The sequence below is a fragment of the Acidimicrobiales bacterium genome (assembly GCA_035531755.1).
Classification (GTDB): domain Bacteria; phylum Actinomycetota; class Acidimicrobiia; order Acidimicrobiales; family UBA8190; genus DATKSK01.
Window position 1 is genome coordinate 57,672 of record DATKSK010000049.1, and the last position, 47,550, is coordinate 105,221.

General features: G+C 71.2%; 53 protein-coding genes, 4 tRNA genes and 5 pseudogenes (1 of these 62 cut by a window edge). 4 read left to right on the forward strand and 58 right to left on the reverse strand.

Features of this window, described 5'->3' with window-relative positions:
* From glmM to VMV22_10510, 51 genes and pseudogenes are all read right to left on the reverse strand, one after another.
* Nucleotides 1-672 carry the 5' portion of a phosphoglucosamine mutase gene (gene glmM / locus VMV22_10260; protein ID HUY22712.1) on the reverse strand. The gene continues 669 nt to the left of window position 1, outside the view, so only the first 672 of its 1,341 coding nucleotides appear in the window; it begins with the start codon at nucleotides 670-672; its stop codon lies off the left edge, out of view.
* Between the two features lie 6 nt (nucleotides 673-678).
* The gene (gene rpsI / locus VMV22_10265; GenBank protein ID HUY22713.1) at nucleotides 679-1,089 is read right to left on the reverse strand and encodes a 30S ribosomal protein S9; all 411 of its coding nucleotides are present in this window, start codon (nucleotides 1,087-1,089) and stop codon (nucleotides 679-681) included.
* Nucleotides 1,090-1,150: 61 nt separating this feature from the next.
* On the reverse strand, nucleotides 1,151-1,600 hold the full coding sequence (rplM, locus tag VMV22_10270) for a 50S ribosomal protein L13 (GenBank protein ID HUY22714.1): 450 nt from the start codon (nucleotides 1,598-1,600) through the stop codon (nucleotides 1,151-1,153).
* A gap of 156 nt (nucleotides 1,601-1,756) precedes the next feature.
* Nucleotides 1,757-2,674 (reverse strand): tRNA pseudouridine(38-40) synthase TruA, encoded by a 918-nt coding sequence (gene truA, locus VMV22_10275; protein ID HUY22715.1) that lies wholly within the window; start codon nucleotides 2,672-2,674, stop codon nucleotides 1,757-1,759.
* Complete coding sequence (gene rplQ, locus VMV22_10280; protein HUY22716.1) at nucleotides 2,671-2,964, reverse strand: 50S ribosomal protein L17; 294 nt, start codon at nucleotides 2,962-2,964, stop codon at nucleotides 2,671-2,673. Before rplQ ends, truA begins: the two co-directional genes overlap by 4 nt.
* Before the next feature lie 70 nt (nucleotides 2,965-3,034).
* A complete protein-coding gene (locus VMV22_10285) occupies nucleotides 3,035-3,973 on the reverse strand; it encodes a DNA-directed RNA polymerase subunit alpha (GenBank protein HUY22717.1) in 939 nt (312 codons plus the stop codon).
* Nucleotides 3,974-4,028: 55 nt separating this feature from the next.
* Nucleotides 4,029-4,676, reverse strand: a complete 648-nt coding sequence (gene rpsD, locus VMV22_10290; GenBank protein HUY22718.1) for a 30S ribosomal protein S4 — start codon at nucleotides 4,674-4,676, stop codon at nucleotides 4,029-4,031.
* Nucleotides 4,677-4,702: 26 nt separating this feature from the next.
* Nucleotides 4,703-5,119: a 30S ribosomal protein S11 gene (gene rpsK, locus VMV22_10295; protein HUY22719.1), complete on the reverse strand. Its 417-nt coding sequence runs from the start codon at nucleotides 5,117-5,119 to the stop codon at nucleotides 4,703-4,705.
* A complete protein-coding gene (gene rpsM, locus VMV22_10300; protein HUY22720.1) occupies nucleotides 5,119-5,499 on the reverse strand; it encodes a 30S ribosomal protein S13 in 381 nt (126 codons plus the stop codon). The genes rpsK and rpsM overlap by 1 nt, the downstream gene beginning before the upstream one ends.
* A 48-nt stretch (nucleotides 5,500-5,547) precedes the next feature.
* A complete protein-coding gene (gene rpmJ, locus VMV22_10305) occupies nucleotides 5,548-5,661 on the reverse strand; it encodes a 50S ribosomal protein L36 (GenBank protein HUY22721.1) in 114 nt (37 codons plus the stop codon).
* Nucleotides 5,662-5,734: 73 nt separating this feature from the next.
* Nucleotides 5,735-5,959, reverse strand: coding sequence for a translation initiation factor IF-1 (gene infA, locus VMV22_10310; GenBank protein ID HUY22722.1), 225 nt, complete (start codon nucleotides 5,957-5,959; stop codon nucleotides 5,735-5,737).
* A 230-nt stretch (nucleotides 5,960-6,189) separates the two neighbouring features.
* Complete coding sequence (map, locus tag VMV22_10315) at nucleotides 6,190-6,930, reverse strand: type I methionyl aminopeptidase (protein HUY22723.1); 741 nt, start codon at nucleotides 6,928-6,930, stop codon at nucleotides 6,190-6,192.
* A complete protein-coding gene (locus VMV22_10320) occupies nucleotides 6,927-7,601 on the reverse strand; it encodes an adenylate kinase (GenBank protein HUY22724.1) in 675 nt (224 codons plus the stop codon). Before VMV22_10320 ends, map begins: the two co-directional genes overlap by 4 nt.
* 6 nt (nucleotides 7,602-7,607) lie before the next feature.
* On the reverse strand, nucleotides 7,608-8,897 hold the full coding sequence (gene secY, locus VMV22_10325) for a preprotein translocase subunit SecY (protein HUY22725.1): 1,290 nt from the start codon (nucleotides 8,895-8,897) through the stop codon (nucleotides 7,608-7,610).
* A 44-nt stretch (nucleotides 8,898-8,941) separates the two neighbouring features.
* Complete coding sequence (gene rplO, locus VMV22_10330; GenBank protein ID HUY22726.1) at nucleotides 8,942-9,430, reverse strand: 50S ribosomal protein L15; 489 nt, start codon at nucleotides 9,428-9,430, stop codon at nucleotides 8,942-8,944.
* Nucleotides 9,431-9,537: 107 nt separating this feature from the next.
* Nucleotides 9,538-9,699, reverse strand: a pseudogene (rpmD, locus tag VMV22_10335) (50S ribosomal protein L30).
* A 35-nt stretch (nucleotides 9,700-9,734) separates the two neighbouring features.
* Entirely contained in the window at nucleotides 9,735-10,286 is a 552-nt protein-coding gene (rpsE, locus tag VMV22_10340; protein HUY22727.1) for a 30S ribosomal protein S5, read from the reverse strand.
* On the reverse strand, nucleotides 10,286-10,651 hold the full coding sequence (gene rplR / locus VMV22_10345; protein HUY22728.1) for a 50S ribosomal protein L18: 366 nt from the start codon (nucleotides 10,649-10,651) through the stop codon (nucleotides 10,286-10,288). Before rplR ends, rpsE begins: the two co-directional genes overlap by 1 nt.
* 2 nt (nucleotides 10,652-10,653) lie before the next feature.
* Entirely contained in the window at nucleotides 10,654-11,193 is a 540-nt protein-coding gene (gene rplF / locus VMV22_10350) for a 50S ribosomal protein L6 (GenBank protein HUY22729.1), read from the reverse strand.
* A 12-nt stretch (nucleotides 11,194-11,205) separates the two neighbouring features.
* Complete coding sequence (gene rpsH / locus VMV22_10355) at nucleotides 11,206-11,607, reverse strand: 30S ribosomal protein S8 (GenBank protein HUY22730.1); 402 nt, start codon at nucleotides 11,605-11,607, stop codon at nucleotides 11,206-11,208.
* 16 nt (nucleotides 11,608-11,623) lie between these two features.
* Nucleotides 11,624-11,809, reverse strand: a complete 186-nt coding sequence (locus VMV22_10360) for a type Z 30S ribosomal protein S14 (GenBank protein HUY22731.1) — start codon at nucleotides 11,807-11,809, stop codon at nucleotides 11,624-11,626.
* A gap of 4 nt (nucleotides 11,810-11,813) precedes the next feature.
* Nucleotides 11,814-12,386, reverse strand: a complete 573-nt coding sequence (gene rplE / locus VMV22_10365; GenBank protein ID HUY22732.1) for a 50S ribosomal protein L5 — start codon at nucleotides 12,384-12,386, stop codon at nucleotides 11,814-11,816.
* The gene (gene rplX, locus VMV22_10370) at nucleotides 12,383-12,691 is read right to left on the reverse strand and encodes a 50S ribosomal protein L24 (GenBank protein ID HUY22733.1); all 309 of its coding nucleotides are present in this window, start codon (nucleotides 12,689-12,691) and stop codon (nucleotides 12,383-12,385) included. Before rplX ends, rplE begins: the two co-directional genes overlap by 4 nt.
* A complete protein-coding gene (rplN, locus tag VMV22_10375; GenBank protein ID HUY22734.1) occupies nucleotides 12,691-13,059 on the reverse strand; it encodes a 50S ribosomal protein L14 in 369 nt (122 codons plus the stop codon). Before rplN ends, rplX begins: the two co-directional genes overlap by 1 nt.
* Complete coding sequence (rpsQ, locus tag VMV22_10380) at nucleotides 13,056-13,337, reverse strand: 30S ribosomal protein S17 (protein ID HUY22735.1); 282 nt, start codon at nucleotides 13,335-13,337, stop codon at nucleotides 13,056-13,058. The genes rplN and rpsQ overlap by 4 nt, the downstream gene beginning before the upstream one ends.
* Nucleotides 13,338-13,537: 200 nt before the next feature.
* A pseudogene (gene rpmC, locus VMV22_10385) lies at nucleotides 13,538-13,726 on the reverse strand (50S ribosomal protein L29).
* Between the two features lie 14 nt (nucleotides 13,727-13,740).
* Entirely contained in the window at nucleotides 13,741-14,178 is a 438-nt protein-coding gene (gene rplP, locus VMV22_10390; GenBank protein HUY22736.1) for a 50S ribosomal protein L16, read from the reverse strand.
* A gap of 347 nt (nucleotides 14,179-14,525) precedes the next feature.
* A pseudogene (gene rpsC, locus VMV22_10395) lies at nucleotides 14,526-15,173 on the reverse strand (30S ribosomal protein S3).
* A gap of 414 nt (nucleotides 15,174-15,587) precedes the next feature.
* Nucleotides 15,588-15,896 (reverse strand): annotated as a pseudogene (rplV, locus tag VMV22_10400) (50S ribosomal protein L22).
* Between the two features lie 43 nt (nucleotides 15,897-15,939).
* Nucleotides 15,940-16,218, reverse strand: coding sequence for a 30S ribosomal protein S19 (rpsS, locus tag VMV22_10405; GenBank protein ID HUY22737.1), 279 nt, complete (start codon nucleotides 16,216-16,218; stop codon nucleotides 15,940-15,942).
* A gap of 24 nt (nucleotides 16,219-16,242) precedes the next feature.
* On the reverse strand, nucleotides 16,243-17,079 hold the full coding sequence (gene rplB / locus VMV22_10410) for a 50S ribosomal protein L2 (protein ID HUY22738.1): 837 nt from the start codon (nucleotides 17,077-17,079) through the stop codon (nucleotides 16,243-16,245).
* A 12-nt stretch (nucleotides 17,080-17,091) separates the two neighbouring features.
* Nucleotides 17,092-17,385 (reverse strand): 50S ribosomal protein L23, encoded by a 294-nt coding sequence (gene rplW / locus VMV22_10415; protein HUY22739.1) that lies wholly within the window; start codon nucleotides 17,383-17,385, stop codon nucleotides 17,092-17,094.
* Complete coding sequence (gene rplD / locus VMV22_10420) at nucleotides 17,382-18,359, reverse strand: 50S ribosomal protein L4 (GenBank protein ID HUY22740.1); 978 nt, start codon at nucleotides 18,357-18,359, stop codon at nucleotides 17,382-17,384. Before rplD ends, rplW begins: the two co-directional genes overlap by 4 nt.
* The gene (rplC, locus tag VMV22_10425; protein HUY22741.1) at nucleotides 18,356-18,997 is read right to left on the reverse strand and encodes a 50S ribosomal protein L3; all 642 of its coding nucleotides are present in this window, start codon (nucleotides 18,995-18,997) and stop codon (nucleotides 18,356-18,358) included. The genes rplD and rplC overlap by 4 nt, the downstream gene beginning before the upstream one ends.
* A 313-nt stretch (nucleotides 18,998-19,310) precedes the next feature.
* Nucleotides 19,311-19,637, reverse strand: coding sequence for a 30S ribosomal protein S10 (gene rpsJ, locus VMV22_10430; protein ID HUY22742.1), 327 nt, complete (start codon nucleotides 19,635-19,637; stop codon nucleotides 19,311-19,313).
* Nucleotides 19,638-19,677: 40 nt separating this feature from the next.
* Nucleotides 19,678-20,865: an elongation factor Tu gene (tuf, locus tag VMV22_10435; GenBank protein ID HUY22743.1), complete on the reverse strand. Its 1,188-nt coding sequence runs from the start codon at nucleotides 20,863-20,865 to the stop codon at nucleotides 19,678-19,680.
* Between the two features lie 106 nt (nucleotides 20,866-20,971).
* Complete coding sequence (gene fusA, locus VMV22_10440; protein HUY22744.1) at nucleotides 20,972-23,065, reverse strand: elongation factor G; 2,094 nt, start codon at nucleotides 23,063-23,065, stop codon at nucleotides 20,972-20,974.
* Nucleotides 23,066-23,136: 71 nt separating this feature from the next.
* Nucleotides 23,137-23,607, reverse strand: coding sequence for a 30S ribosomal protein S7 (rpsG, locus tag VMV22_10445; protein ID HUY22745.1), 471 nt, complete (start codon nucleotides 23,605-23,607; stop codon nucleotides 23,137-23,139).
* 1 nt (nucleotide 23,608) lies between these two features.
* Entirely contained in the window at nucleotides 23,609-23,980 is a 372-nt protein-coding gene (gene rpsL, locus VMV22_10450; protein HUY22746.1) for a 30S ribosomal protein S12, read from the reverse strand.
* Between the two features lie 472 nt (nucleotides 23,981-24,452).
* Nucleotides 24,453-28,244, reverse strand: a pseudogene (locus tag VMV22_10455) (DNA-directed RNA polymerase subunit beta').
* A 2-nt stretch (nucleotides 28,245-28,246) separates the two neighbouring features.
* Complete coding sequence (locus VMV22_10460; GenBank protein ID HUY22747.1) at nucleotides 28,247-31,807, reverse strand: DNA-directed RNA polymerase subunit beta; 3,561 nt, start codon at nucleotides 31,805-31,807, stop codon at nucleotides 28,247-28,249.
* Nucleotides 31,808-32,158: 351 nt separating this feature from the next.
* Entirely contained in the window at nucleotides 32,159-32,551 is a 393-nt protein-coding gene (gene rplL / locus VMV22_10465) for a 50S ribosomal protein L7/L12 (protein ID HUY22748.1), read from the reverse strand.
* A gap of 63 nt (nucleotides 32,552-32,614) precedes the next feature.
* Entirely contained in the window at nucleotides 32,615-33,334 is a 720-nt protein-coding gene (rplJ, locus tag VMV22_10470; protein ID HUY22749.1) for a 50S ribosomal protein L10, read from the reverse strand.
* A 255-nt stretch (nucleotides 33,335-33,589) separates the two neighbouring features.
* Nucleotides 33,590-34,309, reverse strand: coding sequence for a 50S ribosomal protein L1 (gene rplA / locus VMV22_10475; protein ID HUY22750.1), 720 nt, complete (start codon nucleotides 34,307-34,309; stop codon nucleotides 33,590-33,592).
* A 39-nt stretch (nucleotides 34,310-34,348) separates the two neighbouring features.
* Complete coding sequence (rplK, locus tag VMV22_10480; protein HUY22751.1) at nucleotides 34,349-34,783, reverse strand: 50S ribosomal protein L11; 435 nt, start codon at nucleotides 34,781-34,783, stop codon at nucleotides 34,349-34,351.
* A gap of 21 nt (nucleotides 34,784-34,804) precedes the next feature.
* Nucleotides 34,805-35,377, reverse strand: coding sequence for a transcription termination/antitermination protein NusG (gene nusG, locus VMV22_10485; protein HUY22752.1), 573 nt, complete (start codon nucleotides 35,375-35,377; stop codon nucleotides 34,805-34,807).
* Nucleotides 35,378-35,643: 266 nt separating this feature from the next.
* Complete coding sequence (gene secE, locus VMV22_10490) at nucleotides 35,644-35,940, reverse strand: preprotein translocase subunit SecE (GenBank protein ID HUY22753.1); 297 nt, start codon at nucleotides 35,938-35,940, stop codon at nucleotides 35,644-35,646.
* 40 nt (nucleotides 35,941-35,980) lie between these two features.
* Nucleotides 35,981-36,056: transfer RNA gene (locus VMV22_10495), tRNA-Trp, on the reverse strand.
* A gap of 154 nt (nucleotides 36,057-36,210) precedes the next feature.
* Complete coding sequence (rpmG, locus tag VMV22_10500; GenBank protein HUY22754.1) at nucleotides 36,211-36,375, reverse strand: 50S ribosomal protein L33; 165 nt, start codon at nucleotides 36,373-36,375, stop codon at nucleotides 36,211-36,213.
* A gap of 53 nt (nucleotides 36,376-36,428) precedes the next feature.
* Nucleotides 36,429-36,505, reverse strand: a tRNA-Met gene (locus VMV22_10505).
* Between the two features lie 5 nt (nucleotides 36,506-36,510).
* Nucleotides 36,511-36,583 (reverse strand) — tRNA-Thr (locus VMV22_10510).
* Nucleotides 36,584-36,688: 105 nt separating this feature from the next.
* Here VMV22_10510 and VMV22_10515 point away from each other — a divergent pair.
* Nucleotides 36,689-37,174 (forward strand): GNAT family N-acetyltransferase, encoded by a 486-nt coding sequence (locus tag VMV22_10515; GenBank protein ID HUY22755.1) that lies wholly within the window; start codon nucleotides 36,689-36,691, stop codon nucleotides 37,172-37,174.
* 105 nt (nucleotides 37,175-37,279) lie between these two features.
* Here VMV22_10515 and mptB read toward each other — a convergent pair whose 3' ends face one another.
* Nucleotides 37,280-38,974 carry a polyprenol phosphomannose-dependent alpha 1,6 mannosyltransferase MptB gene (gene mptB / locus VMV22_10520; protein HUY22756.1) on the reverse strand — a complete coding sequence of 565 codons (1,695 nt, stop codon included), beginning with the start codon at nucleotides 38,972-38,974 and terminating at the stop codon, nucleotides 37,280-37,282.
* A gap of 172 nt (nucleotides 38,975-39,146) precedes the next feature.
* Nucleotides 39,147-39,228: transfer RNA gene (locus tag VMV22_10525), tRNA-Tyr, on the reverse strand.
* A gap of 72 nt (nucleotides 39,229-39,300) precedes the next feature.
* Between VMV22_10525 and VMV22_10530 the strand changes: the two genes are divergently transcribed.
* Nucleotides 39,301-39,789, forward strand: coding sequence for a YajQ family cyclic di-GMP-binding protein (locus VMV22_10530; protein ID HUY22757.1), 489 nt, complete (start codon nucleotides 39,301-39,303; stop codon nucleotides 39,787-39,789).
* 98 nt (nucleotides 39,790-39,887) lie between these two features.
* On the opposite strand, the gene VMV22_10535 is transcribed toward VMV22_10530, so the two are convergent.
* Nucleotides 39,888-40,421, reverse strand: coding sequence for a GtrA family protein (locus tag VMV22_10535; protein ID HUY22758.1), 534 nt, complete (start codon nucleotides 40,419-40,421; stop codon nucleotides 39,888-39,890).
* A 65-nt stretch (nucleotides 40,422-40,486) separates the two neighbouring features.
* On the reverse strand, nucleotides 40,487-41,662 hold the full coding sequence (locus VMV22_10540; GenBank protein ID HUY22759.1) for a family 1 glycosylhydrolase: 1,176 nt from the start codon (nucleotides 41,660-41,662) through the stop codon (nucleotides 40,487-40,489).
* A gap of 39 nt (nucleotides 41,663-41,701) precedes the next feature.
* Here VMV22_10540 and VMV22_10545 point away from each other — a divergent pair, with 39 nt between their 5' ends.
* Complete coding sequence (locus VMV22_10545; GenBank protein HUY22760.1) at nucleotides 41,702-42,562, forward strand: acyl-CoA thioesterase II; 861 nt, start codon at nucleotides 41,702-41,704, stop codon at nucleotides 42,560-42,562.
* A 78-nt stretch (nucleotides 42,563-42,640) separates the two neighbouring features.
* Here VMV22_10545 and VMV22_10550 read toward each other — a convergent pair whose 3' ends face one another.
* Both VMV22_10550 and VMV22_10555 read right to left on the reverse strand, forming a co-directional pair.
* Nucleotides 42,641-43,912 (reverse strand): citrate synthase, encoded by a 1,272-nt coding sequence (locus tag VMV22_10550; GenBank protein HUY22761.1) that lies wholly within the window; start codon nucleotides 43,910-43,912, stop codon nucleotides 42,641-42,643.
* Nucleotides 43,913-44,104: 192 nt separating this feature from the next.
* The gene (locus tag VMV22_10555) at nucleotides 44,105-45,448 is read right to left on the reverse strand and encodes an Ig-like domain-containing protein (protein HUY22762.1); all 1,344 of its coding nucleotides are present in this window, start codon (nucleotides 45,446-45,448) and stop codon (nucleotides 44,105-44,107) included.
* Between the two features lie 189 nt (nucleotides 45,449-45,637).
* Between VMV22_10555 and VMV22_10560 the strand changes: the two genes are divergently transcribed.
* Nucleotides 45,638-47,215, forward strand: coding sequence for an LCP family protein (locus tag VMV22_10560; protein HUY22763.1), 1,578 nt, complete (start codon nucleotides 45,638-45,640; stop codon nucleotides 47,213-47,215).
* A gap of 68 nt (nucleotides 47,216-47,283) precedes the next feature.
* On the opposite strand, the gene VMV22_10565 is transcribed toward VMV22_10560, so the two are convergent.
* The coding region (locus VMV22_10565; protein HUY22764.1) for a hypothetical protein at nucleotides 47,284-47,550 on the reverse strand (267 nt) is incomplete at its 5' end.

Consider the following 47,550-nt stretch of genomic DNA (forward strand, 5'->3'; position numbering starts at 1 on the left):
GAGCATCTCGGGGTGGGTGGAGCCGCACCCGTCGTTGATGTTAGTGCCGTCGGGGTCGCAGGCGATGGCCCGCACGTCCGCGCCCAGCCGCGCCAGGACCTCCGGCGCCACCGCCGAGGCGGCGCCCTGCGCGCAGTCGACGACCACGCGCAGGCCCGACAGGTCACGCCCGTCGAGCACCCCGACGAGATGGTCGACGTAGCCCTGCGCGGCGTCGGGCTCCGCCCACAACCGGCCCACCCCGTGGCCGACGGGGGGGCGTGGCGCACGGCCGGAAGCGGCGAGGACCCGGTCGAGCTCCTCCTCGATGGCCGCCTCGGCGGCGTCGGGGAGCTTGAGGCCCCCGGCGGCGAAGAGCTTGACCCCGTTGTCGGCGAAGGGGTTGTGCGAGGCCGAGACCATGGCGGCGGGCACGCCGCGTCGGGCCGACAGCCAGGCCACGCCCGGGGTGGGCAGCACGCCCAGGTCGACGACGTCGGCGCCCTCGCTCGCCATCCCCGCCGACAGGGCCGCCTGGAGCAGGGGACCCGAGCGCCTCGTGTCGCGCCCGACGAGGAAGCACTGCGCCGGCAGGGCACGGGCCGCGGCGCGCCCGAGCGCCATGACCAGCTCGGCACCCAGCTCGGCGTTGGCGACCCCGCGGATGCCGTCGGTGCCGAACCGCACCCCCACGGCCGGCTACCGCTTGGAGTACTGGGGGGCCTTGCGCGCCTTCTTCAGGCCGTACTTCTTGCTCTCCTTCTCGCGCGCGTCGCGCGTGAGCAGGCCGGCCTTCTTGAGCATGGAGCGCAGTTCGGGGTCGAGCTCGACCATGGACCGGGCGATGCCGAGCCGCATGGCGCCGGCCTGGCCGGCCACGCCGCCACCGTCGATGGTGGCGTCGATGTCGTACTCCTCGCCGCGGTTGACCACCCGCAGCGGCTCGGTGACGACCATGCGGTGGGTGGCCGAGGTGAAGTAGTCCTCGAAGGGCCGCCGGTTGATGGTGATGGCCCCCTGGCCGGGCCGGATCCGCACGCGGGCCACGGCGCGCTTGCGGCGGCCCGTGTTCTGGCAGAGCGGAGCGGGGAGCTTGGTCTTCGTCGACACGTTCGTCGTCCTGTCTTTCTCGCCTCGGTGGCTTCGGCCGGTGCCTAGCGGGGCCGGAGGCTCATGCCCGTGCCCGGGCGGCGGGCACGTCGAGGGGCTCGGGCTGCTGGGCCTGGTGGGGGTGCTCGGGGCCGGCGTACACCTTCAGCTTGGCCAGCTGCTGGCGGCCCAGCCGGGTGCGCGGCAGCATGCCCCGCACGGCCCGGCGGACGATCTCCTCCGGCCGCTCGGAGAGCAGGTCGCCGTACCCCTTCACCTTGAGGCCGCCGGGGTAGCCGCTGTGGCGGTAGACGAGCTTCTTCTCGACCTTGCCCGCCGTGAGCACGACCTTGGAGGCGTTGACGACGATGACGTGGTCACCCGTGTCCATGTGGGGGGCGAAGATCGGCTTGTGCTTGCCGCGCAGGACCGAGGCCACCGTCGTGGCCAGCCGTCCGAGCACCATTCCCTCGGCGTCGACGACGTGCCACGCCTTGGTGATGTCATCGGCCTTGGGCGAAAACGTGCGCACGCAGGGATCCTTCGTCTCGTGTCCGGGCTCCGCACCGGCGTCGGGTGGCGCCGCCGGCCTGGGTGCCGACCGCCGGGCGGCCCGCCGCGTGCGGGCAGCTCCTGCAGGTAGCCGACCTACGACTCTAGGGGCTGGGGTGTGCACCGGGCAAGCGGGTCACCACCCGTCGTCCCCCTCGTAGGCCACGGCGGTCAGGCACAGCCCCTGCGGGGGGGCGACCACCCCGCCGCTGCGGGAGCGGTCGCCGCTGCGCAGGAGCCACGTCACGTCCGACACCCGGCGCCGGGCCCGGCCCACCTCCACGAGCACCCCCACCACCGAGCGCACCATCTGGTGGCAGAACGACGTGGCCTCGATGTCGAAGCGCAGCAGCCGGGCGCCGGGCCCGAGCTCGCCGGTGGGGACGGCCACCTCGGCGAAGCCGGCGTCGAGCACCCGTCGGGGGATCGGGGTCCCCGGCGCGGTGCCGGGGACCCGGCGGCAGAACGCCCGGAAGTCGTGCTCCCCCAGGAGCGAGTCGGCCGCGCTCACCATGGCCCGGAGGTCCAGGGGGCTCGTGACGTGCCAGGACAGGGGGGCCAGGAGGGGATCGGGCGTCGGCGCTTCGAGGATCAGGTACCGGTAGCGCCGCGCCCGGGCGGAGCGCCGGGCGTCGAACCCCGGCGGGGCGGCCTCGGCCGACCGCACGGCCACGGTGGGCCCGAGAAGGGTGTTCACCGAGCGCACCAGCCGCACCGCGTCGACGTCGGGGCGCACGTCGACGTGCACCACCTGGCCGGTGGCGTGGACGCCGGCGTCGGTGCGCCCCGCACAGACCAGCTCGACCCGGTGGCCGACGACGGTCCCGATGGCGCGCGCCAGGTCGCCGGCCACGGTGCGCTGGCCGGGCTGGGCCGCGAACCCCCGGAAGCCGGCGCCGTCGTAGGAGACCGTCAAGCGGAGGCGGGTGGTCACCGCCGGGGCGGCGTCGTCACGGGACGCCGGGCCGTCGGCCGCCGTCTCGCCGACGCTCGCCGACCCCACCTCGTCGCCCGCCTGCGGGGCGGCTGCGAGGTCGGGGTCGAACAGCGTCACACCAGCTCGATGCGCGCCATGGGCGCGCTGTCACCCTGTCGAGGGCCGAGCTTCAGGATGCGGGTGTAGCCGCCGGGCCGGTCCGAGTAGCGGGGGGCGATCTCGGCGAACAGCTTGTGGGCCATGTCCTTGTCCCGGATGAGCGCCACCACGTTGCGCTGCCGGTGGACGCCGCCCTTCACCGCCGCGGTGATGCACTTCTCCGCCACCGGCCGCAGCGCCTTCGCCTTGGACTCCGTCGTCACCAGCGACTCCGCCGCGATGAGCGACGCCACCAGGTTGCCGAGCATCGCCTTCTGGTGGGCGGCGTCGCCGCCCAGCCGCCTGCCCCTGCGGGGGGTGCCTCGCACGGCGGGCCCCTCAGTCCTTGATGCGGAGCGACAGGCCCCGCTCGTCCAGCCGCTGGATCACCTCGTCGAGTGACTTCTGGCCGAAGTTGGTGATGGCCAGCAGGTCCTCGGCGGTGCGCTCCACGAGCTCGCCGATGGTGTTGACCTGGGCGCGCTTGAGGCAGTTGCGCGGCCGCTCGGACAGGTCGAGATCCTCGATGGCGAGGTCGAGGTCCGGCGAACCGCTGGTGGAGGTGCCCACCTCGCCCAGCTCCAGGCCCTGGGGCTCGTCCTCGAGGTCGGCCACCAGGCCGACGAGCGAGCGCAGCGTGTCGCCGGCCGAGGCGAGCGCCTCGCGCGGGGTGAGCGAGCCGTCGGTCTCGATGTCGAGGACCAGGCTGTCGAAGTCCGTCGACTGCTCCACCCGCACGGGCTCGACCGAGAAGGCCACGCGCCGCACCGGGGAGAAGATGGAGTCGACCGGGATGACGCCGATGGTGGTCGACCGCTTGTTGCGCTCGGCCGAGGCGTAGCCCCGGCCGCGCTCGACCGTGACGTCGATGGCCAGGCGGCCCTTGGCGTTCAGGGTGGCGACGTGCAGCTCGGGGTTCAGGACCTCGACGTCGGCGGTCAGCTGGAGGTCCCCGGCGGTGACGTCCCCGGGGCCACGCTTGTCGCAGCGCAGCGTCACCGGGTCGTCGGTGTGCACCCGGAGGACGACGTCCTTCAGGTTGAGGATGATGTCGGTGACGTCCTCCTTCACCCCCGGCAGGGTGGTGAACTCGTGGAGGGCGTCGTCGAAGCGGACCTGGGTGACCGCCGCCCCGGGGATGGACGACAGCAGCGTGCGGCGGATGGAATTGCCGAGCGTGTGGCCGAAGCCCGGCTCGAGGGGGCTGACGGCGAACCGCTGCCGGTTGGCCTCCTCCTCGCCGATGGCCTCGACGGTCGGGCGCTGGATGATGAGCATGCGACTGGCTCCTGGGTTCTGTGGGGGGCGGTGTCTGTGGGGGCGGAGCTGGGTGCTACTTGGAGTAGAGCTCGACGATGAGCGACTCGCGCACCGGCTCGTCGATGTGCTCGCGCTCGGGCAGCGTCGTGACCCGCACCTGGGTCCGGCCCTCCGCCGCCTCGAGCCACAGGGGCAGCGGGCGGTCGAGCGTGTCGAGGTTGCGGCGGACGAAGTACAGCTCGCGCGACGACGGCTTGAGCGTCACCACGTCGCCCTGGCGGACCCGGTAGCTCGGGATGGTGACGCGCTTGGCATTGACCAGGATGTGGCCGTGGCGCACGAGCTGACGCGCCTGGGCGCGGCTGGCGCCCCAGGTGGCCCGGAAGGTCACGTTGTCGAGGCGAAGCTCCAGGAGGCGCAGCAGGTTCTCGCCGGTGATGCCCGGCTGGCGGCTGGCCTCGGCGTAGACGTTGCGGAACTGCTTCTCGAGGAGCCCGTAGATCCGGCGGGCCTTCTGCTTCTCACGCAGCTGGGCCAGGTACTCCGAGCCCTGGCGCATGCGGTCGCGACCGTGCTCGCCCGGCGGGTAGGCACGGCTGTGGCGGTCGGTGACGGCCTCGCTCACGGGGCACTTGAGCGAGTAACAGCGCTCGCCCTTCAGGAACAGCTTGGTCCGCTCGCGCCGGCACAGGCGGCAGACGGGACCGGTGTATCGAGCCATGGGGTGCGGTGCTCCTTCCGTGCCCGCTAGACCCGGCGCCGCTTCTTGGGGCGGCAACCGTTGTGCGGGATGGGGGTGACGTCTTTGATGCCGGCGACCTCGATGCCGACGGCGGCGAGCGAGCGGATGGCGGTCTCGCGGCCCGATCCGGGGCCGCGCACCAGGACGTCCACCTTGCGCACGCCGTGCTCCATGGCCCGGCGGGCGGCCTGCTCGGCGGCCAGCTGGGCGGCGAACGGGGTGGACTTGCGCGAGCCCTTGAAGCCGACGTTGCCGGCCGAGGCCCAGGCCAGGACGTTGCCCTCGTGGTCGCAGATCGAGATGATGGTGTTGTTGAACGAGCTCTTGATGTGGGCGACCCCGTAGGCGACGTTCTTGCGCTCCCGCTTGCGGGGGCGGCGGACCGTGGCGGACTTGGTCGTGGACTTGGCGGTCTTGGCCATCAGTGCTTCCGAACCTTCTTCTTGCCGGCGACGGTCTTCTTGGGGCCCTTGCGGGTGCGGGCGTTGGTGTGGGTCCGCTGGCCGTGGACGGGCAGGCCCTTGCGGTGGCGGACGCCCTCGTAGCAGCCGATCTCCATCTTCCGCTTGATGTCCTGGGCGATGTCCCGGCGCAGGTCGCCCTCGACCTTGAAGTTGGCGTCGATGTAGGACCGGAGCCGGGCCACCTCCTCGTCGGTGAGGTCACGCACTCGGGTGTCGGCGTTCAGGTCGGTCCCGGCCACGGTCTGCTGCGCCCGGGTCCGGCCGATGCCGAAGATGTAGGTGAGGGATATCTCGAGCCGCTTCTCACGGGGGATGTCCACACCGGCGATCCGTGCCACTTTGGGTTGTTGCTCCTTCCGTCCCTGGTCAGTCCGTCGGCTGGGCGCTCAGCCCTGGCGCTGCTTGTGCCGCGGGTTGTCGCAGATCACCATCACCCGGCCGTGCCGGCGGATGACCTTGCACTTCTCGCAGATCGCCTTGACGCTCGGTCGAACCTTCATCGCTGCCGTCCCTGCCCTCGAACCCCTGCCCCTCGAAGCGGGGCCCTCCTCGTCGTGAACCGTCCGTGCCCTGCTACTTGTACCGGTACGTGATCCGTCCCCGGCTCAGGTCGTAGGGCGTGATCTCCACCTGCACCCGATCACCCGGGAGGATCCGGATCCTGTGCATGCGCATCTTGCCGGAGCTGTGGGCCAGCACCTTGTGGCCGTTCTCGAGCTCGACGCGGAACATGGCGTTGGGGAGCGGCTCGATGACCGTCCCCTCGAGCACGATCGCATCCTCCTTGGGCTTTGGCAGGTGACTCCTCCTCGTTCTCGTCGACTGGCACGCCGGGCCCCCGGGGCACGGTGCGGCCGTGGTGCACCCGGTCGGCCCAGAGGCCCGGTTGGAGACGGCGGTGACAGGCCGACCGCCGACCCGGGCCGGAGGGGGGCGGACCACACCCCGGCCTGGCGAGCCGACCTACCAGCATAGCCCCTCCGTGCGGCCCCGGCCAGGGGGTTCCGGGCCGCCCCGACCGGACGCCGTCACGCCAGGGTGAGGACCTCCGGGCCGTCGTCGGTCACGGCGATGCTGTGCTCGAAGTGGGCCGACAGCCGGCCGTCGGCGGTGACGACGCTCCAGCCGTCCTCGAGGACCCGGGTGGCGGGGCCCCCGGCGTTCACCATCGGCTCGACGGCGAACACCATGCCCGCCTTGAGCATGGGGCCACCCTGGCCCGGCCAGTAGTTGGGGACCTGGGGCTCCTCGTGCATGGCGGTGCCGATGGCGTGGCCCACGTACTCCCTGACCACCGAGAACCCGGCGGTCTCGGCCACGCCCTGGACGGCCCGCCCGACCTCGTGGAGGCGGTTGCCGCTGCGCAGCTGGTCGATCCCGGCCCACAGGCTGCGCTCGGTGACGTCGATGAGGCGGGCGGCCTCGGGCGACACCTCGCCGATGGCCATGGTGAAGGCGGCGTCGCCGTGGTAGCCCTCGATGATGGCGCCGCAGTCGATCGAGAGGATGTCGCCCTCCTCGAGCACATAGGGCCCGGGGATCCCGTGGACGATCATGTCGTTGGGCGACGTGCAGATGACGGCGGGGTACCCCCGGTAGTGGAGGAAGTTGGACTTCGCCCCCCGCCGGTCGAGCACCTCGCGGGCCACGGCGTCGAGGGCGGCGGTGGTCACCCCGGGCTCGGCCGCCGCCCGGGTGGCCTCGTGCATCTCGGCCACGACCCGGCCGGCCCGGCGCATCTTGGCGATCTCGTCGGCGGTCCGCCTCATGGGCGCGCGCCCCGGCCCCGGCGCTCCTCCACGGCCCGGATGACCCGGCGCAGCACGCCGTCGGGCGGGCCCATGCCGTTCACCTTGGCCAGCTGGCCCCGGGACTCGTACCAGTCGATGAGGGGGGCCGTCTGGCGCTCGTAGAGCTCGAGCCGGCGCCGGATGGCCTCCTCGGTGTCGTCCTCGCGCTGGACCACCTCCCCCCCGCACACGTCGCACAGCCAGCCGACCTTGGGCGGGTTCGTGACCGAGTAGTTGGCGCCGCAGTCGGTGCACACCCGGCGACCCGCCAGCCGGCGCATGGCCTGCACCGTGGGGACCTCGATGTCGGCCACGAGGTCGAGCGTGCCCGGCTTCAGCACGGTGGCGAGCGTCTCGGCCTGCAGCGTCGTGCGCGGGCAGCCGTCGAGGATGAAGCCCCGCGCCCTGGCGTCGGGCTCGGACAGCCGGTCGGCCACCATCTCCATGATGATGTCGTCGCCCAGCAGCTCGCCGTGGTCCATGGCCTCTTTCACCTTGAGGCCCAGGGCCGAGCCCGTCTTGACCGCGGCGCGCAGCATGTCGCCCGTGGAGATGTGCGGGACCACGTAGTGGTGCGACAGGCGCACGCACTGGGTGCCCTTGCCTGCCCCCTGTTTGCCGAGGACCACGAGCCTGACGCCGGGTACCACCGTCAGCTACTTGAGGAAGCCTTCGTAGTTCCGCATCATCAACTGACTGTCGATCTGCCGCATCGTCTCGAGTGACACGCCGACGGCGATCAGCAGCGTGGTCCCGTAGAACGGGTACCCACGGATGTTCCACAGGGCCATGAGCAGCGACGGCAGCACGGCCACCAGCGCCAGGTACAAGCCCCCGGGAACGGTGATGCGGTTCAGGATGCGAGCCAGGTACTTCTCGGTGGGCGGCCCGGGCCGGATGCCCGGGATGTAGCCGCCCTGCTTGCGGATGATGTCGGCCTGCTGGTGCGGGTCGAACGCCACGTACACGTAGAAGAAGGTGAAGGCGAAGATGAGCACCCCGTACGACAGGACGTACATCAGGCTCGTCGGGGTGATGTGGTTGTTCACGAAGGTGCGGAACCCCGTCCACGGGATGATGTTGGCCAGCAGGACGGGGATGTAGAGCAGCGAGTTGGCGAAGATGATGGGGATCACGCCGGACTGGTTGACCTTGAGCGGGATGTACGTCGACGAGCCCCCGTACATCCGCCGGCCCACCACCCGCTTGGCGAAGGTGACGGGGATCCGGCGCTGGCCCTGCTCCATGAACACCACGACCACGAGGAGCACGAGCGTCAGGGCCACGATGACCCCGAACTTGAGCGACCCGCCCTGGGTGAGCACGGCCGTGCCCCCGGCGGGGATCCCCGCGGTCACGTTGGCGAAGATCAGGATGGACATGCCGTTGCCGATGCCGCGCTGGGTGATGAGCTCACCGAGCCACATCACGAACGCCGTCCCGGCGGTGAGCGTCATGCAGATGAACCCGGCCCGCCACAGCGTGAAGTTCGGGATGAGGTCGACGTTCTTGCTGCCGAGGAGGCCGCCACCGCCGTTGTGGAAGACGTAGACCAGGCCGGCCGACTGCAGCAGCGCCAGCCCGATGGTCAGGTACCGGGTGGTCTGCGTCAGCTTCTTCTGTCCGACGGCCCCCTGGTCGCGCCATTCCTCGAGCTTGGGGATCACCGTGGACAGCAGCTGGATGATGATCGAGCTGGTGATGTAGGGCATGATCCCCAGCCCGAACACCGCCATGCGCAGCAGGCCGCCCCCGGAGAACAGGTTGAGGAACCCGAGGATGCCGGCCTGCTTGGCCGACGCCTCCAGGTTCTGGACCTGCGTGATGGAGATGAAGGGGACGATGATGTTCGCCCCGAGCTGGTAGATGGCCACGACCAGCAGGGTGAAGACAACCTTGTTGCGCAGGTCGGCGACCTTGAAGATGTTCTTCAGGCTCGAGAGCAACGCCCCTCCTCCTCGCTGCGCACCGGGGCCCGGGGGAACCGAGGCTAGCGGTTGGTGAGCGCGTTGCCCCGCGCGGGTGGGCGACCGTGGCCGAAGGGCATCGGCAGGATCTCCACGGTGCCGCCGGCCGCCTCGATGGCGCTGCGGGCGGAGGCGGACACGGCGTGGGCCTGCACGCGCAGCGCCCGGTGCAGCTCCCCGCGTCCGAGCACCTTGACCAGGGCGCCCTTGCGGACCCGGCCCGCCGCGCCGAGGGTGGCCGGCGTCGCCTCGTCCCCCGTGAAGGCGTCGAGCGTGTCGAGGTTCACCACGGCGAAGGATACCCGGAAGGGGTTCTTGAAGCCCTTGAGCTTGGGAATCCGCTGCGCCAGCTGGAGCTGGCCGCCCTCGAAGCCCGGCTTCACCGTGTCGCGGGCGCCGGTGCCCTTGGTGCCGCGCCCGGCGGTCTTGCCGCCCTTGCCGGCGATGCCCCGGCCGACGCGCCGCTTGGGCCGGTTGGAGCCGGGGGCGGGACGGAGGTCGTGGAGCTTCATGCTGTCTCCTCGGCGGCACGCGCGGCGCGGCCCTCGGCGACCCGGTGGGCTTGCCGGGAGGCGGCGTTGCGCTCCTGCTGGTCGGCGGCGGCGGCGGCGTCGGCGGGCTCCACGGCCACGAGGTGGGGGACGCGCGCCAGCATGCCGCGCACGTCGGGGCGGTCCGGGAGCACCCGGCTCTGCCCGACGCCGCGCAGGCCCAGGGCGCGCAGCGTCCCGCGGTGCTTGGGCTTGGTGCTGATGCCCGAGCGCACCTGGGTCACCCGCAGGTGCCCGCCGTCGGCGGTCGGGCCGGAGGCGGCGCTCACGTCGGCACCTCCTGGAACAGGTCGGAGGCGCGCTGGCGCTCGCGGTAGGCCCGCAGCACGCCGCGGGGGACGACCTCGTCGGCGGGCTTGCCCCGCAGGCGGGCGACGTCCTCGGGGCGCATGAGCGACTTCAGCCCGGCGATGGTGGCGTGGGCCACGTTGATGCCGTTCGACGAGCCCAGGGACTTGCACAGGATGTCGTGGATGCCCGCCATCTCGAGGATGGCGCGCGCCGCGCCCCCGGCGATGACGCCGGTGCCGGGCGAGGCCGGCTTGAGCATGACCTTGCCCGCGCCGGCGACGCCGATGATCGGGTGGGTGATCGTCGAGCCCGCCAGTGGGACGTCGAACATGTTCTTGCGGGCCTCCTCGATGCCCTTCTGGACCGCCAGGCCCGCCTCCTTGGCCTTGCCGTAGCCGAGGCCCACCCGCCCGTTGCCGTCGCCCACGACCATGAGCGCCGTGAACGAGAACCGGCGGCCACCTTGGACCACCTTGGCCACCCGGTTCACCCGGATGGTCCGCTCCTCGAATTGCCCGTCCAGCATCAGAACTCCAGTCCTCCCTCACGCGCCGCGTCGGCCAGTGCGGCGACGCGGCCGTGATATCGGTTGCCGCCGCGGTCGAACACGACGAGGGTCACGCCCGCCGCCACGGCCCGCTCGGCGACGAGGCGGCCCACGGCGACAGCGGCGGTGATGTTCCCGCCGCTGTCGCCACGCAGCGCGGCCTCCACCGTGCTGGCCGCGGCCAGCGTGCGTCCCGTGGTGTCGTCGATGACCTGCGCCGAGATGTGGCGGACGGAGCGGAACACGGCGAGGCGGGGGCGCCCGGGCGTGCCCGCGATGTGCTTGCGCACCCGGGCGTGGCGCCGGATGCGCAGTGTCCGTTTGCGTGCTGCGGTGGTCGCCATCGTCACTTCGCCGCCTTGCCGGCCTTGCGGATGACGTGCTCGCCGGCGTAGCGGATGCCCTTGCCCTTGTAGGGCTCGGGCTTCCGGAGCTTGCGGATGTCGGCGGCGGTCTGGCCGACCTTCTCCTTGTCGATCCCCTTGACCACGATGCGGGTGGGCGTGGGGACCTCGAAGGTGACCCCCTCGGGCGCCTCCACCGAAACCGGGTGCGAGAAGCCCAGGGCGAGCTCGAGCGAGGACGGGCCCTTGGCCGTGGCGCGGTACCCCACGCCGACGATCTCGAGCTCCTTGGAGAACCCCGCGGTCACCCCGACGACCATGTTGGCCACGAGCGAGCGCGTGAGCCCGTGCAGGGCCCGGTTCTGGCGCTGGTCGTCGGGCCGCTCGACGAGCAGCGCCGACTCCTCCTGGCGCACGGTGATGGCACCCGGGAGCGGGCGCGACAGGCTGCCCTGCGGGCCCGCCACGGTGACCACCCGGTCGTCGAGCGACACGGTGACCCCGCCCGGCACGGCGATCGGCGCACGGCCGACTCGCGACATCAGCGAACCTCCTCACCAGACATAGCAGAGGACCTCCCCACCGACCCGGCGCTGGCGCGCCTCGCGGTCGGTCATGAGGCCGTGGCTCGTGGACACCACGGCCACACCCATGCCACCCAGGACCCTGGGCATGCGATCGGCGCGGGCGTAGATACGCAGGCCGGGCCGCGACACACGCTTCAGGCCCGCGATGGTGCGGGTACGGTCCGACGCGTACTTCAGCTGGATCTCGAGGACGTCGCCGGGGCCGGTCGCCGGCGTGACGTCGAAGCTCGCGATGTACCCCTCGCGCTCGAGGATGCCGGCCAGGGACACCTTCAGCTTCGAGCTCGGCATCTTGACGCTGTCGTGCATCGCCGTGTTGGCGTTGCGGATCCGCGTGAGCATGTCCGCGATGGGGTCGGTCATCGTCATCGGCGCGTCCCTCCCCTCACCAGCTCGCCTTGGTGACGCCGGGGATCTCCCCGGCGTGCACCATCACCCGCAGGCAGATCCGGCACAGCCCGAACTTGCGCAGGACCGCCCGCGGGCGGCCGCACCGGCGGCACCTCGTGTACGCCCGGACCTTGAACTTGGGCGTTCGCTGCTGCTTTTCGATCAATGCCTTCTTCGCCATGGTGCTAGACGGTCTCCTGCCTGAAGGGGAACCCGAAGGCGACGAGGAAGGCGCGGCCCTCCACGTCGTTCCGGGCGGTGGTGCAGATGGTGATGTCCATGCCGCGCGTGGTGTCCACGCGGTCGTAGTCGATCTCCGGGAAGATGAGCTGCTCGGTGACGCCGAACGTGTAGTTGCCCCGCCCGTCGAAGGAGTTCGGCGGCAGCCCCCGGAAGTCCCGGATGCGCGGGATGGCGAGGGCGATGAGCCGGTCGAGGAATTCCCAGGCCCGGTCGCCGCGCAGGGTGACCTTGGCGCCGATGGCCATGCCCTCGCGGAGCTTGAACGCCGCGATCGACTGGCGGGCCCGGGTGACCACGGGCTTCTGGCCGGTGATCACCTCGAGGTCGCGCACGGCGCCCTCGATGAGCGAGGGCTGCTGGGTCGCCTTGCCGACGCCCATGTTGATCACGATCTTCTCGAGGCGGGGCACTTCCATGACGTTGGCCAGGCCCAGCTGCTGCTGCAGCTCGCCCCGGGTCGTCGTGTCGTAGCGCTCCTTCAGGCGGGGGCGCGTGCGGGTGGCGGCGACGGTCATGACAGCTCCGTCCCGCACTTGCGGCAGATCCTGACCTTGCGGCCCGCGTCGTCGTAGGTGATGCCGATGCGGGTGGGCCCGCACGCCGGGCACACCACGGCGACCGCGGACACGGGGAGCGGCATGTCCTTGTCGATGATCCCGCCCTGCATGGTGGCGCCGCGGGGCTTGGTGTGGCGCTTGGCCATGTTGGCGCCGTCGACGATGACCTTGCCCTCGGCCGGGAGCGCCACCATCACCTGGCCGCGCCTGCCCCGGTGCTTGCCCGAGAGCACCTGCACCGTGTCACCCTTGCGAATTCGCATCACAACACCTCCGGAGCCAGCGACACGATCCGCATGAACCGCTTGTCGCGAAGCTCACGCCCCACGGGCCCGAAGATCCGGGTGCCCCGTGGCTGCTGCTGCTCGTTGATGAGCACAGCGGCGTTCTCGTCGAACCTGATGTAGCTGCCGTCGGGGCGGCGGGTCTCCTTGGCGGTGCGCACCACCACGCACCGGACGACCTCGCCCTTCTTGACGGCCGCACCCGGGATGGCGTCCTTCACGGTCGCCACGAAGACGTCGCCGATCCCGGCGTAGCGGCGCCGGGACCCGCCGAGCACCTTGATGCACAGCACCTCGCGTGCCCCGGAGTTGTCGGCCACCTTGAGGCGCGACTCCTGCTGGATCACCGGGCACGCTCCAGGACCTCGGTGACGCGCCAGCGCTTGAGCTTCGACAGCGGCCGCGTCTCCATGACGCGCACACGGTCGCCGAGCTTGGCGTCATGGCCCTCGTTGTGGGCGTAGAGCTTGCGGGTGCGCTGCACGGTCTTGCCGTAGCGGGCGTGGCGGACGCGCTCGACGACGGCCACGACCACCGTCGCCTGCATCTTGTCGGAGACGACGAGACCCTCACGGGTCTTGCGCATCGCCCGTTGCGCGGTCGCCGATGCCTCTTCCTCGGCCATCACTCGTCCTCCTCGTCGGCTTGGTCGCCGGCCGTCGCACCTTCGACGGTCCCCGGCGCCTCGGCGGCCTCGTCGACGGCCTCGGTGCGGCGCGACCGCGACCGCGCGGGCGCCGTCTCTTCGTCTTCGACGTCCTCGGCCGTCCGGCGGCGTGGTGCCCGCGCCGGTCCCGACGCGGCCACCGGGCCGGCCTCGCGGCCCTCCGCCAGGGCGATCTCGCGGTCGCGCAGCACGGTGAGGACCCGGGCGACGTCCTTGCGCACCCGGGAGAGGCGCGTGTTGTTGTCGAGCTGGCCGGTGGCGAGCTGGAACCTGAGGTTGAGCAGCTCGCGGCGGTACTCGGTCAGCCGGCCTTCGAGCTCGTCGTCGTCGAGTTCGCGCAGTTCCATGGCGGTGGGCACGGCTAGACCTCCACCTCGGGCGCCCCGTGGGTGCCCGGCCGGATGACGAAGCGGGCCTTGAAGGGCAGCTTCTGGATGGCCCGCTCCATGGCCTCGCGCGCCAGGTCCCGCTCGACGCCCGCCAGCTCGAACAGGATGCGACCGGGCCGCACGACCGCGACCCAGTGCTCGGGGTTCCCCTTGCCCGAGCCCATGCGGGTCTCGGCCGGCTTCTGCGTGACGGGCTTGTCCGGGAAGATGCGGATCCAGACCTTGCCACCGCGCTTGACGTGGCGGGTCATGGCGATTCGGGCGGCCTCGATCTGGCGCTGGGTGATCCACGCCGGCTCGAGCGCCTGGATCCCGAAGTCCCCGAAGTTGATGGTGGTGCCACCCTTCGACAACCCGTTGAGGCGTCCACGCTGCTGCTTGCGGTGCTTGACCTTGCGCGGCATCAACATCAGTCGGACTCCTTGCGGAAGTGCGGCGTCTCGTGATGCTCGTTGCGCGTGCGGCGCTCGATCTCCTCTTCCTCCGCCAGCAGGCGCTCGAAGTCGTCCGCAGCGGGGGCGGCGCCGGGCAGCGGGGCCGCGGCGGGCAGCGTCTCCTCGGCGGCGCCGTCGGTGGCGTCGGCCGGGACGGCGGCCCCGTCACCGGTGTCGGGGGCGGTGTCCGGCGTCGGGATGACGCTGCCGGGCTCACCCTGCTCGGCGCGGCGACGGCCGCCGCCGGCGGTGACGAGCCGGCGCGGGCCGGACTGGCCCGACGTCTCGCCGGCGGCCATGGCGGCTTCGCGGGAGATCTTGTCCTCCGAGGAGAGCTTGTAGGGCAGGATGTCGCCCTTGTAGATCCACACCTTCACGCCGATGCGGCCGAAGGTGGTGCGGGCCTCGCGGAAGCCGTAGTCGATGTCGGCCCGCAGCGTGTGCAGCGGCACGCGGCCTTCGCGGTAGCCCTCCTTGCGGGCCATCTCGGAGCCGCCCAGGCGGCCCGAGCACTGCACGCGCACCCCGAGCGCCCCGGCCTTGGTCACCGTCTGCATGGCGCGTTTCATCGCCCGGCGGAACGCCACCCGGCGCGCCAGCTGGTCGGCGATGCTCTGGGCGATCAGGGCGGCGTCGAGCTCGGGCTGCTTGATCTCCTGGATGTTGAGCTGGATCCGGTTGCGCAGGCCCGTGATCTCCTCGATCTTCTTCTTCAGGCGGTCCGCCTCCGATCCCCGGCGGCCGATGACGATCCCGGGCCGGGCCGTGTGGATGTCCACCCGCAGGCGGTCGCGCGTGCGCTCGATCTCGATCCGGCTCACCGCCGCCGACTCGAGCTGCGACGTGAGGTAGTCGCGGATCTTCCAGTCCTCGATGATGAAGTCCTGGTAGTGGCGCTCCTCGAACCAGCGCGACTTCCAGTCGGTGGTCACGCCGAGGCGGAACCCGTAGGGATTGACCTTCTGGCCCATGGCTCAGCCCTTCTCCTCGTCGGCGGCCCCGCCGTCGTCGCCATCGGCGTCACCGGCCTCGTCCGAGGCCCTCTCCGTGCTCTTGCGGGCCGCCCGGGCCCGTCGCTCCTCGGCGGCCGGCGCCTCGGGCTGGTCGACCTCGGTGTCGGTGTCGGCGTCGGTGTCGGTGGTGTCGACGACCTCCTCGGTGGCCTCCACGTCGGTGTCGGTGACCTCCACGTCGGTGTCGGTGACCTCCACGTCGGCATCGTGGTCGGCGAGTGCGGTGGCCTCGTCCGCGTCCGCCCCGGGGCCCGTGGCGCCCTCACCCCGCCCGCCGCCGCGGCGCGATGCCGCCACCCGGCGCGAGCGCATCGCCGTGGTCGCCTCGGCCCGGCGCACCCGGCGCCGCTCGAGGCGGTCCTCCGGCAACCGGCTCACGATCACCGTGATGTGACAGGTCCGCTTGCGGATCCTCGTGGCACGGCCCCGGGCCCGCGGGCGCCAGCGCTTGAGCGTGGTGCCCTCGTCGGCGAAGCACGCCGAGACGTAGAGGTCCTCGGGGTCGAGCTGGTCGTTGTTGCGGGCGTTGGCGACGGCGGAGGCGAGCACCTTGCCCACGACGCGGGCGGCCTCGCGCGGCGTGGTCCGCAGCAGCTCCTCGGCGCGGTCCACGTCCATGCCCCGGACGAGGTCGAGCACCTGGCGGGCCTTGCTCGCCGACATCCGGTAGTGGCGGAGCACCGCCCGGGTCCCGGGGACCTCGTTGGTCTTCACACCGGGCACGTCAGCGCCTCGCCGAGCGCTCTTGGCCGGCGTGGTACCGGAACGTCCGTGTCATGGCGAACTCCCCCAGCTTGTGGCCCACCATCGACTCGGTCACGTACACCGGGACGTGCTTGCGCCCGTCGTGCACGGCGATGGTGTGGCCCACCATGTCGGGGATGATCGTGGAGCGACGCGACCACGTCTTGATCACTCGCTTCTCGTTGGTGGCGTTGAGGGCGTCCACCTTCTTGAGGAGGTGGTCGTCGACGAAGGGCCCCTTCTTCAGGCTACGAGGCATGCGGCACTGCTCCTTCGGCTCCGGTCATCGGCGTGCGCCGCGGCTGCGCCGGCGGCGCACGATCATCGGGTCGGACGACTTGTGCCGGGGACGCGTGCGGCCCTCGGGCTTGCCCCACGGCGACACGGGGTGCCGCCCACCGGAGGACTTGCCCTCACCACCGCCGAGGGGGTGGTCGACCGGGTTCATGGCGACGCCGCGGGTCTGCGGGCGCACGCCCTTCCACCGGTTGCGGCCCGCCTTGCCGATCGAGATCAGCTCGGCCTCGGCGTTGCCCACCTCGCCCAGGGTGCCGCGGCAGTCGATGGGCACGCGGCGCATCTCGGTCGACGGCAGCCGCAGCGTGGCGAACTGGCCCTCCTTGGCGACCAGCTGCGCGCTCATCCCCGCGCCGCGGGCGAGCTTGCCGCCCTGGCCCGGACGCAGCTCGATGTTGTGCACGGTCGAGCCCACCGGGATGTAGCGCAGGGGCAGCGCGTTGCCGGGACGGATCTCCGACCCCTGGCCGCTCCCCAGGACGTCGCCCACCTTCACCTGGGCAGGGGCGAGGATGTAGCGCTTCTCACCGTCGTAGTAGTGCAGCAGGGCGATGCGGGCATTGCGGTTCGGGTCGTACTCGATGGCGGCCACCTTGGCGGGCACGCCGTCCTTGTCGCGCTTGAAGTCGATGATCCGGTACTGCTGCTTGTGGCCGCCACCGCGGTGGCGGGCCGTCTTGCGCCCGTAGCTGTTGCGGCCACCGGTCCCGGGCTTGGGGACCACGAGCGACCGCTCGGGCTTGGACCGCGTGATCTCCGAGAAGTCCGACACCGACTGGAAGCGTCGGGCGGGGCTGGTGGGCTTGCGCTTGCGCAGGGGCATCGGAAAGGCCTCTCAGCTCTTCTCGAACAGGTCGATCTTGTCGCCACCGGCGAGGGTGACCACCGCCCGCTTCGTCGACGGGCGGGTCCCCACGGTGTTGGTCTTGCGGTTGCGACGCTTCTTGCCCTTGCGATTCAAGGTGTTCACGCTCTTCACCCGCACGCCGAAGACCTGCTCCACGGCCTGGCGGACGTCGATCTTGGTGGCGTCGGGGGCGACGACGAAGATGTAGACGCCGTCCTCCATGAGGGCGTAGGACTTCTCGGACACGACGGGGCGCATCAGCACCTGCTCGGGGTTCTTCACCCGTCGCTCCCCTCGCCGCCGGCGTCGGCGGCGGCCTCGGAGTCGGCCCCGGAGTCGGCCCCGGCGGCGTCGTCGGTGGCCGTCGTGTCCACGGCGTCGGTCCCGGCGTCGGCCGTGGCCGTGTCGTCGTCGGTGCCGCCCGCCGTCCCGTCCTCGGCGTCGGCGTCGGCGTCGGCGTCGGTGGTGGTGGTGGTGGTGGTGGTGGTGGTGGTGGTGGTGGCCGGCCGGGCGGCGGCCTGCACCTTGCGGGCGCGGGGGGCCCGGGACGGCCGTGGGGCCACGGCCTCTTCGCCGGGCGCCGCCGTCGTCTCCCCGGGCAGCGTGGCGTCGGTGAACACCACCCAGTCGCTCTTCATCACGTCGTAGGCGTTGAGCTCGGACTGCTGGAGCGTCTGCACCAGGGGAAGGTTGGCGAAGGAGCGGTCGGGGATGCCGTCGTCGGGCCCGAGGACCACGAGGACGCGGCCCTCGACGGCGAGGGCCGTCAGGGCGGCCACGGCGTCCTTGGTCCTCGGCACGGAGAACGGCCACTCGTCGACGACCGCCACCCGGCCCTCGGCAGCCCGGTCCGACAGGGCCGAGTGCAGGGCGAGGCGGATCATCTTCTTGGGGGTGCGCTGCCGGTACGAGCGCGGCTTGGGGCCCAGGGCGACGCCGCCGCCCGACCACTGCGGGGAGCGGGTCGACCCCTGCCGGGCCCGGCCCGTCCCCTTCTGGCGGAAGGGCTTGGCCCCGCCGCCCGACACCTCGGCCCGGGTGCGCGTCGACTGGGTGCCGGCCCGGGCCGCGGCCAGCTGGGCGGTGATGACCTGGTGGAGCAGGGCGACGTTGGGGACGACGCCGAAGATCTGGGGGTCGAGGGCGACGGTGTCGATCACCGTGCCGTCGATGCGGCGGCGGGCGACGACCCGGCGCTCGGGCTCGGGGCGGGGCCGGCGCAGCGGGGCCGGCACGGCGGGGACGGTCACGCTCATGACCGGCTCACCGCGTTGGAGCCCTTCACGGTGTCGCGCAGTACGACCATGCCGCCACGGGGCCCCGGCACCGCCCCGCGCACGAGGATCAGCTCGCGCTCCGGGTCTGCCTGCACCACCTCGAGGTTGAGGGTGGTGACCTGGTGCCCGCCCATGCGGCCCGCCATGCGCGTGCCCTTGAACACCCGGGCCGGCGTGGCGCAGGCGCCGATGGAGCCGGGCGAGCGGTGCTTCTTGTGGTTGCCGTGGGCGGCGCCCTGGCCCTTGAAGTTGTGGCGCTTCATGGCCCCGGCGAAGCCCTTGCCCTTGGACACGGCGATGGCGTCCACCCGCTCACCGGCGGTGAGGAGGTCGGCGGTGAGCTGCTGGCCGACCTCGAAGCCGCTGGCGTCGTCGATGCGCAGCTCCACCAGGTGCCGCCCGGGCTCGACGCCGGCGGCCGCGAAGTGGCCCTGCTCGGGCTTGTTCAGGCTCGAGGCCCGGCGGACCCCCCAGGTGACCTGGAGTGCGGAGTACCCCTCGCGCTCGAGCGTCTTCACCTGGACCACGCGCATGGGCGCGACCTTCAGGACCGTCACCGGCACGGCGCGGTTGTGCTCGTCCCAGACCTGGGTCATGCCGACCTTCTCGCCGACGATCGCCTTGGTCGCCACTGTGGGTGGGGTCCTTCCGTCCTCGTGCTGGGGCGGCCGCCGTCGGGCGGCACGCCTGGTTCGGTTCTACGGCGCCGTCGCCGGCGCCCGGTTTCCATGCCAACGCTCCGCCCGGGGATCCGGAGCGGAGCGCGTGCCAGGTTCTGCCCCGAGGTCCCCACCGGGCGAGCCCGGCAGGCGCTCGGAGACGTCGAAACGGTTCAACCGGGCCGAAATCGGCCCGACCTGCGACGTTACACCATGGTTCGGAGGCCTGCCAGCCGGATTCGCCCCTTCGGACAGGGCGGGCGCGGCAGGGTCAGACGTTCTGGATCTTGATCTCGATGTCGACGCCGGCGGGCAGGTCGAGGCGCTGCAGGGAGTCGACGGTCTTGGGCGTGTGCTCCACGATGTCGACGAGGCGCTTGTGCACCTGCATCTCGAAGTGCTCGCGGCTGTCCTTGTACTTGTGCGGCGAGCGGATCACCGTGTAGCGGTGCCGCTCGGTGGGCAGTGGCACGGGGCCCTGCACCTTGGCCTGCGTCCGCAGGACCGTCTGCACGATCTTCTCGGTCGACTGGTCGAGGACCTCGTGGTCGTAGGCCTTCAACCTGATCCGGATCTTCTGGCGCGATGCGTCGGCCACGGTCGTTCTCCGTTCCCTGTCCGTCCGCGCGCCCTGATCCCTACTTCAGGATCTTGGTGACGCGACCGGAGCCCACGGTGCGGCCACCCTCGCGGATGGCGAACAGCAGGCCCTCGTCCATGGCGATCGGCTTCTGGAGCTCGACGGTCATCTCGGTGTTGTCGCCGGGCATGACCATCTCCGTCCCCTCGGGGAGGGTGATGGAACCGGTCACGTCGGTGGTCCGGAAGTAGAACTGCGGACGGTAGTTGTTGAAGAACGGCTTGTGGCGGCCGCCCTCCTCCTTGGTGAGCACGTAGACGTTCGCCTCGAAGTTCGTGTGGGGGGTGATGGACCCCGGCTTGGCCAGGACCTGGCCGCGCTCGACGTCCTCCTTCTTCGTGCCGCGCAGGAGGGCGCCGATGTTGTCGCCGGCCCGGCCCTCGTCGAGGAGCTTGCGGAACATCTCGACACCGGTGACCACGGTCTTCTGGGTCGCCCGCAGCCCGACGATCTCGATCTCCTCGCCCACCTTGACCTGCCCCTGCTCCACCTTGCCGGTCACGACGGTGCCGCGGCCGGTGATGGACATGACATCCTCGATGGGCATCAGGAAGGGCTTGTCGATGGGACGCTCGGGCTCGGGGATGTAGTTGTCCACGGCGTCCATGAGCTCGAGGATCTTGGGCGTCCACTCGGCGTCGCCCTCGAGCGCCTTCAGGGCGCTCACCCGGATGACCGGTACGTCGTCGCCGGGGAAGTCGTACTGCGTGAGCAGCTCGCGGACCTCGAGCTCGACGAGGTCGAGGAGCTCCTCGTCGTCGACCATGTCGGCCTTGTTGAGCGCCACCACGATGTGAGGCACGCCCACCTGGCGGGCGAGCAGGACGTGCTCACGCGTCTGGGGCATGGGGCCGTCGGCCGCCGAGACGACCAGGATGGCGCCGTCGACCTGGGCGGCGCCGGTGATCATGTTCTTGATGTAGTCGGCGTGGCCGGGCATGTCGACGTGCGCGTAGTGGCGCTTGTCCGTCTCGTACTCCACGTGGGCGATCGAGATGGTGATCCCGCGCTGCTTCTCCTCGGGGGCCTTGTCGATCTGGTCGAAGGGCGTGAACGCGACGTTGGGGTTCTTCTCGGACAGGACCTTGGTGATGGCCGCGGTCAGCGTGGTCTTGCCATGGTCGATATGCCCCATCGTCCCGATGTTGACGTGAGGCTTCGAGCGCTCGAACTTCTGCTTGGCCATGCTGTCGCTCCGGCTCCCTGTCTCCGGCGGCACCCCCTCGGGGACCGCCTGCTTGCTGTGTCTGGTCGTTCCTGCGGTGCTGCGTCGGCGTGCTGTGCGAGCGCCGCTACTCGCCTCGTGCCCGGGCGACGATCTCGCGGGCGATCGAGTCGGGGACCTCGTGGTATGCGCTGAACTGCATCGTGTACGTGGCCCGCCCCTGGGTCCGCGACCGCAGGTCGGTAGCGTAGCCGAACATGTCGGCCAGCGGCACGAGCGCCCGCACGACCTGGCTGGTGCCCCGCTGCTCCATGCCCTCCACCTTCCCCCGCCGGGAGGACAGGTCGCCGATGACGTCGCCCATGTGCTCCTCGGGGGTCACCACCTCGACGGCCATGACCGGCTCGAGCAGCACCGGGCTGGCCCGGCGGGCCGCCTCCTTGACCGCCAACGAGCCGGCGATCTTGAAGGCCATCTCCGAGGAGTCGACGTCGTGGTACGAGCCGTAGGTGAGGTTCACCCGGACGTCGACCATGGGGTAGCCGGCCAGGACCCCGTTCGTGAGGGCCTCCTGGATCCCGGCGTCCACGGCGGGGATGTACTCCTTGGGGATGACGCCCCCGGTGATCTTGTCCACGAACTCGTAGCCGCCGCCCGGGCCGGTGGGCTCCAGGGCGATCACCACGTGCCCGTACTGGCCCCGGCCGCCGGTCTGGCGGACGTAGCGGCCCTCGACCTTCTCCACGGGTTTGCGGATGGTCTCGCGGTAGGCGACCTGGGGCTTGCCCACGTTGGCGTCGACGGAGAACTCCCGCAGCATGCGGTCCACGAGGACCTCGAGGTGGAGCTCGCCCATGCCCGAGATCACGGTCTGGCCGGTCTCCTCGTCGGTCCGCACCCGGAAGGTGGGGTCCTCCTCGCTCAGCGCGAACAGGGCCTTGCCCAGCTTGTCCTGGTCGGCCTTGGTCTTCGGCTCGACAGCCACGTGGATGACGGGCTCGGGGAACTCGAGGGTCTCGAGCAGGATGGAGTGGCCCGGGTCGGTGAGGGTGTCACCCGTCGTGGTGTCCTTCAGGCCCACCGCCGCCACGATGTCGCCGGTGAAGATGGCGTCCTTGTCCTCGCGGTGGTTGGCGTGCATCTGGAGGATCCGGCCCACCCGCTCCTTGCGGTCCTTGGTGGAGTTGACGATGGTCGAGCCCTTGGACAGGGTCCCCGAGTAGACCCGCAGGTACGTGAGCTTGCCGACGTAGGGGTCGGTCATGATCTTGAAGGCGAGGGCCGAGAAGGGCTCGGCGTCGTCCGCCTTGCGCTCGATGGGCTCGCCCTTCTTGGTGGTCCCCACGGCGGCCGGCACGTCGAGGGGGCTCGGCAGGTAGTCGACCACGGCGTCGAGGAGGGGCTGGACGGCCTTGTTCTTGAAGGCCGACCCGCACAGGATCGGGACGACCTCGCTGGCGATGGTGGCCTTGCGCAGGGCGTGGCGCAGGTCCTCCTCGGTGATCGGCTCGTCGCCGACGTACTTCTCCATGATCGTGTCGTCGTAGTTCGACAGCACGTCGACGAGCTGGTGGCGGGCGTCGGTGGCCTCGGTGGCGAGGTCGGCGGGCACGTCCTCGACCTTCCACTTCTCGCCCATGTCGTCCGCCCACACCAGGGCCTTCATGGCGAGCAGGTCGACGATCCCGTGGAACCCGCCCTCCACGCCGATGGGGAGCTGGATGACCGCCGGGTTGGCGTCGAGGCGGTCCCGGATCATGTCCACGGCCCGGCCGAAGTCGGCGCCGATCCGGTCCATCTTGTTCACGAAGCAGATGCGGGGCACCGAGTACTTGTTGGCCTGGCGCCACACGGTCTCGGTCTGGGGCTCCACCCCGGCCACGGCGTCGAACACGGCCACGGCACCGTCGAGCACGCGCAGCGAGCGCTCCACCTCGACGGTGAAGTCCACGTGCCCGGGGGTGTCGATGATGTTGATCCAGTGGTCACGCCACTTGCAGGTGGTGGCGGCCGAGGTGATGGTGATGCCCCGCTCCTGCTCCTGGACCATCCAGTCCATGGTGGCGGCGCCCTCGTGGACCTCGCCGATCTTGTAGTTCTTGCCCGTGTAGTAGAGGATCCGCTCGGTCGTCGTGGTCTTGCCCGCGTCGATGTGGGCCATGATCCCGATGTTGCGGGTCCGGGCGAGCGGGAACTCTCGGATGGGGCGTGCGTCGGCCATGGTGCTGTGCTCTCAGGTCGTTCGTGGATGGGGCCCGGCCGGAACGGCGATGCCCGCCGGGCGGCGTCGCACTACCAGCGGTAGTGGGCGAAGGCCTTGTTGGACTCGGCCATCTTGTGCATGTCCTCCCGGCGCTTCACCGCCGCGCCGGTGCCGTTGGCGGCGTCGAGGACCTCGTTGGCGAGGCGCTCGGCCATCGTCTTCTCGCGGCGCTGGCGGGAGAACCCGACCAGCCACCGGATGGCCAGGGTGGTCGCCCGGCGGGGCCGGACCTCGACGGGGACCTGGTAGGTGGCGCCACCCACGCGGCGGCTCTTCACCTCGAGCTCGGGGCGGGTGTTCTCCACGGCGCGTTTGAGGATCGACACGGGGTCGCCACCGGTCTTGTCGCGCACCACGTCGAGCGCCTGGTACACGACGCGCTCGGCCAGGGTGCGCTTGCCGCGCGACAGGACCTTGTTGACCACCTGGGTGACCAGCACCGACCGGAAGACCGGGTCGGGGGCGAGCTCGCGTCGGGCGGCGGGGCCGTTGCGGGGCACCTCAGGACTCCTTCTTGGCGCCGTAGCGCGACCGTGCCTGGTTGCGCTCGCGGACCCCGGCGGCGTCGAGCGCGCCCCGGATCACCTTGTAGCGCACACCGGGCAGGTCCTTCACCCGGCCGCCGCGCACGAGGACGATGGAGTGCTCCTGGAGGTTGTGGCCCACCCCGGGGATGTACGCGCTGACCTCGATGCCGCTCGTCAGCCGCACGCGGGCCACCTTGCGCAACGCCGAGTTCGGCTTCTTGGGCGTGGTGGTGAAGACGCGCGTGCACACGCCGCGACGCTGCGGGGCGCCCTTGAGCGCCGGCGTCTTCGTCTTCGTCTGCTTCGATGCCCGCCCCTTGCGGACGAGCTGCTCGATCGTGGGCACGCGTGACCTCTGGCCGTTTTCTGGACGGGGAACTACTCGGGGGACCTGCCGGGCGCGCCACCCAGGGACGACGCGCCGCGCGAGCAGGCAATGGTAGAGCCTACCGTGGCTCCTGGGCAATCGCGCCGGGCGTGGCGGGGCCGTCCACCGGTCAGGCCCCGGCCTCGAGCTGGCCGTTGCCGTCCACACCGTGGCCGCCGCCGTCCGGGTCGGGGGAGGCCGGCGCGCCGTTGCCGGAGCCGGCGTCGAGCGCGCCCCATCCCAACGAGCTCCCGCCGGGCTCGGCGTAGTCGCCGTAGGCGCCCTCGCCGTATCCGGGCCGGCGGAACCCCGGCTCGCCGAAGCCGCCCTCGTCGGACCCGCTGGGCCCGCCGACGTCGCGCAGCCAGGCGGCGAGGTCCTCGGTCTCCTCGTCGAAGCCGTAGGAGCGCAGCGACACCCCGGCGGCGTCGGGCAGGTCCACGACGATGTCGCGGTAGCGCTCCATGCCCGTGCCGGCGGGGATCAGCTTGCCGATGATGATGTTCTCCTTCAAGCCGAAGAGCTGGTCCGACTTGCCCTCGATGGCGGCCTCGGTGAGCACCCGGGTGGTCTCTTGGAAGGAGGCCGCCGACAGCCACGAGTCCGTGGCCAGCGAGGCCTTGGTGATGCCCATGAGCTCGGGGCGGCCCTCGGCCGGGCGCTTGCCCTCCTGCACCAGGCTCCGGTTGACCTCGGCGTAGATCTGGGCGTCGACGCGCTCGCCGGGGAGGAAGGGGGCGTCGCCGGGCTCCGCCACCAGGACGCGGCGCAGCATCTGGCGCACGATCAGCTCGATGTGCTTGTCGTGGATGGAGACGCCCTGGTCCCGGTAGACCTTCTGGACCTCCTCGACCAGGTACTGCTGGGTCTCGCGGATGCCCTTGACCTCGAGCAGCTCCTTGGGGTCCTTCGGGCCCTCGACCAGGGCGTCGCCGGCGGCCACCTCCTGGCCCGCGGTCACCTCGAGGTGCGCCCGGGCCGACACCAGCACCGACTCCTCGGTGCCGTCGTCGGCCACCACCGTGATGCGCCGGCCGCCCTCCTCGTCCTCGAGGCGGGCCGTGCCGGAGTAGTGGGCGAGCACCGCGGCGCCCTTGGGCGTGCGGGCCTCGAACAGCTCCACCACGCGGGGCAGGCCGTGGGTGATGTCCTCGCCCACGACACCGCCGGTGTGGAAGGTCCGCATGGTCAGCTGGGTGCCGGGCTCACCGATGGACTGCGCGGCGATGACCCCCACGGCCTCGCCCAGCTCGATGATGCGCCGCGTGGCCAGGGACTGGCCGTAGCAGGTGGCGCACACGCCGTGCTCGGACTCGCACGTGAGCACGGAGCGCACCCGGATCCGGTCGACGCCGGCGTCCTCGCGCACCCGGGCCACCAGGTCGTCGTCGAGCAGGGTGCCCGCGGGCAGGGTCCCGTCGGCCAGCACGGCGTCCTCGGCCAGGACCCGGCCGTAGGCGCGGGTCTCGAGGTAGGAGCGCTTGCCGGCCTCGTCGGGCACCACGTCGTCGAGCCAGATGCCGCGCGAGGTCTCGCAGTCGTCGATGCGGACGATGAGCTCCTGGGCGACGTCGACGAGCCGCCGGGTCAGGTACCCGGAGTCGGCCGTGCGCAGGGCGGTGTCGGCCAGGCCCTTGCGGGCGCCGTGGGTGGAGATGAAGTACTCCAGCACCGACAGGCCCTCACGGAACGAGGACTTGATGGGGCGGGGGATCATCTCGCCACGGGGGTTCGACACCAGGCCCTTCATGCCGGCGATCTGGCGGATCTGCTGGGAGTTCCCCCGGGCGCCGGAGTCCACCATCATGTCGAGCGGGTTGAAGGCGATGGCCGACAGGGTCTTCTCCATGGCCCGCCCCACCTCGGAGGTGGCCGACGTCCAGATCTCGATCTCCTTCTGGCGCCGCTCGTCGTCGGTGATGATGCCCCGCTTGAACTGGGTCTCCGCCTTCTCCGCCTCGCGCTCGTAGCGGTCGAGGATGGCCCGCTTCTCCGGCGGGGTGCGCACGTCGTCGATGGAGATGGTGAGGCCCGACTGCGACGCGAACCGGAACCCGAGCGCCTTGATGCGGTCGAGGCTCTCGGCCACGATGTGCTTGGGCTCGTCGGCCGACACCTCCTCGACGATGCCGCCGATGGGCGTGGAGCGCTTGCCCACGATGTCGTTGACGAAGCGGAACCCCTTCGGGAGCGCGCTGTTGAAGAACACGCGCCCGGGGGTGGTCTCTATGGAGAGCACCTCCTCGGTGTCGGGGTCGGCGCCCAGGGCCTTGGCCAGCGCCGTGTGCATCGAGGACCCGAGCGTGGTGCGCAGGACGATCTTGGCGTGCAGGTCGATGTCACCCTCGTCGAAGGCGCGCTCGACCTCGTAGGCGTGCCGGAAGACGTGGCCCTCGCCCTTGGCCCCGTCGACCATGAGGGTGAGGTAGTACGCCCCGAACACCATGTCCTGGGTCGGCACCGTGATGGGGCGGCCCGTGGCCGGCGACAGGATGTTGTTGGCCGACAGCATGAGGACGCGTGCCTCGGCCTGGGCCTCCGCCGACAGCGGCAGGTGGACCGCCATCTGGTCGCCGTCGAAGTCGGCGTTGAAGGCCGTGCACACGAGCGGGTGGACCTGGATGGCCTTGCCCTCGACCAGGACCGGCTCGAAGGCCTGGATGCCGAGGCGGTGGAGGGTGGGGGCCCGGTTGAGCAGCACCGGGTGCTCCTTGATGACGCCCTCCAGGACGTCCCACACCTGCGGCCGGCGGCGCTCGACCATGCGCTTGGCGGACTTGATGTTCTGGGCCAGCTCCAGGTCGACCAGGCGCTTCATGACGAACGGCTTGAACAGCTCGAGCGCCATCAGCTTGGGCAGGCCGCACTGGTGCAGCAGGAGGTTGGGGCCGATGACGATGACCGAACGGCCCGAGTAGTCGACGCGCTTGCCGAGGAGGTTCTGGCGGAACCGCCCCTGCTTGCCCTTCAGCATGTCCGACAGGCTCTTCAGGGGCCGGTTGCCCGGGCCCGTGACCGGCCGGCCGCGGCGGCCGTTGTCGAACAGGGCGTCGACGGCCTCCTGGAGCATGCGCTTCTCGTTGTTGATGATGATCTCGGGGGCGCCCAGGTCGAGCAGGCGCTTCAGCCGGTTGTTGCGGTTGATGACCCGGCGGTACAGGTCGTTCAGGTCGGACGTGGCGAAGCGGCCGCCGTCGAGCTGCACCATGGGGCGCAGGTCGGGCGGGATCACGGGGACGACCTCGAGGATCATGGCGCGGGGGTCGTTGGCCCGGCGGCCGTGGTCGTCACGCCGGTTGAACGCCGTGACGATCTTCAGCCGCTTGATGGCCTTCTGCCGGCGCTGGGCGGACAGCGGGCGCCGCCCGTCGGCGGCGTCGATGGCCTCCCGGAGCTTGGTCTCCTCGGAGTCGAAGTCGATGCGGTCGATGAGCCGGGCGATGGCCTCGGCCCCCATGCCGCCCTCGAAGTAGTCGTCGTAGCGGATCTTGAGCTCCCGCCACAGCAGCTCGTCCTCGATGATCTTGCGGGCGAAGAGGTCCCGGAACTCGTCGAAGGCGCGCTTGGCGAGGTCGATGTCGGCCTCGGCGCGCTCGCGCACCGACCCGATCTCCTTCTCCGCCAGGCGCTGGCGGGCTTTGATCTCGGCTTCCTTGGCGCCGCCCGACTCCAGGTCGGCCAGCTCCTTCTCGAGGTCCTTGAAGCGGCGGTCGATCTCGAGGTCGCGCTGGCGCTCGAGCTGGGTGACCTCCTCGGCGAGCTCGCTCTCCAGGGCGGAGAGGTCCTCGTGACGGCGGTCGTCGTCGACCCAGGTGACGAGGTTGGCGGCGAAGTAGATGACCTTCTCGAGCTGCTTGGCCTTCAGCTCCTCGCGGGCCTCGGTGCCCATGAGCAGGTACGCCAGCCAGCTGCGCGTCCCGCGCAGGTACCAGATGTGGACCACGGGGGCGGCCAGCTCGATGTGGCCCATGCGCTCGCGCCGGACCTTCGAGCGCGTGACCTCCACGCCGCAGCGCTCACAGATGATCCCCCGGAAGCGGACGCGCTTGTACTTGCCGCAGTAGCACTCCCAGTCCTTGGTCGGGCCGAAGATCTTCTCGCAGAACAGCCCGTCCTTCTCCGGGCGCAGGGTCCGGTAGTTGATGGTCTCGGGCTTCTTGACCTCGCCGTTGGACCAGGAACGGATGGACTCCGCCGTAGCCAGCCCGATCCGGAGCTGGTCGAAATTGTTGACGTCCAGCACGGCTAGAAGCTCCTCTCCGCAGCGCGGCGCTCGTCTTCCTCGTCCGACCCGCGTTCGGGACGGCTGATGTCGATGCCCAGCTCCTCGGCCGTCCGGAAGACGTCCTCGTCGAGCTCTCGCATCTCGATCTCCTCACCGGTGGTCGACAGCACCTCGACGTTGAGGCACAGCGACTGCATCTCCTTGATGAGCACCTTGAAGCTCTCCGGGATGCCCGGCTCGGGGATGTTCTCCCCCTTGACGATGGCCTCGTAGACCTTCACCCGGCCGAGGACGTCGTCGGACTTGATGGTGAGCAGCTCCTGCAGGGCGTAGGCGGCGCCGTAGGCCTCGAGGGCCCAGACCTCCATCTCGCCGAAGCGCTGCCCGCCGAACTGGGCCTTCCCACCCAGGGGCTGCTGGGTGATCATCGAGTACGGGCCGGTCGAGCGGGCGTGGATCTTGTCGTCCACGAGGTGGGCGAGCTTCAGGATGTAGACGTAGCCCACCGAGATGGGGTTGTCGTAGCGCTCGCCCGTCCGCCCGTTGTACAGCGCCGCCTTGCCGTCGGGGCCGATGAGACGGTCGCCGTCGGCCGAGTCGGAGTGCAGCCGCTCGAACAGCTTCCTGATGGTGGGGTGCCGCCCGGCGTCCTCCTCCTCGTCCCAGTGGGCGCCGTCGAATGCGGGCGTCGACACCCATACGGCCGGGTCGGTGCGCGGCCGTGTCTTGGTGCCCTGCCCCGGGTCCGGGTCCGGCTCGACGCCGTCGCCGTCCCAGCCCCAGCGGGCCGCGTAGCCGAGGTGCGACTCGAGCACCTGGCCCACGTTCATCCGGCTGGGCACGCCCAGCGGGTTCAGGATGATGTCGACGGGGGTCCCGTCGGAGAGGTACGGCATGTCCTCGACCGGGAGGATCTTGGAGATGACGCCCTTGTTGCCGTGGCGGCCGGCGAGCTTGTCGCCCTCGGAGATCTTGCGCTTCTGGGCCACGTACACCCGCACCAGCTGGTTCACCCCGGGGGGCAGCTCGTGGGAGTCCTCCCGCGAGAACACCCGGACGTCGATCACCTTGCCCGACTCGCCGTGGGGCACCTTGAGCGACGTGTCGCGGACCTCGCGGGCCTTCTCGCCGAAGATGGCGCGCAGGAGGCGCTCCTCGGGGGTCTGCTCGGTCTCGCCCTTGGGGGTCACCTTGCCGACGAGCACGTCGCCCGCGTCGACCTCGGCCCCGATGCGGATGATGCCGCGCTCGTCGAGGTCGGCGAGGATCTCCTCCGACAGGTTCGGGATGTCCCGGGTGATCTCCTCGGCGCCGAGCTTGGTGTCCCGGGCGTCGACCTCGTGCTCCTCGATGTGGATGGAGGTGAGCACGTCGTCGCGCACGAGGCGCTCCGACAGGATGATGGCGTCCTCGTAGTTGTAGCCCTCCCACGGCATGAAGGCGACGAGGAGGTTCTTCCCGAGCGCCAGCTCGCCGTTGTGGGTGGCGGACCCGTCGGCCAGGACGTCGTTGGCCCCGACCCGCTGGCCCTCGTCCACGATGACCTTCTGGTTGATCGACGTGTTCTGGTTGGACCGGCGGAACTTGGCCAGGGTGTAGCGCCTGCGGCCGAGATCGTGGCCGAGGCGGTCGCGCTGGCCGGCCTTGTACTCCACCACGATGTGGTCGCCCGAGACCTCGGCCACGGTCCCCTCGCCCTCGGAGAGCAGCACGTCACCGGCGTCCTGGGCGGCCCGGGCCTCGACCCCGGTGCCGATGTACGGCGCCTCGGGGACGACGAGCGGGACGGCCTGCTTCTGCATGTTGGCGCCCATCAGGGCCCGGTTGGCGTCGTCGTGCTCGACGAAGGGGATCAGCGCGGTGGACACCGACACGATCTGCTTGGGCGAGACGTCCATGAGGTCGACCTCGGCCGGCGGCACGTAGTCGATCTCGCTGGTGGTGCCGTAGGACGTCGAGGTGGCACCCACGCGCACACCCGCGCCCTGCGGGCCACGGCGGACGAGCACGCGCTCGTCGACGAAACGGCCGCGCTCGTCGAGCTTGGCGTTCGCCTGGGCGATGACGTGCTCCTCCTCCTCGTCGGCGGCCAGGTAGACGATCTCGTCGCTCACCCGCCCGTCCACGACGCGGCGGTAGGGGGTCTCGATGAAGCCGTACTCGTTGACCCGGGCGTAGGTGGCGAGGGCGCCGATGAGGCCGATGTTCGGGCCCTCGGGCGTCTCGATGGGGCACATGCGCCCGTAGTGGGAGCTGTGCACGTCACGGACCTCGAAGCCGGCCCGCTCACGGGAGAGGCCGCCGGGCCCGAGGGCCGAGAGCCGCCGCTTGTGGGCCAGGCCCGACAGCGGGTTGTTCTGGTCCATGAACTGGCTCAGCTGGCTGGTCCCGAAGAACTCCTTGATCGCCGCCACTACGGGCCGGATGTTGATCAGGGTCTGGGGGGTGATGGCCTCGACGTCCTGGGTGGTCATGCGCTCGCGGACCACCCGCTCCATCCGGGACAGCCCCACGCGGACCTGGTTCTGGATGAGCTCGCCCACCGACCGGATCCGGCGGTTGGCGAAGTGGTCCTGGTCGTCGATCCGGTACCCCGACTCGCCGTCGGCGAGGTGGAGCATGTAGGTGGCGGTGGCGAGGATCTCCGAGGGGCTCAGCACGCCCTGGTCGGGGGCGGGCCGCTCGAGGTCGATGTCGAGGATGCTCGAGACCCGCTCGATCTCGGGGCCGAGCTTCCGGTTGAGCTTGTAGCGGCCCACCCGGGTCAGGTCGTAGCGCTTGGGGTTGAAGAAGGCGTTCTCGAAGTAGGCGCGGGCGGCCTCGGCCGACAGCGGCTCGCCGGGGCGGGCCCGCTTGTAGATCTCGAGGAGGGCCTCCTCGCGGGTGGGGGCGAGCTCGCGCTCCTTCTCCCACTGGCCCTCGAGGAAGTCGAAATGGCGGACGAACCGGTTGAGGAACCCCTCGTCCTCGTAGCCGAGCGCCCGCAGCAGCACGAACAGCGACAGACGGCGCTTGCGGGCCACGCGGGCGCCCGCGGTGACGTCCTTCGACGGCTTGGCCTCGACGTCGAACTCGATCCACTCGCCGCGGTAGGGGTGGACGGTCCCGGTGACGATGGTCTTGGCGTCGCGGCCGGGCTGGAAGATGACGCCCGGGGACCGCACCAGCTGGCTCACCACGACTCGCTCGGTGCCGTTGATGATGAAGGTGCCCTTGTCCGTCATCATCGGGAAGTCCCCCATGAAGACGGTCTGCTCCTTGATCTCCCCCGTCTGCGCGTTCATGAACCGCGCCCGGACGAACACGGGTGCGGCGTAGGTCATGTCCTTCTCCTTGCACTCCTCCTCCTGGAACTTCGGAGGCGGGCGCAGGTCGGGGTCGGACGGGTCGTACTCGAGCTCCAGGCTCAGCTGGCCGGTGAAGTCCTCGATCGGGCTGATGTCGGCGAACGCCTCGGCCAGACCCTTGTCCAGGAACCAGCGGAACGAGTCCCGCTGGATGGCGATGAGGTCCGGCAGGCGCAGGACCTCATCGAGGTTGGCGAACGAGAAGCGTTCCGGGCTCTTGGACCGTGGAGACAACGGTCGACTCCTCCCAGGTGAGGTGACAGGCGGGCAGTGACAGGACTGGAGCGACGGGGCTGGACGACGGGACCTCCCCGGAGGGCCCGGGACGGGACGGCAGGGACGGGACGGCTACGGGGTGGAGCGGGTGACGGACGGGGGGACGGCGATGATCAGTCCTGCGGCGCAGGCGCGCTGGCGCGCGTCATCCCGCCGGAATTGGCAGGGGTGGCGCGAAAGCAGGGGCACGGCAACCGCACAGCATACGCGCGCGCGCCGTGTGAAGCAACCCCTTCCGGAGCTGCCACGGACAGGCTACGGACGGGCCAGGGTGCAGTCAAGCACCTGCGCCCGCCGAGCCGGCCCCCCCTACTTGACCTCGACGGTCGCCCCTGCCTCTTCGAGCTGGGCCTTCGCCTTGGCGGCGTCGTCCTTGGACACCCGCTCCAGCACCGGCTTGGGCGCCGAGTCCACCAGGTCCTTGGCCTCCTTGAGCCCGAGGCTGGTGAGGGACCGGACCTCCTTGATGACCTGGATCTTCTTGTCGCCCGCCGCCGTGAGGACCACGTCGAACTCGGACTGCTCCTCGTCGCCACCGCCGGCGTCACCACCGCCGGCCGCCGGGGCGGCGGCCACGGCGACGGGGGCGGCCGCGGTCACGCCGAACTTCTCCTCGAACTCCTTCAACAGCTCGGACAGCTCGAGGACGGTGAGGCTGGCGATCCCCTCGAGAATGTCGTCTTTGCTCAACTTCGTGGCCATCGTGGATCTGCTCCTTTTGGGTTGCTCGACTGGGTGCTGGTGGTTCGGGGCGTGCCGGGGGCCTCAGCCCTCGGTGGTCTCGGCCTCGACGGCCGGCGCCTCCTGCTCGGTCTCGGTGGCCGGGGCCTCCGCGGCCGGCGCCCCGGCGGTCTCGACGGCCGGGGCCTCGGCGGTCTCTGCGGACGGGGCTTCCGCGGCCGGCGCCTCGGCGGCCGGGGTCTCGACGGCCGGGGTCTCGACGGACGGGGCCTCTGCCGGCACGCCTCCTCGCTCGTCGACCAGGGCCGAGAGCCCGTAGGCCAGGTTGCGTGGCAGCGCCTGCAGTAGGCCAGCCAGCTGCTGCAGCGGTGCGGCGATCGCCCCCGCGATCTGGGCCAGGAGCTGCTCGCGCGACGGCAGGTCGGCCAGCACCGTCAGGTCCTGGGCCGACAGGTAGCCCTCGCCGTAGAGCCCGCCCTTGATCACCAGGTTCGGTGAGGTGCGGGCGTAGTCCCGCAGCGCCTTGGCCACGGCACTGACCTCACCCGACACGAAGGCGATGGCCGTGGGCCCCTCGAGCAGGGGTGCCAGCGACTCGTGGCTCCCTCCGGCGATGGCCAGCTTGACCAGGGTGTTCTTGTAGACCTTGTAGTCGCCGCCCACCACCCGGAGGGCGCGGCGCAGGTCGGCCAGCTGGGCCACGGAGAGCCCGCGGTACTCGGTGAGGATGGCGGCGTCGGCGGCGTCGAGGCGCTCGCGCACCTCGGTGACCACGGCCACCTTCTCGGCCCTTGGCTTGTCCATCATCGGCTCCCGTGCTCGGAACGGTGCGGCACCGCTCACCTGCTGCCGTCACCGCATCCGCCGAGCAGGGCCGACGGCCCCACCGAGCTTCGCGTTCGTCGCCTCGTCAGGTGGGCCCGGAGGCCCCTTGGACGCCACGGAGGCGCACCGGAGGTCTGCAGCGACGGCAAGTTCTCGATCTGTGTGCCGGCCCTCGGGCCGACGGCGCAATCTACACGCTGGACCGCACGCCTCCCACCGAGGCGGCGAGACCCCCTACGCCGAGGCGGCGAGGTCCTCGTCGAGCTCTCGGGCCCGGGCCGGGTCGATGCGGATGCCGGGGCCCATCGTGGAGGAGATCGTGACGGCGCGCAGGTAGCGGCCCTTGGACGCGGCCGGCTTCGCCCGCATGAGCTCCTCGATCACGGCGTGGACGTTCTGGAGCAGCTGCTCGCGCGTGAAGGAGGCCTTGCCCACCCGCACGTGCACGTTGCCGACCTTGTCGGTGCGGTACTCGACCCTGCCGCCCTTGAACTCGGCGACGGCCTTGCCGACGTCGGTCGTGACCGTCCCGGTCTTCGGGTTCGGCATGAGGCCGCGGGGCCCGAGCACGCGTCCGAGCTTGCCCACCTGGCCCATCAGGTCGGGCGTGGCGATGGCCACGTCGAAGTCGAGGAACCCGGCCTCGACCCGGGCCACCAGATCGTCGGCGCCGACCTCGTCGGCTTCGGCCGCCCTGGCCTCGGCGGCGGCCTCGCCGGCGGCGAACACCACGACCCGGGCCGTCCGGCCCGTCCCCGCCGGCAGGCTCAGGGTGCCCCGGACGATCTGGTCGGCCTTGCGGGGGTCCACGCCGAGCCGGACCGCGAGCTCGGCAGTCTCGTCGAAGGACGCCGAAGCCGTCTCCTTCACGAAGTCCACCGCCTCGGAAGGCGAGTAGAGATGCTGCCGGTCGAAGCGCTCGAGCGCGGCCTGGTATTTCTTGCCCTTGTGCACGTCGGGGCTCCTCCTCGTCGTTTCGTGTGCCGCCGGGCCTCAGCCCTCGACGGCGATGCCCATCGACCGTGCCGTGCCGGCGACCTGTCGTTTGGCGGCATCGATGTCGGCCGTGTTGAGGTCGGGCAGCTTGACCGTGGCGATCTGGGTGACCTGAGCGTCGGTGATCGACCCGGCCCGCTCCCGGCCCGTGGCCGTGGCGCCCTTGTCGATACCGGCCGCCTCCCTGATGAGTGCCGGGGTCGGGGGGGTCTTCAGGACGAAGGAGAACGAGCGGTCCTCGTAGATGGTGATCTCGACGGGCACGATCGTGCCCCGCTGGTTCTCCGTGGCGGCGTTGTACTGCTTGCAGAACTCCATGGTCTGCACGCCGTGCGGGCCGAGCGCCGTGCCGACCGGCGGCGCGGGCGTGGCTCCCCCCGCGGGGAGCTGGATCTTCACGACCGCGAGGGTCTTCTTCTTCTTCGGGGGCATGGCGGAGGGCCTCCTGCGGGCCTAGAGCTTGGCGACCTGGCTGAATTCGAGCTCGACCGGCGTCTCCCGGCCGAAGATGTTGACCAGCACCTTGAGCTTGAGCTGGTCCTCGTTGATCTCGTCGATCTGGCCCGAGAAGTCCGCGAACGGCCCTTCCTTCACGCGCACCGTCTCGCCCACCTCGTACTCGAGGCGGGGGCGGGTCTTCTTGATGGGCTCGGAGCCACCCTCGACCTTCACCTGCAGGATGCTCTCGACCTCACGGCGCGACAGCGGCGTGGGCTTGGTCCCGGGGCCGACGAAGCCGGTCACGCCCGGGGTGTTGCGGATCACGGACCACGAGTCGTCATCGAGGTCGCAGCGGGTCAGGAGGTAGCCGGGGAAGACCTTCTTCTGGACCACCACCTTCTTGCCGTTCTTGAACTCGACGACGTCCTCCATGGGGATCACGACCTCGAAGATCCGGTCCTCCATGTTCATCGAGACGATCCGGCTCTCGAGGTTGGACTTCACCTTGTTCTCGTAGCCGGCGTAGGTGTGCACCACGAACCAGCGCCCAGGCCGGTCGTAGGGGCTCTCCACCACGAGCGGCATGTCCTCGTCGAAGTCGTCGTCGCCCTGGCCGTTGACCCCGGCACCACCGGTCCAGCCCCCGAGGGTCGTGCCCGGGTCCGTGCCGGCCGTCGCCACGGCCTCGTCGGCGGGGGCCACGGTGTCACCGGCGTCGGCGTCGGCGTCGGCGTCCACGTCGGGCTCGGCGCTCCCCGACGGGTCGGCCGCCGCGACCTGCGCCTCCTCGAGGGCGTCGGCCGGGGCTGCGCCGGCGGCGGGGCCGTCCTCGGTCTGGAGGTCGAAATCGCTCATGACTTGAAGAGGAAGATCACCGCGTGGGAGAACGCGTAGTTCAGGACGAAGATCAGGCTGACGAGCAGCACGAGGACCAGGAAGACGATGGTGGCGGAGTTCGCCACCTCCTTCCTCGTCGGCCAGGCCACCTGTCGGAGCTCGGAGCGGACGTCCCGGAAGAAGTCCGCCACACGGCTCGTGGCCGAGGTCTCGGGCGCGGCGGTGGGCCGGGTGCGGGGCGGGGCCGTGCGCCGGGCCGCGGGAGAGCCGTCGGCCTCGATCTGGCCCTGGCGCTGCATCATGCGCTTCATCTCTCGGTTCACAGCTGTTGCACGCCTTTCGACGGCCAGATGGCAGGGCAGGAGGGACTCGAACCCCCAACCGCCGGTTTTGGAGACCGGTGCTCTACCAGTTGAGCTACTGCCCTTCGGCGGCCAGGACGCCGGTCACCGGCAAGGCGGCCATGGGGGCCGAACAGCCAGGTTACCACCGGCCGCGACGGCGCTCCCGTCGACGGCCGGCGCTCCTGGGCGCCCGGGCCGGCCCGGCGGGGCCGGTGGACCCCGGGGCCACCCCGTCGGTCAGCGGGTCTCCTTGTGGAGGGTGTGCTTGCGGTCCCAGCGGCAGAACTTGGTGAGCTCGATGCGCTCCCGGTCGTTCTGCTTGTTCTTCATGGTGATGTAGTTGCGGCGCTTGCAGACCTCGCAGGCCAGCGTCACCTGCACCCGCTTCTCGTTCTTGGCCATCGCTGCACTCCTCCTCGAACCACCCGCACGGGGCGGGCCACATGATCTCCACCTGGTAGCGGCGGCGGGACTCGAACCCGCGACCCCACGATTATGAGCCGTGTGCTCTGACCGACTGAGCTACGCCGCCAGGGGAGCCCCCTGTCGGAATCGAACCGACGACACCAGCCTTACCATGGCTGTGCTCTGCCGACTGAGCTAAGGGGGCGAGCGCGGCAACTCCGCGGCGGACGAGCCTAGTCGCGACGCGTCGACCCTCCCCCGGCCGACGGCCGGGCCGGAGGGCCCCGGAGGCTCCCGGTACCATCGGGCGATGGACGTCCGGCTCGCGCGAGTGGAGGACGCCGAGGCGATCCGGGCCATCTACAACGCCGAGGTCACGGGGTCGACCGTCACCTTCGACCTGGAGCCCCGGACAGGCGAGCAGCAGCTGGCCTGGATCGCCCACCACCAGGGGGCGCACCCCGCCATCGTCGCCGTCGAGGGCGCCACGGTCACCGGCTTCGGGTCGCTGTCGGCGTTCCGGGACCGGCCCGCCTACGCCACCACGGTGGAGGACTCCCTCTACGTGGAGCAGGGCTGGCGGGGGAAGGGCGTGGGCCGCCTCCTGCTCGCCCAGCTCGTCGATTTGGCGGGGGCCCACGGCTTCCACACCGTGATCGGGCGCGCCTCGGGGGACAACGCCGCCTCGATCGCTCTTCACCAGGCGTGCGGCTTCACCCTCGTCGGCGTCGAGCGGGAGGTGGGGCGGAAGTTCGGCCGCTGGATCGACGTGGCCGTCCTCCAGCGGATGCTCTGACCCGCCGGGGCCGGTGCGCTGGCCCGCCGGCCGGTGCTCTGGTCCGCCGACCGGTGCTCTGGGGTCCGCCGCCGGCCGCGCCGCCCGGCCCGGGAACGCGGTGCGTCAGGCCTCGGCGTAGTCGAGCGCCGCGGGCGGCTCGGCGTCGGGCCGCGAGGGGCCGCCCCGGCGGCGCCACCGCGGCAGCAGGCGCTCGCGGTCGAAGGGGGACAGGGGCACGGTCAGGATCGCCAGGCACACGAGCAGCGCCAGCGCCACTGACAAGGGGTCGGCGCTGAAGAGGTCCCCGAGCAGCTGCTTGCCCGCCGGGAGCCCGATGAACGCCGACGCGATCGACGACCCCACGATGAGGGTGCGGACCTTGCCCGTCGCCACCGGCGCTAGGAGCACGAGCCCCCACGACAGGTACCACGGCTGGACGACGGGCCCGAGGGCGACCACGAGCAGCAAGGTCAGGCCCATGGCGCGCAGCGACCCGATGCGGTCGGAACGAAGCAGCAGCCACACCCCGGCGCCCAGGGCGACGCCGAGCCCGGCGGCGCGCGTCACCGACAGCATGCCGTGCAGGGAGACGCCGAGGCCCACGAGATGCGCCAGGTCGGTCAGGAGGATCCCCACGCCCGTGGCGGGCGCCACCCACGACCGCACCGTCCCGGGCGTGGCCAGGTTGAGCACCCAGCTCCACCCGAGGCCCGTGACGAGCGACAGCGCCCCCATCACCCCACCGGCCATGAGGCCCGCCGTCACCACCGGCCGCACGCGGGCGCGCAGGGGCAGACCGGTGCCCATCCACTCCCAGCCGATGTAGAGGATGCCGAGGGCGGCCGGCACCTTCACCGCGGCGGCCAGCGCGCACAGCACGATCCCGGCGACGGGTCTCCCGCGGCGCGCCACGGCCAGGCCCGCCAGCAGCAGGCCGAGCATCAGGGCGTCGTTGTGGGCACCCCCCACGAGATGCAGGATCGTCACCGGATTGAGCACGGCGACCGTGAACGCGTAGGACGGATCTCGCCCCAGGCTGCGCGCCAGTGTCGGGACAGACAGGGCCATGAGGGCCACGCCGACGAGGGCGAGGAGCCGCAGCAGCACCAGGTTGACGAGCTCGTGGTGCATCGACACGCTCGTGAGGACGCCGTCGACCTCCATGAACAGCGGCCCGTAGGGGACGGGCGTGTTGAGCCAGAAGTGGTCGACGAGCGACACCGACGGGGCCGCCCCGAGCACGCCCGGGCCGTAGTGGTACGGGCTGATGTGGTGGCTCATCATCTCGCCCTGGGCGGCGTAGCTGTAGATGTCCTTGCTGAACAGCGGCGGCACCAGCAGCAGCGGCAGGATCCACAGCGCGGCCACGGCGACGAGCTTCCTGACCGGCACGCCCTCGACCTTGGAGAGCGTGCGGATGAGGCCGTACCAGACGCGCATGAAGAGCACGAGCCCGCCGTACACGGCGACCAGCCCGAGGAACAGCCAGTGCGACGAGCCCTGCTCCCCGACGGCGGGGACGCCGAAGAACCACGCGCCCGCCTTCTTCAGCACGAAGGGCGACCGCTGCTGCACCACGCCCGCGGTGATGGCGGTGATGGCGACGAACCCGAGGATGGCGGGGCGCACGAGCAGGCGCGAGCCGTCGCCGGCCACGGCGCCGGGCTCGAGGTCGGGGCCCACCAGTGCGCTCATGGGCCAGCGCGACCGCACCGCCTCGTCCCACACGGTCAGGCGGTTCAACAGGCGGTCGAGACCGGGGACGGCCGAGGGATCGAAGCCGCGACCGACGGCGGCCGTCCTGCCCAGTACACCCATCGCCTCGGTCCTCGTTCCCAACGTTCCGCGAGCTGGTCCGTGCCCTCGCGCCGGTGGCCGTCCCTACGCCGCCCGGGCCGGCCGCAACGAACCGGACACGTTCGTAACGGCATTGTAATGAACGGTGGAGCCCGGGCAAGTGCGCCCCGGGGGGCCGTCGGGACCCGCTGCGTGGGCCGGGAAGGATTCGAACCTTCGTAGGCTGTGCCGGCAGATTTACAGTCTGCTCCCTTTGGCCGCTCGGGCACCGACCCGCGAGGCGAGACCATACCGCGGTCGCCTCGGGGCCGAAGTGGCCCTGATCGGCCGGCACTATCGTGGTCCGCATGCCCACCTTCGACGTCGTCTCAGAGGTCGACATGCAGGAGGTCCGCAACGCCGTCGACCAGGCCAACCGTGAAGCCGGCACCCGGTTCGACTTCAAGGGGACCGACTCCGAGATCGAGCTCGGCGAGAAGGACATGGTGCTGCGCTCTTCGACCGAGGACCGACTGCGGGCACTGCACCAGGTCCTCCAGGAGAAGCTGGTCCGGCGCGAGGTGTCGCTCAAGGCGCTCGAGGACGGCAAGGTCGAGGAGGCCTCCAAGGGGACGGTCCGCCAGCGCATCGCCATCAACGCCGGGATCTCCGCCGACCACGCCAAGCGCATCAACAAGTTCGTGAAGGACCTGAACCTGAAAGGCGTGTCGTCACAGGCGCAGGGCGACCAGCTCCGGGTGTCGGGGAAGAAGCGCGACGACCTCCAGGGCGTCATCAAGGCGCTCAAGGAGCACGACTTCGGGATCCCCCTGCAGTTCCAGAACTTCCGAGACTGACGTCACGGGGCTGGAGCGGGCCGAGTCCGGGGACCGGCCGGCCGTCGGGGAGTCGGTCCGTCAGGTGCCCGCCGTGCCCGGCGCACGCACGGCTGCGCTCAGGGCTCGGCCCCTTCGACCTCCACCGCCGCCTCCACGAACAGCTCCGCCTCGGCCTGCGCCTCGAGCTCGATGACCGGGTGCACCTTGAACAGGCGGTTGAAGACCAGGAACTTCACCACCCACAGGATGGCGAAGGCACCGGTGTTCGCCCCCTCGACGAGCACCGTCCGCCCGAAGTGGTGGAGGTGGTGCACGTCACTGAGGTGCTGGGCCTGGGACGCCGTGAAGATCGACAGCGCCAGCCCGGCGGCGGACATCGTCCAGAACGGGACGACCTCCTTGAGGATGTGCGAGCGCCCGTTCTTCCCCCACGACCAGCTGCGGTTGAGGTAGTAGGCCGGGACGCTGGCCACCAGGTTGGCGAAGACCGTGCTCGGAACCTCCGTCCACAGACGCAGCACGCCGTAGACGAGGCCCAGGATGCTGAACGACACCACGGTCGAGATGACCGACACCATGGCGTAGCGGACGAGCTTCTTCCCCGTCGGAGTGTGGTACAGGCGCCACAGGCGCACCAGGGCGTCGACCATCCGGGCCAATTTAGCCGTAGCAGGCAATTAACGGCCAGGCGGCCCCCGCCCGGCCACCGGTTCCCTTACGGGAGGGCGTTCTCCCTGGCCACGGACCCGAACCACGCCGCGCTGGGCTTGGGACGGCGTTCGAAGGTCACCGGGTCCACCTCCACGAGCCCGAACCGCGGGACGTAGCCGAGCACCCACTCGAAGTTGTCCATGAGGCTCCAGTAGAAGTACCCGCGGACGTCGATGCCGTCGGCCAGGCACAGCTGCACGGCGGCGAGAGCCTCGGTCACGAAGGCCACCCGCTCGGTGTCGGCGTCGGCCGAGATCCCGTTCTCGGTCACCACGACGGGGGTGCCGCCGGTCACCTCCCAGGCGCGCCGCACGGTGGCCTCCACCGCCTGGGGCCAGTACTCGTAGCCCATCTGGGTGACGGGCACGCCCCGCTCGGGGGGAAGGACCCCGTCGGGCCCGACCCGCATCCGGGTGTAGCACTGCACCCCGACGAAGTCGTCACCGGAGGTGGCGTGCAGGTACAGGTCCTCGTTGTCCCGCCGCATCCGGTCACGGCGCTCCTCGCCGCCCGGCACGGCCTGGTAGTCCGTCATCGACAGGGTGAGGCCGACCGGGAAGTCGCCCGGCGCCGAGCGCAGGGCCTCCACCGCACCCCGGTGCGCCCGGCACAACGCCTCGTTGACGAGCCGGCGGCGCCCCGCGTCGCGCACCCCGGGCGGGAACACCTCGTGGAGGTAGCCCATCTCGGCCACGATGTTGGGCTCGTTCAGCGTGCACGCCCAGCCCACGAGGTCACCGAGGTGGGCGCCGGCGCGCTCGCAGAAGCGGGCGAAGCGCTCCGGGGCCTCGGACCACTCCCATCCGCCGCGCGCCGCCAGCCAGCGCGGAATCGTGAAGTGGTTGAAGGTCACGACGGGTGCGATGCCGAGCTCGTGGCAGCTCGCGCAGTGGCGGCGGTAGTGGTCGAGTGCGGCGCGGGACCACTCCCCGTCCTCGGGCTCGATCCGGCTCCACTCGAGCGAGAAGCGGTAGGCGTTCAGGCCCAGCGACGCCACCAACGCGATGTCCTCGGGCCACCGGTGCCACGAGTCGCAGGCATCGCCGCTGGACTCGACGCACGGCGTCCCCTCGGCGTGCTCGAAGGCCCACCAGTCGTTGTTGACGTTGCCGCCCTCGATCTGGTGGGCGGCGGTGGCTGTCCCCCACACGAAGCCCGGGGGGAAGGCGGTCGGCGGCACGGGGGACACCGTAGCTGCGGCGCCTGCCAGGATGTGGGTGTGAGCGACGCGCTGGACTTCCTGGTGAAGCTTCTCGACATCGAGCCCATCGAGGTCAACATCTTCCGCGGGGTGAGCCCCGACGAGCACCGCCAGCGGGTGTTCGGGGGCCAGGTGGCGGCCCAGGCCCTGATGGCGGCCGGGCGCACCGTGGAACGCGGCCGGGCGCACTCGCTCCACGCCTACTTCCTGCGCCCCGGCGATCCGAACGTGCCCATCCTCTACGAGGTCGACCGGATCCGCGACGGGCGCTCGTTCACCACCCGCCGCGTGGTCGCCATCCAGCACGGGCACGCCATCTTCAACCTGGCGGCCTCGTTCCACGTGCAGGAGGAGGGCCCTCTCGTCCACCAGGTGCCCATGCCGGAGGTGCCGGCGCCGGAGACGCTGCCCACGCTGCACGACCGCCTGGAGCCGTTCCGCGACCAGCTCGCCGACTGGTTCGCCCGGCCCCACCCCATCGACCAGCGGCACACGGGCGAGCTGCCCTGGATGCAGCACGAGGCGCACGACCCGGTCCAGCGGGTATGGATCAAGGCCGACGGGACGCTCCCCGACGACCCCCTGCTGCACTCGTGCGTGGCCGCCTACGCCTCGGACATGTCGCTGTTCGACACCATGCTCGCCCCCCACGACGTGCGCTGGGACGACGCCGAGTTCATGGGCGCCAGCCTCGACCACTGCATGTGGTTCCACCGGCCCTTCCGGGCCGACGAGTGGCTCCTCTACGACATGGACAGCCCGAGCGCCTACGGGGCGCGGGGGCTCGCCCGGGGATTCTTCTTCACCGGCGACGGCACCCTCGTGGTCTCCATGGTCCAGGAGGGGCTGATGCGCCTGGTGCCGAAGCCCTCGCCCTGACGGGCGGCGGGCCGCGGAGTTCGGGAGCCTGCGGGCCGGCCGGACGTGACGAGCCGGCGGACGCGACGAGCCGGCGGGTCAGCGCTCGGCGATGGGGGTGTAGCGGCGCGGCGCGGCCCCGATGTAGAGCTGGCGGGGGCGGGCGATCTTGGAGTCCTGGTCGAGCAGCTCCTGCCAGTGCGCCAGCCAGCCGGCGGTGCGGGGGATGGCGAACAGCACCGGGAACATCTCGAGCGGAAAGCCCATGGCCTGGTAGATCAGGCCGGAGTAGAAGTCGACGTTGGGGTAGAGCCGGCGGGAGGTGAAGTACTCGTCGGAGAGGGCGATCTCCTCGAGCTTCAGCGCGATGTCGAGCAGCGGGTTCTTGCCGGTGATCTCGAACACCTCGTCGGCGGTGCGCTTGATGATCTTCGCCCGGGGGTCGTAGTTCTTGTAGACGCGGTGGCCGAAGCCCTGCAGCCGCCCGCCTGCGCCCTGCTTCACCGACTCGATGAAGGCCGGCACGTTCTCGATCGACCCGATCTCGGTGAGCATGCGGATGACCATCTCGTTGGCGCCGCCGTGGCGCGGCCCGTAGAGCGCGGCGCAGGCCGCCGCGCAACACGAGTAGGGGTCGGCGTGCGCCGAGCCGACCACCCGCATGGCCGTGGTGGAGCAGTTCTGCTCGTGGTCGGCGTGGAGGATGAACAGGATGTCGAGCGCCCGTGCCAGGGTCGGGTTGGTGTCGAAGCGGGGCTCGGCGACCTTCCACATCATCGACAGGAAGTTCCCGGCGAAGTCCAGGGAGTTGTCGGGGTAGACGAAGGGCATCCCGACGGAGAAGCGGTGGGCGGCGGCGGCCAGGGTGGGCATCTTGGCGATCAAGCGGATCACCTGGCGCCGGCGCGACTCGGGGTCGAAGATGTTCTTGGCGTCGAGATAGAAGGTCGACAGCGCGGCCACCGCGGACACGAGCATCCCCATGGGGTGGGCGTCGTAGTGGAAGCCCTCCAGGAACCGCTTCCGTACGTTCTCGTGGATGTACGTGTGGTACGTGATCTCGTGGCGCCACCCGTCGAACTCGGCGGCCGTCGGCAGCTCCCCGTGGAGGAGCAGGTACGCCACCTCGAGGTAGTTGGAGCTCTCGGCGAGATCCTCGATGGGATAGCCCCGGTACCGCAGGATCCCGGCGTCGCCGTCCACGAACGACACCGAGCTCTCACAGGCGGCGGTGGCGACGAAGCCCGGGTCGAAGAACCAGATCCCCGGCAGGAGCTTGCCCCACTCGCTCGCCTCCACACCGCCGTTGCGGATGGGGATCTCGAGCTGGTTGCCCGTCCGGTTGTCGATGATGGTGATGCTCTCGGCCACGCGGCTCGGACCCTCCTGTGACGTCCCGCCGCGATCCTATGGCGCGACCGAGGCGCCGGTCACCCCGGCACCCCGGCCGCGAGGGGGGGCAGCCCCCGGGTGGGGCGGCCGGGGAGGGGTGTGCACACGCCGGGGCGGTGCACCCGCGGCGCAGGACGGCCGGCTCGGCTATCCGGTGCCCACCTTGCTCGGCTATCCGGTGCCCACCTTGAGCGTGATGGCCGGTGCCGTGGACCCGGCGAAGTGCGCGTCCCCGGAGTAGGCGGCGCTGATCGCCCGCGTCGAGGAGGCGGGGTAGGACGTCGTGCACGTGGCCGTGCCGGCGTGCAGGGGCTGGGCCGCGCACGCTGGGACGGTCGTGCCGTCGTCCTGGAACGCGACGGTCCCCGACAGCGTCCCGGCGCCCGACAGCGACGTCGTCACCTGCGCGCTGAAGGTGACAGGACGCCCCGGGGAGGCGCGCACCGGCGAGGCCGTGACGACGGTCGCCGTGCTCGCCGCCTGCACCTGCACCGCCACGGTGCCCGACGCGATGGGCCCCGGGCCCGTCGACCGCGGGGACTCGGCCGTGACCTGGAGCGAGTACGAGGAGCCCGGCCGCACGGCGAAGACCGGCAGCGTCAGCGTGGTCGACCCCCCGGCGACGAGGTCGAGGGACCGCTGTCCCGGCACCGGGCTCGACGGCCCTCCCTGGAGCTGGGCCACGCCGCCCACCTCGACACCGTCCTCGTCCACGTTGCCCTGGTCGGCCACGACGACGCGGACGACGAGCGTGGTCGTCGGGGGCAGGACGCCCACCGTGGCGCCCGCCACCGCCGGCGGGTCGGTGACGATGGCGACGATGTCGAGCCGGTGCACGGGCGCGAACGACCGCAGGCCCATGACCCCCGCCACCAGTCGCGCCGACGCCGGCTCGTCGAGGTATCCGGGCCCCGGCAGCCATGACGACGCCGGGAGCACCGCGGACCCCGCGGCGTGCCGCATCCCCCGCCGGCACGCCCCCCACGACGCATCGGCGGACACCAGGGCGGCGCCCGCGGACGTGACGGCGGCCGTGGCCGCGGGCTCGTCGACCCTCCCCAGCCCCGTGCGCCCGCCGAGGACCCCTTCGAGCGCGCTGCGCAACGACGAGGCCGCCGTCGCCCGCAGGCTCAGGGAGTGGAGGCAGTCACGAGCCGACGCCGACGCCGGCTCGGGCGGGGTGATGGCGCCGAGCTGGCGGCGCTCCGCCGCGGTGTCGGACGCCAGCTGGTCGAGCGCGGCGAACAGCGCCACGCGGTCGAGCGTCGTGGCGGTGGCGAACAGGGACCGCATCGACGCCCCCGACGCGTCCGACCGCGCCACGACGGGCCCGGCCAGTGCGGCGTACCCGCGGTTGACCGTGCGCCGGTACGAGCCCGAGGCCGGGCCGATCTGCGCCACGGCGCTCACCAGCAGCACGACGACGACGGTGGCCAGTGCCAAGGGGACCGCCAGGCGAGCCAGCCGCCGCGCCCGCGCCCGGCGCCGCCCGAGCCGACGTCGCTCCCCGACCATCCAGTCGACCCTACTGGCCGCGCCGTCCACCCGACCTGGGGCGCGACCACCGGCCGTCGCCACGGCGGGCGCCGGACGGCGGTGCCGGGCGGCCGCCGGACGGCGGTGCCGGGCGGGCGGGCGGGCGGGCGAACGGGACGGGATGGGATGACGAAACCAGCTGCACCCGCGCCGCTACACTCGCCGCCCGTGCCCGACAGCACCCCCCCGGCACCGCCGTCCGTGCTCGGACGCGCCGACATCCGCAAGAAGAACCTCAAGAGGCTGACCCGGCGCCTTCGCCTCGCCGGCGTCATCACCCTCGCCGTGGTGCTGGTCGTCGTGGCATCCGCCTTCGGCTACTACGAGTACCGCAACCACCAGATCTCGCACGTCACCGTGGGTGGCCTCCAGGCGCAGCCGCCCTCGGGGGTGGAGAACATCGTCCTCGTGGGGTCGACGTCGCGCTGCGCCCTCAAGCAGCAGAACCCGGTGTTCGGCTTGTGCTCGCAGGGCGTCACCGGCGTGAACAGCGACGTGGTCATGATCCTCCACCTCGACCCCGCCAGGAAGACCGCCGCCATCCTGTCGATCCCCCGCGACCTGTTCGTCCCGAACGCGCGCTCCACGGGGGCCAACAAGATCGACGCCGCGCTGGTACAGGGCCCCCAGCAGCTGGTCAAGGCCATCCAGAACGATTTCGGGATCCCGATCCACCACTACGTGGAGCTGAACTTCGACAGCTTCCAGGGTGTCGTCAACGCGCTCGGCGGGATCAACATGTACTTCCCGGAGCCGGTCTACGACGCGTACTCGCAGCTCAACGTGCCGACGGTGGGTTGCCGCCATCTCAACGGGTTCCAGGCACTGGCGGTGGTCCGGGCCCGCCACCTCCAGTACAAGGGGCCGGGCGTGAAGAGCAGCAACCCCCGCACCTGGCCCCAGGACCCCGAGAGCGACCTCAGCCGCATCCGGCGCGACCACGAGTTCCTGCGCGTGCTCGGGGCCGCGGTGTCAAAGCGCGGACTCGGCAACCCGATCACCGACAACAGCCTCCTCGGGGCGGTGGCTCCCCAGCTGCAGGTGGACACGAGCTTCTCGCTCCCCTCGATGTTCGGGCTCGTGCTCGCCTTCCACGCCGTCAACCCGGCCACCGCCCCCCAGCGCACGCTCCCGGTCATCGTGTCGTCGAGCCTGCACTACTACTACGAGGGGTACGACTACGGGAACGTGGAGATGACCAGCCAGCCCGACGACACCCAGGCCATCGACGCCTTCCTCGGGCTGTCGGCGTCGAAGGACACCATGACGGGCAAGCCCCTCCCGGCGCCGGGCTCGTTCACGGTGTCGGTGCTCAACGGCACGGGTCGATCGGGGCAGGCCGGGCAGACGGCGTCGGCGCTGCAGGCGCTCGGGTTCAGCGTGATCGGGGCGGGCGACGCCCCGACGAGCAGCTCGGTCTCCGAGACGATCGTCTTCTACTCCTCGCCGAGCCACCTCGCCGCCGCCGAGCGCGTCCTGCACTCGCTGTCCGGCGCGGCCACCCTGGGACAGGGGCCGACGGCGAACGGCGCCGACGTCACGGTGGTGACCGGCTCGGACTTCTCGGTGAACGCTCCGACGTCCCCCTCGGTGGGCGGGACGTCGGGGACCTCGTCCTCGTCCTCCGCCGCGAGCTCGTCCTCGGGCACGTCGACGGGCTCGCTGGCGGCGCCCACCCCGCCGACCCAACCGCTGGCCCCGTTCGACCCCCGCTCCTGCACCGCGTCGGGCGGCGAGGGCGCCTGACCGGCGGTCAGGCCCCGGTCAACCCACCCCTCGGGCCGAGTCAGACCGGTCGATCAGCCCGGTGCCGTTCAGCCCGGCGTCAGCCCGACCGACGTCGTCAGCCGGCTGGCCGTCTTGCGCCACTGCACCGTGGGGGCGATGGCGGCGGGGTCGACCCGGCCCCGGTGCCGGTCGACGACTGCCAGCAGCGAGCGGATGGTGGCCGGCTCGAGCAGGTGGGGCACGAGCCCCAGGTCGAGGAGCTTGGTGTGGGCGGCGCGGTAGTAGTGCTCCTCCTTCTCCACCCGGGGGTCCTCCACGTGCTCGATGCGCACCTCGCCGGGGTAGGCCTCGGC

Bases quoted from the DNA above. Each gene is read 5' to 3' on its own strand.
- VMV22_10285 (HUY22717.1), bottom strand. From the start codon at position 3,973: ATGCTCATCATCCAGCGCCCGACCGTCGAGGCCATCGGCGAGGAGGAG.
- secE (HUY22753.1), bottom strand. From the start codon at position 35,940: ATGAAGCGCATGATGCAGCGCCAGGGCCAGATCGAGGCCGACGGCTCT.
- rplD (HUY22740.1), bottom strand. From the start codon at position 18,359: ATGAGCGTGACCGTCCCCGCCGTGCCGGCCCCGCTGCGCCGGCCCCGC.
- rplL (HUY22748.1), bottom strand. From the start codon at position 32,551: ATGGCCACGAAGTTGAGCAAAGACGACATTCTCGAGGGGATCGCCAGC.
- VMV22_10515 (HUY22755.1), top strand. From the start codon at position 36,689: ATGGACGTCCGGCTCGCGCGAGTGGAGGACGCCGAGGCGATCCGGGCC.
- rpsS (HUY22737.1), bottom strand. From the start codon at position 16,218: ATGCCTCGTAGCCTGAAGAAGGGGCCCTTCGTCGACGACCACCTCCTC.
- rpsK (HUY22719.1), bottom strand. From the start codon at position 5,119: ATGGCCAAGACCGCCAAGTCCACGACCAAGTCCGCCACGGTCCGCCGC.
- mptB (HUY22756.1), bottom strand. From the start codon at position 38,974: ATGGGTGTACTGGGCAGGACGGCCGCCGTCGGTCGCGGCTTCGATCCC.
- VMV22_10530 (HUY22757.1), top strand. From the start codon at position 39,301: ATGCCCACCTTCGACGTCGTCTCAGAGGTCGACATGCAGGAGGTCCGC.
- nusG (HUY22752.1), bottom strand. From the start codon at position 35,377: ATGCCGCTCGTGGTGGAGAGCCCCTACGACCGGCCTGGGCGCTGGTTC.
- VMV22_10535 (HUY22758.1), bottom strand. From the start codon at position 40,421: ATGGTCGACGCCCTGGTGCGCCTGTGGCGCCTGTACCACACTCCGACG.
- rplK (HUY22751.1), bottom strand. From the start codon at position 34,783: ATGCCCCCGAAGAAGAAGAAGACCCTCGCGGTCGTGAAGATCCAGCTC.
- VMV22_10555 (HUY22762.1), bottom strand. From the start codon at position 45,448: ATGGTCGGGGAGCGACGTCGGCTCGGGCGGCGCCGGGCGCGGGCGCGG.
- rplB (HUY22738.1), bottom strand. From the start codon at position 17,079: ATGCCCCTGCGCAAGCGCAAGCCCACCAGCCCCGCCCGACGCTTCCAG.
- VMV22_10360 (HUY22731.1), bottom strand. From the start codon at position 11,809: ATGGCGAAGAAGGCATTGATCGAAAAGCAGCAGCGAACGCCCAAGTTC.
- rpmJ (HUY22721.1), bottom strand. From the start codon at position 5,661: ATGAAGGTTCGACCGAGCGTCAAGGCGATCTGCGAGAAGTGCAAGGTC.
- rplP (HUY22736.1), bottom strand. From the start codon at position 14,178: ATGTTGATGCCGCGCAAGGTCAAGCACCGCAAGCAGCAGCGTGGACGC.
- rpsQ (HUY22735.1), bottom strand. From the start codon at position 13,337: ATGGCCGAGGAAGAGGCATCGGCGACCGCGCAACGGGCGATGCGCAAG.
- rplR (HUY22728.1), bottom strand. From the start codon at position 10,651: ATGGCGACCACCGCAGCACGCAAACGGACACTGCGCATCCGGCGCCAC.
- rplX (HUY22733.1), bottom strand. From the start codon at position 12,691: ATGCGAATTCGCAAGGGTGACACGGTGCAGGTGCTCTCGGGCAAGCAC.
- rplJ (HUY22749.1), bottom strand. From the start codon at position 33,334: ATGGACAAGCCAAGGGCCGAGAAGGTGGCCGTGGTCACCGAGGTGCGC.
- rpmG (HUY22754.1), bottom strand. From the start codon at position 36,375: ATGGCCAAGAACGAGAAGCGGGTGCAGGTGACGCTGGCCTGCGAGGTC.
- rplF (HUY22729.1), bottom strand. From the start codon at position 11,193: ATGTCGCGAGTCGGCCGTGCGCCGATCGCCGTGCCGGGCGGGGTCACC.
- rpsE (HUY22727.1), bottom strand. From the start codon at position 10,286: ATGCTGGACGGGCAATTCGAGGAGCGGACCATCCGGGTGAACCGGGTG.
- rplO (HUY22726.1), bottom strand. From the start codon at position 9,430: ATGAAGCTCCACGACCTCCGTCCCGCCCCCGGCTCCAACCGGCCCAAG.
- rplE (HUY22732.1), bottom strand. From the start codon at position 12,386: ATGACCGTCGCCGCCACCCGCACGCGCCCCCGCCTGAAGGAGCGCTAC.
- tuf (HUY22743.1), bottom strand. From the start codon at position 20,865: ATGGCCAAGCAGAAGTTCGAGCGCTCGAAGCCTCACGTCAACATCGGG.
- map (HUY22723.1), bottom strand. From the start codon at position 6,930: ATGAGGCGGACCGCCGACGAGATCGCCAAGATGCGCCGGGCCGGCCGG.
- rpsH (HUY22730.1), bottom strand. From the start codon at position 11,607: ATGACGATGACCGACCCCATCGCGGACATGCTCACGCGGATCCGCAAC.
- rpsD (HUY22718.1), bottom strand. From the start codon at position 4,676: ATGGCTCGATACACCGGTCCCGTCTGCCGCCTGTGCCGGCGCGAGCGG.
- fusA (HUY22744.1), bottom strand. From the start codon at position 23,065: ATGGCCGACGCACGCCCCATCCGAGAGTTCCCGCTCGCCCGGACCCGC.
- rplQ (HUY22716.1), bottom strand. From the start codon at position 2,964: ATGCTCGGCAACCTGGTGGCGTCGCTCATCGCGGCGGAGTCGCTGGTG.